General features: G+C 64.3%; 53 protein-coding genes (1 of these 53 running past the window's edge). 25 read left to right on the top strand and 28 right to left on the bottom strand.

The window, feature by feature from the left end; translation table 11 throughout:
* The 3 genes in view from mreC to CCR82_RS15805 are tightly spaced (at most 52 nt apart) and all read right to left on the bottom strand, a layout consistent with a single transcriptional unit that may run on beyond the window.
* Nucleotides 1-853: the 5' portion of a rod shape-determining protein MreC gene (mreC, locus tag CCR82_RS15815; protein ID WP_338073192.1), read on the bottom strand. The gene continues 68 nt to the left of window position 1, outside the view; the window shows 853 of its 921 coding nt (coding positions 1-853); its start codon is at nucleotides 851-853; its stop codon lies off the left edge, out of view.
* A gap of 52 nt (nucleotides 854-905) precedes the next feature.
* The gene (locus CCR82_RS15810; RefSeq protein ID WP_201246774.1) at nucleotides 906-1952 is read right to left on the bottom strand and encodes a rod shape-determining protein; all 1047 of its coding nucleotides are present in this window, start codon (nucleotides 1950-1952) and stop codon (nucleotides 906-908) included.
* 7 nt (nucleotides 1953-1959) lie between these two features.
* The gene (locus CCR82_RS15805) at nucleotides 1960-2181 is read right to left on the bottom strand and encodes a hypothetical protein (protein ID WP_201246773.1); all 222 of its coding nucleotides are present in this window, start codon (nucleotides 2179-2181) and stop codon (nucleotides 1960-1962) included.
* A 225-nt stretch (nucleotides 2182-2406) separates the two neighbouring features.
* On the opposite strand from CCR82_RS15805, the gene gatC reads away from it, so the two are divergent.
* The 5 genes from gatC (at nucleotide 2407) to gatB (ending at nucleotide 7733) form a co-directional block, all read left to right on the top strand.
* Entirely contained in the window at nucleotides 2407-2694 is a 288-nt protein-coding gene (gene gatC, locus CCR82_RS15800; RefSeq protein WP_201246791.1) for an Asp-tRNA(Asn)/Glu-tRNA(Gln) amidotransferase subunit GatC, read from the top strand.
* Between the two features lie 5 nt (nucleotides 2695-2699).
* Entirely contained in the window at nucleotides 2700-4154 is a 1455-nt protein-coding gene (gene gatA, locus CCR82_RS15795; protein ID WP_201246772.1) for an Asp-tRNA(Asn)/Glu-tRNA(Gln) amidotransferase subunit GatA, read from the top strand.
* 106 nt (nucleotides 4155-4260) lie between these two features.
* Complete coding sequence (locus tag CCR82_RS15790) at nucleotides 4261-5208, top strand: sulfurtransferase (protein WP_201246771.1); 948 nt, start codon at nucleotides 4261-4263, stop codon at nucleotides 5206-5208.
* Between the two features lie 66 nt (nucleotides 5209-5274).
* Nucleotides 5275-6084, top strand: coding sequence for a methyltransferase domain-containing protein (locus CCR82_RS15785; protein ID WP_201246770.1), 810 nt, complete (start codon nucleotides 5275-5277; stop codon nucleotides 6082-6084).
* Between the two features lie 206 nt (nucleotides 6085-6290).
* Complete coding sequence (gatB, locus tag CCR82_RS15780; protein ID WP_201246769.1) at nucleotides 6291-7733, top strand: Asp-tRNA(Asn)/Glu-tRNA(Gln) amidotransferase subunit GatB; 1443 nt, start codon at nucleotides 6291-6293, stop codon at nucleotides 7731-7733.
* Between the two features lie 66 nt (nucleotides 7734-7799).
* Here gatB and CCR82_RS15775 read toward each other — a convergent pair whose 3' ends face one another.
* The 4 genes from CCR82_RS15775 to ppsR form a co-directional block, all read right to left on the bottom strand.
* On the bottom strand, nucleotides 7800-9206 hold the full coding sequence (locus tag CCR82_RS15775) for an NAD(P)(+) transhydrogenase (Re/Si-specific) subunit beta (protein WP_201246768.1): 1407 nt from the start codon (nucleotides 9204-9206) through the stop codon (nucleotides 7800-7802).
* A gap of 6 nt (nucleotides 9207-9212) precedes the next feature.
* Nucleotides 9213-9503 carry a proton-translocating transhydrogenase family protein gene (locus CCR82_RS15770; RefSeq protein WP_201246767.1) on the bottom strand — a complete coding sequence of 97 codons (291 nt, stop codon included), beginning with the start codon at nucleotides 9501-9503 and terminating at the stop codon, nucleotides 9213-9215.
* Between the two features lie 117 nt (nucleotides 9504-9620).
* On the bottom strand, nucleotides 9621-10712 hold the full coding sequence (locus CCR82_RS15765) for a Re/Si-specific NAD(P)(+) transhydrogenase subunit alpha (protein ID WP_201246766.1): 1092 nt from the start codon (nucleotides 10710-10712) through the stop codon (nucleotides 9621-9623).
* A gap of 181 nt (nucleotides 10713-10893) precedes the next feature.
* A complete protein-coding gene (ppsR, locus tag CCR82_RS15760) occupies nucleotides 10894-11706 on the bottom strand; it encodes a phosphoenolpyruvate synthetase regulatory kinase/phosphorylase PpsR (RefSeq protein WP_201246765.1) in 813 nt (270 codons plus the stop codon).
* Between the two features lie 176 nt (nucleotides 11707-11882).
* Between ppsR and CCR82_RS15755 the strand changes: the two genes are divergently transcribed.
* Nucleotides 11883-12347: a hypothetical protein gene (locus tag CCR82_RS15755; protein ID WP_201246764.1), complete on the top strand. Its 465-nt coding sequence runs from the start codon at nucleotides 11883-11885 to the stop codon at nucleotides 12345-12347.
* Between the two features lie 62 nt (nucleotides 12348-12409).
* Here CCR82_RS15755 and CCR82_RS15750 read toward each other — a convergent pair whose 3' ends face one another.
* Nucleotides 12410-12676, bottom strand: a complete 267-nt coding sequence (locus CCR82_RS15750; protein ID WP_420827341.1) for a HypC/HybG/HupF family hydrogenase formation chaperone — start codon at nucleotides 12674-12676, stop codon at nucleotides 12410-12412.
* Nucleotides 12677-12819: 143 nt separating this feature from the next.
* Between CCR82_RS15750 and CCR82_RS15745 the strand changes: the two genes are divergently transcribed.
* The 8 genes from CCR82_RS15745 to CCR82_RS15710 all read left to right on the top strand — a co-directional run bounded on the left by CCR82_RS15745 (nucleotide 12820) and on the right by CCR82_RS15710 (nucleotide 20920).
* Nucleotides 12820-13302: a hydrogenase maturation protease gene (locus CCR82_RS15745; protein ID WP_201246763.1), complete on the top strand. Its 483-nt coding sequence runs from the start codon at nucleotides 12820-12822 to the stop codon at nucleotides 13300-13302.
* A 59-nt stretch (nucleotides 13303-13361) separates the two neighbouring features.
* Complete coding sequence (locus CCR82_RS15740; protein WP_201246762.1) at nucleotides 13362-13811, top strand: hydrogenase expression/formation C-terminal domain-containing protein; 450 nt, start codon at nucleotides 13362-13364, stop codon at nucleotides 13809-13811.
* 32 nt (nucleotides 13812-13843) lie between these two features.
* Nucleotides 13844-14941 (top strand): hydrogenase small subunit, encoded by a 1098-nt coding sequence (locus CCR82_RS15735; RefSeq protein ID WP_201246761.1) that lies wholly within the window; start codon nucleotides 13844-13846, stop codon nucleotides 14939-14941.
* The gene (locus tag CCR82_RS15730) at nucleotides 14938-15600 is read left to right on the top strand and encodes a hypothetical protein (protein ID WP_201246760.1); all 663 of its coding nucleotides are present in this window, start codon (nucleotides 14938-14940) and stop codon (nucleotides 15598-15600) included. The genes CCR82_RS15735 and CCR82_RS15730 overlap by 4 nt, the downstream gene beginning before the upstream one ends.
* Nucleotides 15597-16919 carry a (Fe-S)-binding protein gene (locus tag CCR82_RS15725; protein ID WP_201246759.1) on the top strand — a complete coding sequence of 441 codons (1323 nt, stop codon included), beginning with the start codon at nucleotides 15597-15599 and terminating at the stop codon, nucleotides 16917-16919. Before CCR82_RS15730 ends, CCR82_RS15725 begins: the two co-directional genes overlap by 4 nt.
* Nucleotides 16916-18700 carry a nickel-dependent hydrogenase large subunit gene (locus CCR82_RS15720; protein ID WP_201246758.1) on the top strand — a complete coding sequence of 595 codons (1785 nt, stop codon included), beginning with the start codon at nucleotides 16916-16918 and terminating at the stop codon, nucleotides 18698-18700. Before CCR82_RS15725 ends, CCR82_RS15720 begins: the two co-directional genes overlap by 4 nt.
* Nucleotides 18701-18896: 196 nt before the next feature.
* Complete coding sequence (locus CCR82_RS15715) at nucleotides 18897-19697, top strand: MotA/TolQ/ExbB proton channel family protein (protein ID WP_201246757.1); 801 nt, start codon at nucleotides 18897-18899, stop codon at nucleotides 19695-19697.
* 20 nt (nucleotides 19698-19717) lie between these two features.
* On the top strand, nucleotides 19718-20920 hold the full coding sequence (locus CCR82_RS15710; protein WP_201246756.1) for a flagellar motor protein MotB: 1203 nt from the start codon (nucleotides 19718-19720) through the stop codon (nucleotides 20918-20920).
* A 59-nt stretch (nucleotides 20921-20979) separates the two neighbouring features.
* Here CCR82_RS15710 and CCR82_RS15705 read toward each other — a convergent pair whose 3' ends face one another.
* The 3 genes from CCR82_RS15705 to CCR82_RS15695 all read right to left on the bottom strand — a co-directional run bounded on the left by CCR82_RS15705 (nucleotide 20980) and on the right by CCR82_RS15695 (nucleotide 23146).
* A complete protein-coding gene (locus CCR82_RS15705) occupies nucleotides 20980-21750 on the bottom strand; it encodes a tRNA threonylcarbamoyladenosine dehydratase (RefSeq protein WP_201246755.1) in 771 nt (256 codons plus the stop codon).
* Nucleotides 21731-22531, bottom strand: coding sequence for a TatD family hydrolase (locus CCR82_RS15700; protein WP_201246754.1), 801 nt, complete (start codon nucleotides 22529-22531; stop codon nucleotides 21731-21733). The genes CCR82_RS15705 and CCR82_RS15700 overlap by 20 nt, the downstream gene beginning before the upstream one ends.
* Before the next feature lie 87 nt (nucleotides 22532-22618).
* Nucleotides 22619-23146, bottom strand: coding sequence for a DUF2058 domain-containing protein (locus CCR82_RS15695; RefSeq protein WP_201246753.1), 528 nt, complete (start codon nucleotides 23144-23146; stop codon nucleotides 22619-22621).
* A gap of 197 nt (nucleotides 23147-23343) precedes the next feature.
* Between CCR82_RS15695 and CCR82_RS15690 the strand changes: the two genes are divergently transcribed.
* From CCR82_RS15690 to CCR82_RS15680, 3 genes are all read left to right on the top strand, one after another.
* Nucleotides 23344-23862 (top strand): OmpH/Skp family outer membrane protein, encoded by a 519-nt coding sequence (locus CCR82_RS15690; RefSeq protein ID WP_201246752.1) that lies wholly within the window; start codon nucleotides 23344-23346, stop codon nucleotides 23860-23862.
* Between the two features lie 253 nt (nucleotides 23863-24115).
* A complete protein-coding gene (locus CCR82_RS15685) occupies nucleotides 24116-24352 on the top strand; it encodes an HP1242/YdcH family protein (protein ID WP_201246751.1) in 237 nt (78 codons plus the stop codon).
* Nucleotides 24353-24568: 216 nt separating this feature from the next.
* Nucleotides 24569-26356, top strand: coding sequence for an ABC transporter transmembrane domain-containing protein (locus CCR82_RS15680; protein ID WP_201246750.1), 1788 nt, complete (start codon nucleotides 24569-24571; stop codon nucleotides 26354-26356).
* Here the strand turns inward: CCR82_RS15680 and CCR82_RS15675 are convergent.
* The 3 genes from CCR82_RS15675 to ppc all read right to left on the bottom strand — a co-directional run bounded on the left by CCR82_RS15675 (nucleotide 26353) and on the right by ppc (nucleotide 30358).
* Nucleotides 26353-26841 carry a PH domain-containing protein gene (locus CCR82_RS15675; protein WP_201246749.1) on the bottom strand — a complete coding sequence of 163 codons (489 nt, stop codon included), beginning with the start codon at nucleotides 26839-26841 and terminating at the stop codon, nucleotides 26353-26355. The genes CCR82_RS15680 and CCR82_RS15675 overlap by 4 nt on opposite strands.
* A gap of 158 nt (nucleotides 26842-26999) precedes the next feature.
* On the bottom strand, nucleotides 27000-27626 hold the full coding sequence (locus CCR82_RS15670) for a protein N-terminal glutamine amidohydrolase (protein WP_201246748.1): 627 nt from the start codon (nucleotides 27624-27626) through the stop codon (nucleotides 27000-27002).
* Nucleotides 27563-30358, bottom strand: a complete 2796-nt coding sequence (ppc, locus tag CCR82_RS15665; protein WP_201246747.1) for a phosphoenolpyruvate carboxylase — start codon at nucleotides 30356-30358, stop codon at nucleotides 27563-27565. Before ppc ends, CCR82_RS15670 begins: the two co-directional genes overlap by 64 nt.
* Before the next feature lie 363 nt (nucleotides 30359-30721).
* Here ppc and CCR82_RS15660 point away from each other — a divergent pair, with 363 nt between their 5' ends.
* Genes CCR82_RS15660 through CCR82_RS15645 form a run of 4 tightly spaced genes read left to right on the top strand, consistent with a single transcriptional unit; the run spans nucleotide 30722 to nucleotide 34003 of the window.
* Nucleotides 30722-31522 carry a dienelactone hydrolase family protein gene (locus tag CCR82_RS15660; RefSeq protein ID WP_201246746.1) on the top strand — a complete coding sequence of 267 codons (801 nt, stop codon included), beginning with the start codon at nucleotides 30722-30724 and terminating at the stop codon, nucleotides 31520-31522.
* Nucleotides 31523-31525: 3 nt separating this feature from the next.
* A complete protein-coding gene (lspA, locus tag CCR82_RS15655; RefSeq protein WP_201246745.1) occupies nucleotides 31526-32023 on the top strand; it encodes a signal peptidase II in 498 nt (165 codons plus the stop codon).
* Between the two features lie 35 nt (nucleotides 32024-32058).
* Nucleotides 32059-32964, top strand: a complete 906-nt coding sequence (gene rimK, locus CCR82_RS15650; RefSeq protein ID WP_201246744.1) for a 30S ribosomal protein S6--L-glutamate ligase — start codon at nucleotides 32059-32061, stop codon at nucleotides 32962-32964.
* On the top strand, nucleotides 32951-34003 hold the full coding sequence (locus CCR82_RS15645) for a succinylglutamate desuccinylase/aspartoacylase domain-containing protein (RefSeq protein ID WP_201246743.1): 1053 nt from the start codon (nucleotides 32951-32953) through the stop codon (nucleotides 34001-34003). Before rimK ends, CCR82_RS15645 begins: the two co-directional genes overlap by 14 nt.
* 138 nt (nucleotides 34004-34141) lie before the next feature.
* Here the strand turns inward: CCR82_RS15645 and CCR82_RS15640 are convergent, their stop codons facing one another.
* From CCR82_RS15640 to CCR82_RS15625, 4 genes are all read right to left on the bottom strand, one after another.
* Entirely contained in the window at nucleotides 34142-34465 is a 324-nt protein-coding gene (locus CCR82_RS15640; protein ID WP_201246742.1) for a hypothetical protein, read from the bottom strand.
* 120 nt (nucleotides 34466-34585) lie between these two features.
* Complete coding sequence (locus CCR82_RS15635; RefSeq protein ID WP_242513532.1) at nucleotides 34586-36976, bottom strand: DNA phosphorothioation-associated putative methyltransferase; 2391 nt, start codon at nucleotides 36974-36976, stop codon at nucleotides 34586-34588.
* A 388-nt stretch (nucleotides 36977-37364) separates the two neighbouring features.
* The gene (locus CCR82_RS15630) at nucleotides 37365-38660 is read right to left on the bottom strand and encodes an ATP-binding protein (RefSeq protein ID WP_201246741.1); all 1296 of its coding nucleotides are present in this window, start codon (nucleotides 38658-38660) and stop codon (nucleotides 37365-37367) included.
* A gap of 74 nt (nucleotides 38661-38734) precedes the next feature.
* Nucleotides 38735-39148 (bottom strand): ATP-binding protein, encoded by a 414-nt coding sequence (locus CCR82_RS15625; RefSeq protein WP_201246740.1) that lies wholly within the window; start codon nucleotides 39146-39148, stop codon nucleotides 38735-38737.
* A gap of 158 nt (nucleotides 39149-39306) precedes the next feature.
* Between CCR82_RS15625 and CCR82_RS15620 the strand changes: the two genes are divergently transcribed.
* The 3 genes from CCR82_RS15620 to CCR82_RS15610 all read left to right on the top strand — a co-directional run bounded on the left by CCR82_RS15620 (nucleotide 39307) and on the right by CCR82_RS15610 (nucleotide 42462).
* Nucleotides 39307-39501 carry a hypothetical protein gene (locus tag CCR82_RS15620; protein WP_201246739.1) on the top strand — a complete coding sequence of 65 codons (195 nt, stop codon included), beginning with the start codon at nucleotides 39307-39309 and terminating at the stop codon, nucleotides 39499-39501.
* Nucleotides 39502-39580: 79 nt separating this feature from the next.
* Complete coding sequence (locus tag CCR82_RS15615; protein WP_201246738.1) at nucleotides 39581-40198, top strand: class I SAM-dependent methyltransferase; 618 nt, start codon at nucleotides 39581-39583, stop codon at nucleotides 40196-40198.
* 11 nt (nucleotides 40199-40209) lie between these two features.
* Nucleotides 40210-42462, top strand: a complete 2253-nt coding sequence (locus tag CCR82_RS15610) for a DEAD/DEAH box helicase family protein (protein WP_201246737.1) — start codon at nucleotides 40210-40212, stop codon at nucleotides 42460-42462.
* Between the two features lie 33 nt (nucleotides 42463-42495).
* On the opposite strand, the gene CCR82_RS15605 is transcribed toward CCR82_RS15610, so the two are convergent.
* From CCR82_RS15605 to CCR82_RS15580, 7 genes are all read right to left on the bottom strand, one after another.
* Nucleotides 42496-46095, bottom strand: coding sequence for a hypothetical protein (locus tag CCR82_RS15605; protein WP_201246736.1), 3600 nt, complete (start codon nucleotides 46093-46095; stop codon nucleotides 42496-42498).
* A gap of 27 nt (nucleotides 46096-46122) precedes the next feature.
* Nucleotides 46123-46350: a DUF4926 domain-containing protein gene (locus CCR82_RS15600; RefSeq protein ID WP_201246735.1), complete on the bottom strand. Its 228-nt coding sequence runs from the start codon at nucleotides 46348-46350 to the stop codon at nucleotides 46123-46125.
* Entirely contained in the window at nucleotides 46350-46697 is a 348-nt protein-coding gene (locus tag CCR82_RS19160) for a DUF6883 domain-containing protein (RefSeq protein ID WP_338073190.1), read from the bottom strand. The genes CCR82_RS15600 and CCR82_RS19160 overlap by 1 nt, the downstream gene beginning before the upstream one ends.
* A gap of 11 nt (nucleotides 46698-46708) precedes the next feature.
* Nucleotides 46709-47611, bottom strand: a complete 903-nt coding sequence (locus CCR82_RS15595) for a DUF4007 family protein (protein WP_201246734.1) — start codon at nucleotides 47609-47611, stop codon at nucleotides 46709-46711.
* 284 nt (nucleotides 47612-47895) lie between these two features.
* A complete protein-coding gene (locus CCR82_RS15590) occupies nucleotides 47896-49227 on the bottom strand; it encodes a transposase family protein (RefSeq protein WP_201246733.1) in 1332 nt (443 codons plus the stop codon).
* 207 nt (nucleotides 49228-49434) lie between these two features.
* Nucleotides 49435-50355: a Druantia anti-phage system protein DruA gene (locus CCR82_RS15585; protein ID WP_201246732.1), complete on the bottom strand. Its 921-nt coding sequence runs from the start codon at nucleotides 50353-50355 to the stop codon at nucleotides 49435-49437.
* 148 nt (nucleotides 50356-50503) lie between these two features.
* Nucleotides 50504-51649 (bottom strand): cysteine desulfurase family protein, encoded by a 1146-nt coding sequence (locus CCR82_RS15580; RefSeq protein WP_242513537.1) that lies wholly within the window; start codon nucleotides 51647-51649, stop codon nucleotides 50504-50506.
* Between the two features lie 142 nt (nucleotides 51650-51791).
* On the opposite strand from CCR82_RS15580, the gene CCR82_RS15575 reads away from it, so the two are divergent.
* On the top strand, nucleotides 51792-52397 hold the full coding sequence (locus CCR82_RS15575) for a Uma2 family endonuclease (protein ID WP_201246730.1): 606 nt from the start codon (nucleotides 51792-51794) through the stop codon (nucleotides 52395-52397).
* Here CCR82_RS15575 and CCR82_RS15570 read toward each other — a convergent pair.
* Genes CCR82_RS15570 through CCR82_RS15560 form a run of 3 tightly spaced genes read right to left on the bottom strand, consistent with a single transcriptional unit; the run spans nucleotide 52394 to nucleotide 56022 of the window.
* Nucleotides 52394-53302: a COG3904 family protein gene (locus CCR82_RS15570; RefSeq protein WP_338073189.1), complete on the bottom strand. Its 909-nt coding sequence runs from the start codon at nucleotides 53300-53302 to the stop codon at nucleotides 52394-52396. The genes CCR82_RS15575 and CCR82_RS15570 overlap by 4 nt on opposite strands.
* 4 nt (nucleotides 53303-53306) lie before the next feature.
* Entirely contained in the window at nucleotides 53307-54980 is a 1674-nt protein-coding gene (gene hisF / locus CCR82_RS15565; protein ID WP_201246729.1) for an imidazole glycerol phosphate synthase subunit HisF, read from the bottom strand.
* A gap of 58 nt (nucleotides 54981-55038) precedes the next feature.
* Entirely contained in the window at nucleotides 55039-56022 is a 984-nt protein-coding gene (locus CCR82_RS15560) for a MerR family transcriptional regulator (RefSeq protein WP_242513531.1), read from the bottom strand.
* Nucleotides 56023-56381: the final 359 nt, after the last annotated feature.

Genomic DNA, 56381 nt, shown 5'->3' with positions numbered 1-56381 from the left:
CCTGGGCGGAGGTATTGGGCGCGGCCTGGACTGGCTCGACCGTCCACACCAGCAACACTTCATGGCTGCGATCCAGGCGCGCTGTCGGCTCGGCATTCACCGTAGCGAATGAGCTATTCGGATCATCAGCGACCTCGACAATGCGCGCGACTGGATAACCGGCGGGAAATACACCTCCCATGCCGGATGTGACCAGCAGATCCCCCACGCGCACATCGGCATTCTTCGGCAGATGTGGCAATCGCAATTGGTTGACTAGACCGGTACCGGTGGCAATGGTGCGCAACCCATTGCGGTTGACCTGCACTGGCAAGGCATGATCGGCATCCGTGATCAATAGCACGGTGGCGGTGAGCGGATTCGCAATCACGACTTGGCCCATGACGGCATTCGCATCAAGCACCGGCTGCCCAACATAGACCCCCGAGGAGGTGCCCTTGTCCACCAACACTTGCTGTCGATAGGGATCGAGCTCAACCTGCAACAGCTCCGCGACCAAGACCCGATCGCCCACCTTGAACGAGGAGCCGAGCAGATCCCGTAACCGGCTGTTCTCCGCCTGCAAGGCAAGGAAGCGCTGCATGCGCCCCTTCAACTCCAGATTTTCATGCTCAAGCAGCGTGTTTCGCTCGCGCAGATCGGCTTCGGTCGCGAGGCGACTGTCGAGCGCTCGGGCGAACTGGCTCGGCTGCGATGCCAACCAATGGACCGGATAGGCAACCACGGCAAGCGTCGATCGCACCCATGACAGATGTCGATCGCGCGCATCGGCAAACATCAGTCCCAACGACAGCAGCACAGCGAGCATTAGCCGCAGCAGCGGCGGTGGCCTACGATCGAATAACGCGTTGATAACGAAGAACCTCCGCGTCGCCTAAGCGATCAACCCGGCCGCTCCGTCTCGCTTATTCCGACGAGAACAGATCCAGCCCCCGTTGGTCGATCATTTCCAATGCCTTGCCGCCACCGCGCGCCACGCAGGTGAGCGGATCTTCAGCCACCACCACCGGCAGCCCTGTTTCCTCGGCGATCAAGCGGTCGAGATCGCGTAGCAGAGCCCCGCCACCGGTGAGCACGATCCCGCGCTCGGCGACATCGGCGCCCAGCTCGGGCGGGGTCTGTTCCAACGCATTCTTGACCGCGCTCACGATACTATGCAACGGCTCCTGCAAGGCCTCCAGGATCTCATTGCTATTCAGCGTGAAGCTGCGCGGCATCCCTTCAGCGAGGTTACGCCCGCGCACCTCGATCTCGAGCATCTCATTGCCGGGAAAAGCCGCACCGATGCGATGCTTGATGCGCTCGGCGGTGGCCTCGCCGATGAAGGTGCCATAGTTGCGGCGCACATAGTTGATGATGCTGTCATCAAAGGTGTCGCCGCCGATCCGCGCCGAGTTCGAGAACACGATCCCGTTCAGCGAGATCACCGCCACCTCCGAGGTGCCGCCACCGATATCCAGCACCATCGAGCCCTGTGGCTCATCGACCGGCAACCCGGCACCGATGGCGGCGGCCATCGGCTCCTCGATCAGATAGACCTCGCGCGCCCCGGCACCAGCAGCGGACTCCTTGATCGCCCGGCGCTCGACCTGGGTCGAGCCGCTGGGCACGCCCACTAGCACCCGTGGACTGGGGCGGATCAGCCGGCTCTCGTGGACTTTATGGATAAAGTACTGGAGCATCTTCTCGGTCACCGTGAAGTCGGCAATCACGCCGTCTTTCAAGGGCCTAATCGCAGTGATGTTCTGCGGCGTGCGCCCGAGCATCAGCTTGGCTTCCTCGCCGACCGCCGCCACCGACTTACGCCCGCCATCGTGTTCGTGACGAATCGCCACCACCGAAGGCTCGTCGAGCACGATGCCCTGCCCGCGGGTATAGATCAGCGTGTTGGCGGTTCCGAGGTCGATCGACAGATCGTTCGAAAACAGCCCTCGGATGCGTCTCAGGAACATGAATAGCTCACTCCAGCGTGTACATGCGCAGCGCGCCGGTCAGCGGCACGGGAACCTGGTGCGGCGCAAGATTAGGTGGCACCAAGTCTTTGGTAAGGGGTTGATCGAGTGAAGTCCCAGCGGAATCGGCGCCGAGAAGATCGCATCGAGCACAGGCCTTCAGGGAGCGGCGGATGCACAGCCGTGTGTAGGCGAACTCTAGCCGGTCAACGCGATCGAGCGGGAACAAGGCTTGTTCTTGACGGGATTTCCACGAGAATTATCTCGGCTAATTTAGCAACGTGGCCATCTCCGAGCAAGCGGATCATCGGCCAGCGTACCGCCCCTTGCCTGCGCGCCGAGGATTGCTTGTGGTAATTTGACGGGAGAAACAGGGTCGGGCCGGTCGGTTCGATCGCGCTGATCCAACCCCTGTACGACACCTCTTCAACCCAGTTTGCGAAGCACCGATATGATGGCCCTCGACACCCGCGACGTCGCCAAGATCGCGCACCTTGCCCGGCTCGACGTGAAGCGTGACGAACGCGATCACTTCAGCGCCGAACTCAGCAACATCCTCGACCTCGTTGAACAGATGCGCTGCGTCGACACCACCGGGGTCGAACCCATGGCCCACCCGCTGCACATGGCGCAACGGCTACGCCCTGATCGCGTCACCGAGACCAACGAGCGCGAGCACTTTCAGCAGATCGCGCCACAGACCGAGGATGGTCTCTACCTAGTCCCGAGGGTGGTCGAGTGAACGCCATGCACGAGCAATCGATCACCGCCCTTGCCGCCGCGCTGCGCGCTCGCGCGTTCTCGGCGCGCGAACTGACCGCGCACTATCTGGCGCGTATCCAGCAGCTCGACGAGCACCTTAACGCTTATATCACGGTGACCGACGAACAGGCGCTGGCCGCGGCCGAGCGCGCCGATCAGCAGCTCGCCGCTGGCACGGCGGGGCCGCTCACCGGCATCCCGATCGCGCACAAGGACATCTTCTGCACCAACGGCATCAAGACCAGCTGCGGTTCACGCATGCTCGACACCTTCGTCGCGCCCTATGACGCCACCGTGGTCGAGCGCCTGCAAGCCGCCGGCGTGGCGATGCTGGGCAAGACCAATATGGATGAGTTCGCGATGGGCTCATCGAACGAGACCAGCTATTACGGCCCGGTCCACAACCCGTGGCGGCTCGAGCGCGTTCCGGGCGGCTCTTCGGGCGGCTCGGCGGCGGCGGTCGCGGCCGGACTCTGCGCGGCGGCCACCGGCACCGACACCGGCGGCTCGATCCGCCAGCCGGCGGCTTTCTGCGGCATCACCGGCATCAAGCCGACCTATGGCCGCTGCTCGCGTTGGGGCATGATCGCCTTCGCCTCCAGCCTGGATCAGGCCGGTGTGCTGGCGCGCAGCGCCGCCGATGCGGCGTTGGTGCTGCAGGCCATGGCCGGCTTCGACGAGCGCGACTCGACCAGCGCCGATGAACCGGTGCCAGACTATCGCGCTCAGCTCGAGGACGACATCGCCGGACTCAAGATCGGCTTGCCGAAGGAATACTTCGGCGAGGGACTCGACCCGAACGTTGCCGCCTCGATCGAAGCGGCGATCAAGGAGTACGAAGCCCTTGGCGCCAGCGTGCACGAGATCAGCCTGCCCAACGCGCCGCTGTCGGTGCCGGTCTACTACGTCGTCGCCCCGGCCGAGTGCTCCTCGAACCTCGCCCGCTTCGACGGGGTGCGCTACGGTCATCGCTGCGAGGCGCCGACAGATCTCGAAGACCTCTACACGCGCAGCCGCGCCGAGGGCTTCGGCGCCGAGGTCAAACGCCGCATCATGATCGGCACCTATGTGCTCTCGGCCGGCTATTACGACGCCTACTACCTCAAGGCGCAGCAGCTTCGCCATCTGATCAGCGACGACTTCAAGCGCGCCTTCGAGCAGGTCGATGTGATCATGGGGCCGACCACGCCGAGCACCGCCTTCGCGCTCGGCGCCAAACGCGACGACCCGGTGGCGATGTACCTGAACGACATCTACACCATTGCCACCAACCTAGCTGGCCTGCCCGGCGTGTCGATCCCGGTCGCACCGGCCGATGGCCTGCCCGTCGGGCTGCAGTTGATCGGCAATGTGTTCCAGGAAGGCCGCCTGCTCAACATCGCCCATCGGCTGCAGCAGGCCACCGATTGGCATCGGATGACGCCTCGCCTCGCCGCCTGAGTGCGCAGACCCCGCAGCCCGGATTGAAGGTCAGCACCAGGGGCCGCACCTGCGTGTCAGTGATCGTCCGTTCACACCACACTGACTATGGCTCGTGCGAGACCCCATGAACCGACCACTCGAGTATCTGCTCCTCGCCATCCTGGCATTCCTGACCGCGCCAGCGCTCGCCAGCGCACCGCCCCTCGTCGACGCCCAATGGCTCAAGGATGACCAGGGCCAATCCGATCTAGTCGTGCTGGACATCCAATCGCCAAAAGACTATCAGCGCTTCCACATCCCAGGCGCCGTGAACGCCCCTTACGATCGTTGGCGCACTCAGCCGCCGAAACAGGACAGTAAAACGGCACGCACCGACGCGAGTGAGCTGACCTCGATGCTGCCCCCGATCGAGCAGCTCGAGACGATGGTCGGAGATCTCGGCGTCGGTAACGACGACCATGTCGTGATCGTCGCCACCGGCCGTGGCTCCGGTGATCTCGCCGCCTCTGCGCGCGTCTTCTGGACCCTGAAGGTGATTGGCCATGAGCAGGTGAGCGTCCTCGACGGGGGCCTGGTCGCCTATGCCGACGCTGGCGCACCGCTCGCGCGGGGCATCGAAACCCGTCCCACAACCGACTACCAGGCCAATTTCCAGTCCGCACTCGTCCCCGACGCGCAAGCCGTCCGAGCCGCACTCGCTGCGAAGACTTCCCTAGTCGATGCCCGCGGCGAAGGTGAATTCGTTGGCGTCTACACCAGCGGCGACGCCGAACGACCTGGCACCATCCCCGGCTCGCGCCACCTGCCGCATGACTGGGTCAGCGACAGCGGCTCGGGCACGTTACGCAGCCCGGGCGCACTCAAGGCGCTGTTCGAGGCCCGAGGAATCGCCACCGACGGTGAGCAGGTCCACTTCTGCCACAGCGGTCACCGCGCCGCCCTGACCTGGTTCGCGGCCTATGCGGTACTCGGCAACGAGGAGGCCGTCCTTTACGACGGTTCCATGATGGAGTGGGCGCGCGATGACAGCCTACCGATCAGCGCCAAGATCGAGCTTTGCGACGCCTGCTAAAGGCTGTCTGGCAACTGCGCCGATCACTGGAGCCGGCGTTCATCACTGGCGAGGCGGAGCTGAGCAGTGGCGGAACACTACATCCACGGCTTCAGTGATGAGGAACGCCGGCGTCTGATCGCGCAAGCGCAGATGCTCTCAACGCCGGTCTTCGACGGGCTCGACTTCAGTGGCGCTCAAAGCCTACTCGAGGTCGGCTGTGCCGTGGGCGCAGAGCTGCATTTGATCGAGCAGCATGCACCGCAGTTGGCACTGACCGGTCTTGACCTCAGCGCCCGGCACCTGCGGGCCGCACATGCCTGGCTCGCGCAGCACGAGCGCATCAGCCTGGTGCAAGGGGAAGCCCGCACCCTGCCCTTTCCCGACGATCGCTTCGATATTGGCATCACCATCTGGCTGCTCGAGCATCTCGACGATGCCGCAGCCGGGATCCGCGAGTTGCTGCGTGTGGTCAAACCGACCGGCTCGGTGATCCTGACCGAGGTCGACAACCACAGCTTCGGTTTCGACCCACCGCAACCGGCGATCCTGGCCTGGTGGGACGCCTTCAACCGCTTCCAGGCCGAACTCGGCGGCGGCGACCCCTACATTGGTGGCCGACTCAGGCAGATTGCCGAGAGCCTGGGTGCCGAGGTGCAGGTGGAAACCCCTCGAGCCGTCATCAGCAGCAGCGACACGACGCGCAATCGGGCCGATCAGCTTCGATACCTGCGCGATCTGCTCGAATCCGGCGCCGAGCGCATGCGTGCGCACGGCTATGCAACGGCCGAGATGCAGCGGGCGATGGCAACCGCGTTCGATCGGGCGCGATTGCAGCCAGACATCGCGTTTCATTACGGTGCGGTCAGGTTGATCTGCCGCAAGGGGTATCGATAGGGTTGCACCCAACCGCGCCCCGCATGAGGGTTTGCTCCACCGCCAGGCCAGTTGGGTACGCAGTCCCTTGGACGGATGGCTGTCAGGCAGCAACCTGGATCGGCACGCTGCGAGTTGGGCTAGAATGCAGCATCATCCGCGAACCGACGCCCGCCGGCCAGTCAGCGGCGAGCGCGCGGCGATCCACTAACGAGAACCGAATCCGCATGCAATGGGAACCCGTGATCGGGCTGGAGATCCATACCCAGCTCGCGACCAACTCGAAGATCTTCTCCGGCGCCTCGACGGCCTTTGGCGCTGAGCCGAACTCGCAGGCCTGCGCGGTGGACCTCGGCCTGCCCGGCGTGTTGCCGGTGCTGAACCAGGGGGCCGTGCAGCGAGCCGTGCAGTTCGGGTGTGCCATTGCCGCCGAGATCGCCCCGCGCTCGGTGTTCGCGCGCAAGAATTATTTCTACCCCGATCTGCCCAAGGGCTACCAGATCAGCCAGTACGAGTTGCCCATCGTCGGTCGTGGCCAGGTCGAGATCCTGCTCGACGACGGCGCGCTGAAGACCATCGGCGTGACTCGCGCGCATCTCGAGGAAGATGCCGGCAAATCCTTGCACGGGAGCTTCTCCGGTGCGGGTGGCGACCTGACCGGCATCGATCTCAACCGCGCCGGCACCCCGCTGCTCGAGATCGTCTCCGAGCCCGATCTGCGCTCGGCCGAGGAGGCCGTGGCCTACGCGCGCAAGATCCATCAGCTAGTGCGTTGGATCGGCATCAGCGACGGCAATATGCAGGAGGGCTCGTTCCGGGTCGATGCCAATGTCTCGGTGCGTCGCCCCGGTGAGCCCTTCGGCACCCGTGCCGAGATCAAGAACATCAACTCGTTTCGCTTCCTGCACAAGGCGATCGAATTCGAGATCGAGCGCCAGATCGACCTGCTCGAGGACGGCGGCAACGTGGTCCAAGAGACCCGGCTCTATGACGCCGACAAGGACGAGACGCGCTCGATGCGCACCAAGGAGGAGGCCAACGACTACCGCTACTTCCCCGATCCGGACCTATTGCCGGTCGAGCTCGACGAGGCCTTCATCGAGGCCGCCACCGCCGAGCTGCCCGAGCTGCCGGATGCGATGCGACAACGCTTCCGAGACGCTTACGGCATCAGCGACTATGACGCCGCGCTGCTCACCACGAGCCGCGCCACGGCCGGCTACTATGAGTCGGTGGTCGATCTCACCGGCGATGCCAAGCTGGCCGCCAACTGGATGAACGGCGCACTCGCGGCGGCACTGAACAAGGCCGGTCTCGAGATCAGCGAGAGTCCGGTGAGCAGCGAGCAGCTCGCCGGGTTGATCAAGCGCATCCAGGACGACACCCTCTCCGGCAAGATCGCCAAGCAGGTGTTCGAGGCGATCTGGGCCGGCGAAGGCGACGCCGATCAGATCATCGAGGCCAAGGGGCTGAAGCAGATCACCGACAGCGGCGCCATCGAGCAGATGATCGATGCCATCATCGCCGCCAACCCGCAGCAGGTCGAACAGTACCGGGCCGGCAAGGAGAAGGTGTTCGGCTTCTTCGTCGGCCAGGTGATGAAGCAGAGCCAGGGCAAGGCCAACCCGCAGCAGGTCAACGCCTTGCTCAAGGACAAGCTCAAGGGTTGAACCAGACCCCCGGAAGGCGGCACCCATGCAGGGGCCGCCTTCCGAAGGAACCCGCCAAGGGTCGGATCAGTGCCCGCCGCCCTTGAGCGAGGTGACGATCCCCTCAATGGTGTCCTTGGCATCGCCAAAGATCAGCGAGGTGTTGTCTTTATAGAACAGCAGGTTATCGACGCCTGAATAACCCGGCCGCATGGAGCGCTTGAGGAAGTAGACCTGGTGCGCCTTGCCGGCATCGAGGATCGGCATGCCGTAGATCGGGCTCGTGGGATCTTCCTTCGCGGCTGGGTTGACGACATCATTGGCGCCGACCACCAGCACCACATCGGTGCTCGGGAAGGCCGGGTTGATCTCGTCCATCTCCTGGACCTGATCGTAGGGGATATCGGCCTCGGCCAGCAGCACGTTCATGTGGCCGGGCATGCGGCCCGCGACCGGGTGGATCGCGAACGTCACGTCCACATCGCGCGCCTGCAGCAGTTCCATCATCTCCTTCAGCGCATGCTGCGCCTGCGCCACGGCCATGCCGTAACCGGGCACGACGATGACGCGGTTGGCATCCTCCATCCAATACACCGCGTCCTCGACCGAGGCCGATTTGACGCCCTTCTCGGCCGCCACCGCGCCGGCACTGCCGCTACTGCTGCTGTCGGTACCGAAACCGCCGAACACCACATTGATGATGCTGCGGTTCATCGCCCGACACATGATGTACGAGAGGATGGCGCCGGAGAAGCCGACCAGCGCACCGACGATGATCAGCAGATGATTGTGCAGGGTGAAGCCGGTCGCCGCCGCCGCCCAGCCCGAGTAGCTGTTCAGCATCGAGATGATCACCGGCATGTCGGCGCCGCCGATCGGGATGATCAGGGTGCCACCGAGGGCGAAGGCCAAGAGCGTCATCAGCACCAGCGAGACCCAGCTGCCGGTACTCGCGAAGTGCACCGCCAGCACGATGGTGGTGATGGCGATCAGCGCATTCAGCGCATGCTGGCCCAGGAACTTGATCGGCGCCCCGGACATGAGCCCCTGCAGCTTGGCGAAGGCGATCACTGAGCCGGTGAAGGTGATGGCGCCGATGACGATGCCAGCCGAGAGTTCGCCCATGAGCACCGCGTTCAGCGTGCCGGCCTGAGCGCGATTGATGAAGGTGCCGATCGCCACCAGCACCGCCGCCATGCCAACGAAGCTATGCAGCGCGGCGACCAGCTGCGGCATCGCCGTCATCTGGATGCGCAGCGCGACGACGATGCCGATCACCGCGCCGATGATGCCCGCGAAACCGATCAGCCAATAGCCCTGCACGGCGGCTCCGGCGAGGGTCGCACCGATCGCGATCGCCATGCCGAGCATGCCGAACAGGTTGCCGCGCCGCGCCGTGGCCGGATGGGTCAGCCCCTTGAGGGCGAAGATGAACAGGATCGCCGAGACCAGATAGGCCAGCGCCTGAGTGGTTGGGGAGAGTGGTAGTTCCATCGCGGATCAGCCCTTTTTCTTCTTCTTGAACATCGACAGCATGCGATGCGTTACCAGAAAACCGCCGAAGACATTGATGCTCGCGAGCAGTACCGCGAGAAAGCCGAAGAAGGAGGCCGCGATGCCGGCCTCCTCGAGCCCGGTGACTAGCAAGGCGCCGACCAGCACGATGCCGGAGATGGCATTGGTCAGGGCCACCAATGGCGTATGCAGCGAGGGTGTGACGCCCCAGACCACGTAGTAGCCGATGAAACAGGCGAGCACGAAGACATAGAGCGCGAGGATGGATTCGGGCATCCGGGGGACTCCGTATGATGAGTGAGTGGCAGCAGTTGGGTGGTGAGTGAGCGCCGCGCAGTGCGCCGAGTCGCGCTTCGCGCTCAGGCGCCGATGTCTGCGTCGGGAGGCAATCGCTCAGCGTTCGACCAGCATGGCCGCGGTGATCTCGTCCTCGGTCAGATCCTTGAGCACCGGACCCGCATCGGACGGATCGACCATGATCTCGAGCAGATTGGACAGATTCTTGGCGTAAAAGGCGCTCGCATCGGCCGGCACCAGCGACGGATAGTTGGTGTGCCCGACGATGATCACCCCCTGGTGCTCGACCACCTCATCGGGTTTGGAGAGCTTGCAGTTACCGCCATTGGCCGCCGCCAGATCGACGATCACCGAGCCGGTGCGCATGCGCTCCACCACCTCGGTGGTGATCAGCTCCGGCGCGGGCCGACAGGGGATGAGCGCGGTGGTGATGATGAGATGCGCCTTGGCCAACTCATCGGCGAGCAGTTGTTGCTGCCGCGCCTTGGCCTCGGCCGAGAGTTCCTTCGCATAGCCGCCCTCGCCGGCGCCGCTCTCGCCCAGATCCAGCTCGATCGGCTTGGCGCCGAGCGAGGCGATCTGCTCCTTGGTCTCCGGGCGCACATCGTAGGCGAGCACATCGGCGCCGAGCCGGCGCGCGGTGGCGATCGCCTGCAGCCCCGCGACGCCGGCGCCGAGCACGACCAGCCGCGCTGGCTTGGCCGAGCCCGCCGAGGTCATCATCATCGGCAAGAAGCGGCCGTAGTGAGCGGCGGCCTCGATCACCGCGCGATAGCCGGCGATGTTGCTCTGCGACGAGAGCGCATCCATCGACTGCGCGCGCGAGATGCGCGGCATGCGCTCCATCGCCAGCACCCGCACTCCGTTCTCGACCATGCGCGCCAGCAGTGGATCCTCGCCACAGCCCTCGACCAGGCTGATGTAGACACTGCCGGAGCGCACCGCGCGCGCCTCCTCCTCGCTCGGGCGGCGCACCTTCAGCACGATGTCGGCGGCGAAACAGTCCGCGCGCTCGACCAGTTGCGCGCCGACCCCGGCGTAGGCGGCATCGGGGTAGTGCGCGGCGACCCCGGCGCCAGACTCGAGCAGCACCTCGAAGCCTTTCGCGATGAGCTTCTTGGCAATCTCGGGGGTGGTCGCGACACGCCGTTCGCCGGCGAGCGTCTCTGTTGGTATACCAAGCTTCATGACAGTCGCTTCCGGTCTCTCTCGATTCATGGGTTCAATGCGAAGACGCGCATCCGCGGGCTCGACCTCAGCGCGTTGCCTCGACGCGCGCCATCAGCACCCGGCCTGACCTGCGGAGCGCGACTCCGCTGAAAGCGCGGCATTATCGACGCTTGGCAGCCTGATCACAATGACCCGATCATCAGCCCCCGGAATTGCGCAGACCACGCAGCACCTGCGCCGAGATCTCCTCGATCGACTGACTGGTGGTATCGAGTACCGGCACGCCGAGCCGCGCCAGCATCTCGTGCGCGAGGCGGATATCGTTGCGGCAGCGGGCCAGCGAGGCGTACTCGCTCCCCGGCCGGCGCTCCTCGCGGATCAGATGCAGCCGGCGCGCCTCGATGGTCAGACCGAACACCTTGTCCTTGACCGCGCAGACCTCGGGCGGCAGGGCCTCGCGCTCGAAGTCGTCCTCGGTGAGCGGATGATTGGCCGCGCGCAGCCCATAGTGGATGGCCAGATAGAGGCTGGTTGGGGTCTTGCCCGAGCGCGAGACACCGACCAAGACCACATCGGCATGGCGGAAGTTATCCGGGCGCATGCCATCGTCATTGGCCATGGCGAAATTGATCGCCTCGATGCGCTTGGTGTACATGCTCGGCTTGGTGATCGCGTGACTGCGACCCGATTGGCGGCTGGGCGAGACGCCGAGTTCTTCACTCAGCGGCTCGACGAACTGCTCGAAAAGCTCCAGATGGAAGCAGTCGCCCTGCTTGAGAATGTCCGCGATCCCGCTATCGAGCATGGTCGAGAACACTAGCGGGCGGGCGCCATCGCGTTCGGCGGCCTCACGCATCCGTTGCTTGAGCGCCTGCGCTCGTGCTTCGGTATTGATATAAGGCATGTAGACCTGTTCGAAATCGACGTTATCGAATTGCGAGAGCAGGCTCTGACCGAGGGTTTCGGCGGTGATGCCGGTACTCTCGGAGACAAAGAAAACGGTTCGCTTCATTGGGCTGTGATGCAAATCAATGCGGCTTGAGCGGTGGAAACCAGATAGTAGGCGATGGTGACCCGCGCCGTCGCGGGCCCGTTGCGGGATCAGGCTGTACGTGCTCGGTCCAGGCGCAAGCCACGACTGACCGCGATCTTCTCGACGGTACTCGATCATTTGGAGACCTCCCAATCATGGCGACCATCAGTAACGACCAAGACCTCCGTGACCTGCTGGAGAAGCTCCCCGTCGACCAGCAGCGGGTTATCGGACTACGCTTCGCAAAAAGCCTCGCTCATCTCAGCCGCGATGAGCGCGTCAAGCGCGCGATCGAAACCGGATTGCATCAGGACGCCTCGGCACCGGAGCTTGAAGATGCCTACCGCGCGGCCAAAGCCTGGTCGACCAAAACCTATACTGACTGCGGCAAGGATACCGACTGGCTCGCACAAGCCGACCACTTTGTCGCCGCTGCGGTTGCTGCCGCGCTGACCCCGGACAGTCTGCTCGACAACAAAACCAATCGCGCTTGGAAGGCCGCCATGCACGCGCGCATGGCCAACAACTTCGAGCTCGTCGAAGGTGATAGCGACGCCCATCTCGATGAGGTCAAGCGTCAGTACGAGATCGCCGACGACTTCGTGGACAGCGTCGGCTGATCACCAGCGGCCGAGGCACAAAAGCGCGGCAGTGAACGGGGGCCGAGCGTTCGCGTCCGTGCTCAGCCCGGCGCGCCAGGCGGATGCGCCTCAGCGGCCAGGATCTCGTCATAGACCGACCACGCATCAGCCGCACGCTCGGCGGAAATCCGCTCGATCGCGTGGCCTAGGTGGACAACGACGAAATCCCCGACCGCCAACTCGGCCAGGTCGAGCATCAACAAGCTCACGTTGCGCTCGACCCCCTTGGCCTCGCAGCGTGCGCCGAAGCCGTTGATCTCGCGTATCTGCATTGGGATGCCCATGCACATGGTGCGCGTCTCCGTCATGATATGGCACATGCTCAAGGCTAAGCTGCGGGCTTGCCCCATCGCAAGCGGCTGACATCAATCCGTATGCCGATGAGCCCGTTCATGCCCCCCGCTGCCCTTTGCCATCGGGGATTGTTGACTCACTCACCAGAGGCACTGCCATGTCCGGCACAGGCACCCTGATCCTTGGTCTCGGCAACGTTTTGCTCACCGACGAGGCGGTTGGTGCCGCCGTGTTGCGTACCCTCGAGCAAACCGCCGAGATCGACCCCGACCTCAAACTCTACGATGGCGGCACCCTGAGCTTCACCCTCGCCGGGCCGATCGGCGATGCCGCGCGCCTGATCGTCGTCGACGCCGCCGCGATGGGCGATCCACCCGGCACCGTCCGACTCTTCGAGGGCGAGGCCATGGATCAGCAGCTGAGCAAGCACGCCAAAAGTGTCCATGAAGTCAGCCTCGCGGACCTGTTCGATATCGCCCGTCTGACCGACACTCTCCCGGCCCAACGCGCCTTGATCGGCATCGAGCCCCAGCAGGTCGACTGGGGCGAGCAGCTCACGCCCCCGGTTGCGGCGGCGGTACCCGAGGTGATTGACCAGATCCAGGCCTTACTGCAACGCTGGCGGCAAACCGTGCTTTAGGTCAAACACGACCGGATAAGCAATGTCTAACATAAGTGACAATCGATGGAGGTTAGCTGATGGCGGAGCTCGCCGACATACCCATTCACATCGCGCAGCCCGAAGCCGAGCCCCAGCATTTTGGCAATGCGCTGCCGATTCTGAACGAGATCCGCCATGCGCTCGAGCGCTTTGCCGAGCAAGGCGAGCCGACCCGCATCGACCTCGCTGCAATGCCATTTGGCCCCGGCGACGAGGATCGTCTGATGGCATTGCTTGGGCAGGGCGAGGTTGAGGCCAGCGTTGATGCGCTAGGACCAACTCGCGTCTGGGAAACCCGCTTCCCCGGTGTTTGGGTCCTCGATTACGCCAATGTGGAAGGCGAGCGCATCGCGTTGCAGATTGAGGTCGACGAGGTTCCTCAGATGCTGCGCACTCAGCGTGCCGACATCACCGATTCATTGGCCGCGTTGGATGCAGCGCTTGCGGCGGCAACCACGGCCGATCCGGCGGGTGAGCCCCGCCCCTGATAGCCAATCTTCCAGCAATGGCAGGAGAAACGATGGCCTCATCGAAGACCTTGGGCGAGAGCCTGCGCCAGCACGGGGTGTCACGCCGTGGATTCCTCAAATTCTGCGCCGCGACGGCGTCGATGATGGCCTTACCCCCAAGCATGGCTCCCGCGATTGCTCAGGCACTCGAGCAGGCGCGCCGGCCCTCGGTGATCTGGCTCTCGTTTCAGGAATGCACCGGCTGCACCGAATCCCTCACCCGCAGTTCCTCGCCGACCCTCGAGAACCTGATTTTCGATGTCATCTCCCTCGATTATCACCATACGCTACAGGCCGCGGCTGGCGACGCCGCCGAGCATGCGCGCGAGCAGGCGATGGAGCTGAACGCCGGCGAGTATCTGGTCGTCGTCGATGGCTCGCTGCCTGGCCCCAATGCCAACCCCGGCTATTCGACTATCGCCGGCATCAGCAACTACGAGATGCTGATGGACACCATCGAAGGTGCCGCTGCGGTGGTCGCGGTCGGCACCTGCGCCACCTTCGGTGGCCTACCCAAGGCCGACCCGAACCCAACCGGCGCGGTTTCGGTGCAAGACCTAGTCAAGGACAAGCCGGTGATCAACGTCTCTGGCTGCCCACCAGTCCCCATGGTGCTCACCGGTGTGCTCGCCCAGTTCCTCACCTTCGGCACCCTCCCCGAACTCGACGAATATGGGCGCCCGCGTGCCTTCTTCGGCCAATCGATCCATGACCGCTGCTATCGCCGCCCGTTCTACGACAAGGGTAAATTCGCCGAGGCCTTCGACGATGAGGGCGCCAAGGCCGGTTGGTGCCTGTATCGGCTCGGCTGCAAGGGGCCGATGACCTACAACGCCTGCGCGACCATGAAATGGAACGGCGGCACGAGCTGGCCAATCGAAGCCGGTTATCCCTGCCTTGGTTGTTCCGAGCCCGAGTTCTGGGATGCCGGCGGCTTCTACAAGCCGTTGTCCGTGCCCACCGGGAGCCCGGGCGATGTGCTTGTCACCGCCGGCGCCGTGGGCGCCGCGGTCGGCGTTGGCGCGGGCTTGATGAGTCGCCAGCAGAATAAGCACGCCGTTAAGCACCATGACAAGGTCACCGCCGATCAATTAGAGGAGACGCTGTGATGACCTCGATGGACTTCCTACTCTTTATCAAGGGCCCGATGTTCAGCATTGCTGTCGCTATCTTCGCGCTCGGCATCCTGGTCCGACTGTTCGAGATCCTCGCGCTCGGACGCGCCCATAATTACGCCGCCGCCCGCGGCAATGAGATCATCCCCGGGCTCAAGACCATCTACCGCCGCTTCAACCCCGACCCGGGCACCTTCAAGCGCTCCACCTTCGATGTTCTCGTCGGCACCCTCTGGCATGTCGGCTTCGTCGTCGTGCTGCTGCTGTTCATCCCGCATATCGAGCTGATCCAAAGTACCATTGGCATCGGCTGGCCAGGGCTGCCGAACCCCGTCGTCGACGCGGTCACCGCGATCACCTTGCTCGGCCTGGTGGCAGTGCTGATCCACCGCTTCAGGCAGCCCGTGAAGCGCTTCCTGAGCACGCGTGAGGATTATCTGATCTGGCTGGTGACCTTTCTGCCGGTCCTAACCGGTTACTTGGCCTATCACCGATTGATCAACCCGTATCCGCTGGCGCTAGGGCTGCATATCCTGAGTGCTGAGGTCTTCCTCATCGTACTGCCCTTCACCAAGCTCTCGCATATCTTCACCGCCTTCGTCGCGCGCTATTACAACGGCGCCATCTTCGGCCGCAAGGGGATTCAGTCATGACCCAGGGTGCCAACCACTTTTCCCTCGAGCGCGGGCTCAATGCTTGGCGCGAGGAGATTGATGCGCCGGTCGCGTCCTTCTTCTCGAGCTGTGTGCATTGCGGCCTCTGCGCCCAGGCTTGCCCGTTCTTCGTCGAGACCGGTGATCCGAAGTACACCCCGATCCATAAGCTCGAGCCGATGCGGCTGCTCTGGGAACAGGAGTACACCGTCTGGGGCAAGCTGAAGAAGCTCATCAAGGATCGTATTGACGCCAAGCTCGGGCGCGAGTCCAAGCCCCTGATCACCGACGAGATGCTCGAGGAGTGGGAGCCCCTACTCTACGACTCCTGCACCATGTGCGGACGCTGTTCGATGGTGTGCCCGGTAGGCAACGATATCCACTATATGATCCGCAAGGCACGTGAAGGCATGGTCGCTTCCGGTCATTCACCCGAGGGACTCCTCGCCGCCTCGGTGCGCGCGGTGAATACCGGCAGTCCGATGGGCCTGCAATGGAAGACGCTCGAGGTGCAGATCAAACACGTCGAGACCGCTACCGGACTCGAGGTTCCGATCGACAAACAGGGCGCGGACTTTCTGGTGCTGCTCTCATCGATGGAGATCATCAACTTCCCCGAGTATCTGGAAGCCATCACTAAGATCTTCGACCACGCGGATGTCAGCTGGACCCTGAGTAAGACCTGTTTCGAAGCCACCAACGCCGGTATCCAGATCGGTTCCAAGGATATCGCCGCGACCCTTGTCCAGCGTGTCGTCGATGCCGCCGAAGAGCTCCAGGTCAAGAACGTGATCAGCCCCGAGTGCGGCCATGCCTACACGGCCATCCGTTGGGAAGGGCCGAATGCGATCAAGCGCGCCTATCCATTCAAGGTCTACCACATCATCGAGGTCTTGGATCAGCTGCGCACCGATGGGCGTATCAAGACCGAAGGCAAGGAGATGGACCGTCTGTCGATGCACGATCCCTGCAACCTGGCACGCAAGAGCGGCGTGGTCCAGCAGCAGCGCAGCCTGATGGATCTGGTCGCCGGCGATTTTGTCGATCTGCAGGAGCACGGAGAACTCCAGTGGTGCTGCGGCGCCGGCGGCGGTGTCAGCTCCAACGAGCGTGCCGAGCCGCTGAAGCTGGCCGCGTTCAAGCGCAAGAAGGCACAGATCGAAGAGGTCGAGCCCGAACGCATGGTGACCATGTGCGCGACCTGCCGCACCCAGCTCGAGGAAGGGCTCGAGGAGTTCAACATGGACATCCCCGTGGTCGGACTGACCGAGATGATCGCCGACCACCTGGTCGAGAAAGAGAAGGCTGAACAATCATGAGCGAGCGCGTCGTCGTCGACCCCATCACCCGCATCGAGGGTCATCTGCGCATCGAGGCGGAGATGAACGGCCAGGACATTGCCAAGGCCTACTCGTCCGGCACCATGGTGCGCGGGCTCGAGATCATCCTGCGCGGGCGTGATCCGCGCGACGCCTGGGCCTATGCGCAGCGCATCTGCGGCGTCTGCACCCTGGTGCACGGCATCGCCTCGGTGCGCTCGGTCGAGGACGCACTGAACTACTCGATCCCGCCCAACGCGCAGTTGATCCGCAATCTGATGATCGGTGCCCAGTTCATCCATGACCATGTGATGCACTTCTATCATCTGCACGCGCTGGACTGGGTGGACGTGGTCTCGGCACTCAGCGCCGACCCGGCCGCGACCTCGCAGCTCGCGCAGCAGATCAGCGCCAAGACCGCCGCCGATCTGGGCACCAGCAGTTGGGGCAAGTCCTCGCCGGGTTATTTCAGCGACATCCAGAAGCGGGTCAAGACCTTCGTCGATGGCGGCCAGCTCGGCATCTTCGCCAACGGCTACTGGGGCCACCCGGCCTACAAACTGCCGCCCGAGGCCAATCTGATGGCGGTCGCGCACTATCTGGAGGCGCTGGCCTGGCAGCGCGATGTGGCCCGCCTGCACGCCATCTTCGGCGGCAAAAACCCGCATCCGAACTTCATCGTCGGCGGCGTCGGCTCGCCGATCGATCTGAACTCGGACTCGGCGATCAACTCGAAGAAGCTGTCTCAGGTACAGGACATCATCAAGTCCATGCAGGCCTTCGTCGAGCAGGTCTACATCCCGGATACCCTGGCCATTGCCGGGTTCTACAAGGATTGGGCGCAGAAGGGCGAGGGGCTGGGCAACTTCCTATGCTATGGCGATCTGCCCTACAGCGGTGCAAACGCCGACCGTAGCGACATGACGGACCTGCTGTTCCCGCGCGGCGCCATTCTCAACCGCGATCTCAGCACCATCCATCCGGTCGACCTGCATGCCCAGAGCGAGATCCAAGAATTCATCGCCCACGCCTGGTACGACTACAAGGATGGCAAGCAGGCAGGCCTGCATCCCTACCAAGGCGAGACCAAGTTCGACTACGACGACCGCGGTGGCCCAAAGCCCCCGTACCAGCAGCTCAACGTCGACGACGGCTATTCCTGGCTGAAATCACCGCGCTGGAACAGTCACTCGGTCGAGGTCGGACCGCTTGCGCGCATGCTGCTGCTCTATGCCGACAGCAGCGCACCGGCCCACGCCCAGGCCAAGGAACTGGTGGACTATTCACTCAGCACGCTGGATCTACCGGTCGAGGGACTGTTCTCGACACTCGGGCGCACCGCCGCGCGTACCCTGGAGTCGAAGCTCGTCGCCGATGCGATGCAGACCTGGTACGACGCCTTGATCGGCAACATCCGCGCCGGCGACACCCAGACCTTCAATGAGGCATTTTGGGACCCTTCAAGCTGGCCGAAGCAGGCCCAGGGCGCCGGCATTATGGAGGCACCGCGCGGTGCACTCGGCCATTGGATCGTGATCGAAGACGAAAAGATCGCCAACTATCAGGCGGTGGTGCCCTCGACCTGGAACGCCGGTCCGCGCGACCCATCCGGCGTACCGGGCGCCTATGAGGCAGCGCTGGCCGACAACACCCAGCTCCACGACCCAAAGCAGCCGATCGAGATCCTGCGCACCATCCATTCCTTCGACCCCTGTATCGCCTGCGCTGTGCATCTCTCGGATCCCGAGACCGGCGAGCAGATCGAGATCAAGGTCAGCTAAGAGGGCGTCGGCGATCGGCAGCCGACGCATTCTCGGTGCGGGGTCTCACGCAACCGATGTTTGGCATGTGCAAATGGCGTATCATGCGGCCTCGTTGTAACCGTCGGCAAGCCAGTGCATGGGCATGACGCTACTCCACACTGGCTTAGAATCCTTAGCCGACATCAGTGCGAACACTAACCCTTGAGGCTTCGCAATGGATCTGGCGACCATAATCGGCATGCTTGGCGCGATCATCCTGGTTGCGATCGCCATCTCGCTCGGCGCGTCACCGATCATCTTTGTCAACCCGATCGGCCTCATCATCGTCGTCGGCGGCAGCTCAATGATCGTGCTCTCGCAGATGAGCTTCGCCGAGGTCCGCTTGGCGGCGAAAGCTGTGGTGCGGGCCTTCAAGTCGACCCTGCCGGACATGATGAGCACCATCGACGAGATGCTCGAGGTCTCGAAGATGGCGCGCAAGAGCGGGCTCCTGGCCCTGGAGAACCACGAGGCTAGCTCCACCTTCCTCGCGCGTGGTTTGCAGATGCTGGCCGATGGCTATTCGCCGGACATGCTCAAGGAGGTGCTCGACAAGGAGCGCCTGATGACGCTGGATCGCAACCGCGCCGGTGCTCGCGCCTTCAGCCTGCTCACCGATGTCTCGCCGGCGATGGGTATGGTCGGCACCCTGATCGGTCTCGTCGACATGCTCGCCAATATGGACGACCCCTCCAAGATCGGCCCCGCCATGGCGGTTGCTCTTCTGACGACCCTGTACGGGGTGTTGATCGCGCAAATCATCGCCAACCCCATCGCCGAAAAGCTGGAGCTGAGAACTCAGCAGCAAGAGCGCTTACAGGCGCTCTGGACCGATGCCCTGATGGCGATTCAACAGGGGCGTAACCCCAGGGTTGTCGAGCAGGTGCTGCTCACCTACCTGCCCCAAGAGCAGCGCGAGAAACGTCAGGAGGATCTGGCAGCGCAGGAAGCAGGTCAGGCACCTGGAACCGCGTAAGCACAAGGACGCCTACATCCATGTCAACCGACGGCCATAAGGGAAGCAAGGTACCACGCTGGATGGTGACCTTTGCCGACCTGATGACGCTTCTGCTGACCTTCTTCGTCTTGCTGCTCTCGTTCGCCGAGATCGATGCCATCCGCTTCAAGCGCCTCGCCGGTGAACTCCAAAAAGCCTTCGGCGTACAGCGAGAGATCCCGGCGGATGCCATCCCCATGGGCACCAGTCCCGTGTTGCAGGATTTCTCGCCAGGGCGTCCGCAGCCGATCCCGGTCGACGAGATCCGCCAGCGCACGACACCCGAGCGCCCGACGCTCGCTGCCGGCGATATCGACTCCCGCGTCGAAACCCGCCTCGATGCCATCGAGCAACAGATCGTGCAGACCGTTCAAGATGCCGACCCCGACGGCAATGTCGCCGTCGAACGCGAGGGGCTCGATATCATCCTCCGCATCGACGAGCAGGGCAGTTTTCCGTCCGGTTCGGCACAGATCAGCACCTCATTCAGGCAGCTCCTTGGGATACTGTCCACTGAACTCACCGACATCCCTGGATACATCGCCGTTGACGGCCACACCGACAATGTCCCGATTAGAAGCCAACGGTTCCAGAGTAACTGGGATCTTTCAGCCATGCGTGCTGCGACCGTAACCAACGTCCTCCTCGAAAACCCCGAACTCGACTCGGGTCGCTTCATCGTACTCGGCCATGCCGACACCCGACCGCTGGTGCCCAATGACACGCCCGAGCAACGCGCGAAAAACCGCCGCGTCGAACTCTCGATCCGCGCCGGTGAAGCGATCGAACGAGAATTGGGCTTGCGCGCCCCGATCCAGGATCCCACCGAGCAAATCGTCCAAGACAATATCGACTCCGATAAGGAGCCGATCGACTTCGAAGTGCGCTTCGAGCAGGGGCTGGAGGCGATCGAGCCGATCGACTTCGAGGCATTTGTCGTCTCGCAACAAGCGCAGCAACCGGACAGGATCGAGCCCGACGACGAGTCGATCGATGTTGAGGTGCTTTACGAGCAGGGGCTGGACGCGATCCAGCCCATCGACCTCGAGGCCTTTTTCGCCGTCGAACCGGTTGATCTCGAGGTCCGCTTCGAGCAAGGACTGGAGACGATCGAGCCCATCGACCTCGAGGCCTTTTTCGAGGCAGCACCAGTGTCAGAGCAGGAACAGGACGCAGACGCGGACACGAACGAACCTGAATAGGCACCCGGCGACCGTTCACAGGTTCGGCTGTCCGCGTTACCGCTGCTCCACCTCTGCGTTCAACGCGTCAGCGAGACCGCGAGACCTGTCTCCTGTGGCTCGGCGAGCCGCTGGATGACGATGCCGGCGAGACTGAGGCCGAACAGGCCGGGCAGATAGCTGATGGTGCCGTTCACGGCGCGCGCGCGACCACGCGCGCAAGGCTCGGGCGGCAGTGGCGGACGCGGTGGCTCGTCCGACCAAACGGCTGTGATGCCCCGCGCGTAGCCCCGTCGGCGCAGGTGTTGCCGCACCTTGCGCGCCAGCGGGCAGCCCCCGCTGTCCATCAGATCACCTACTCGCAGACGGGTGGGATCGAGCCGACCGCCGGCGCCCATGCTGCTCACGATCGGGATCGCCGCATCCAAGGCCGCGCCGAGCAAGGCCAGCTTGCTGCCGAGACTGTCGATCGCATCGATGATCTGATCGAAGCCGCCCTCGCGGACGCATGTCGGCAGTTCCTCGGCCGTCAGGAACGTCGGGATCGCGGTCACTCGGCAGGCTGGATTGATCTCCAGGAGGCGCTCGCGCATCACCGCGACCTTGGGCTGGCCGAGGGTACTGTGCAGGGCACAGAGCTGGCGATTGAGGTTCGATGCCGCCACACGATCGCCATCGGCCAGGATCAGCTCACCAACCCCGGCGCGCGCCAGGGCCTCGGCGGCGAACGCGCCGACGCCGCCGAGGCCGGCGACGAAAACGCGCGCCGCGCGCAGGCGCTCGACGCCCTGATCGCCGATCAGGATGCGGGTCCGCGCCGAGAGCGGATCATCACCCGCCGCCGAGGTCATCCGCGCGACCCTCCTCGGTCTCGAGGCGTAGCAGTCGACGCGCGTTCGCCGTGGTCTGGGCGGCCAGCGCGGCGGGCGCCGCCTGGCGCACCTCGGCGAGCGCGCTCAAGACTTCGGGCAGATAAGCGGGGCTGTTGCGCTGATACTGATGCGAGGCAACGGTCAGGTCCGGCGCATCGGTCTCCAGCACGATGGCCTCGAATGGCAGCTCGGCGGCCAGGCGGCGCAGCCGGGTCGAGCGCTCGAAGGTCAACATGCCGCCGAAGCCGAGGCAAAAGCCGTGCTCGATGTAGCGGCGCGCCTGCTGCAGGCTGCCGTTGAAGGCATGGGCGCTGCCGCCGATCACCGGCGTCTCGGTGAGCAGGCGCAACATCTCCTCATGCGCCTTGCGCACATGCAAGAGCACGGGCAGGCGGGCATCACGGGCCAGAGCAAGCTGGGCGCGGCAGAGGTCGAGCTGACGCTCGCGATCGGCATCCTTGGCATGGAAATCGAGCCCGATCTCGCCGACCGCGACCGGTGTGTCGGTCTCGAGTCTGCGCTCGAGCGCGGCCAGATCGCCGTCGCGATGGCGCTCCAGATAGACCGGATGGAGGCCGAGCGCTGGATAGAGCCCCTCGTCGCCCGCGCAGAGTCCGAGTAACCTGTCCCAGCCGCCGGCATCGATGCCAGGCACGACGATCGCCTCGACCCCAGCGGCGCGCGCGGCCGTCAGCACCTCGGCGCGATCGGCATCGAAGTCGGCGACATCGAGATGGCAATGGGTGTCGATGAGACGCATCGTTCAATAGGGCCAGGCGCTTCCCGGCGATTTCCGCCATCGGGTCTCAGCGCCAAGGGTGGCACAAGGATGACGGACGTGATGGGGTCACCACATCAAATCATCCGGCACCTTGTAGTCGGCGTATTCATCATCGCCATCCTCGGCCTCGGCACGGTTGTGCACCAATACCAGCGTCGGCTCGGCTGCCTCCAGCCGCTCGGCGATGTCAACCGGCACCAGCTCGTAGAAGTCATCATGGCGCACGATCGCCAAGCGCCCGTCGACCAGGTCTCGATGCTGCGCGGCGCTGACGTAGAGCCGCTTGAGCGCCGAACCGTCGGTAAAATTGTAGGCCCGGTCACCATCCGCGCGCGGGATACGGTTGTCGCGCACCAATTGCCACAGGGCAATCTGCTCGGCCTTGCGTTTGGCCTCCTCGTCGCGCTGGCGATTCAGCGCCTGATCACGCGCCCGCTTCTCGGCCGCGGCCTGCTGCGCCTGTTTGCGCTGGGCCTCGTCCGGGGCTGCGGTGCCCGATCGTTTTTGCTTGCGTTTCTTGGACTTGGTGTGCTTGAGCTGCTGTTCGCTCGCCAGCCCGGCCTTCACCAATTGATCCTGTAAGGAGCCTGTCATGCGTTCCACCCTCTCACGCTGTGGTGGCGGATTGTAACCCCTGCGCCCGGCTGACGCGCCATCGCGTCGATGTTTCGCGTTTCCGGGCGACCAGGGGCCTGTTTGCACTGAACAGCACGCTGTCGACGGTATACAATCGCGCGCTGCGCCCAAGACCTCCGGATCACAGGAGGCCACCCGTTGCTTAGGAGCACGCCATGAACCGCCTTTTCTCCATCCGAGCCCTATTGATCTTGACCGCCTTGGCGGCCGCCACGCCCACGCTGGCCAGTGAGATCGGTTATGTCGACATGCAGCGCGTCTTGGAAGACAGCGATCTCGGCAAGGCCGCGCAGGCCAACCTGCAGGAACGCTTCGGCGACGAGCAGCGGGCCTTCGCGCAAGAGGAGGCCGAGATTCGCCAGCTGCAACAAACCCTCGAGCGCGATCGCCCGCTCATGAGCACGGCTCAGGTCGAGAAGACCGAGCAGGAGATCCAGACCCGGATCGAACAATTCGAGGAAGAGTTCGCCAAGATCCAGCAACAGCTCGCGCGCGCGCAGCAACAGGAAGGTCAGAAGATCCTGCAGCCGGCGCGTGACGCCGTGATCAGTGTCGCCAAGCAGCGCAAGCTCGATGCGGTCTTCGAGGCCAATCAATCCGGCGTCGTCTATCTCGATGACGGGGGCGACATCACCGACGCTGTCATCAACGCGATGAATGCCGACACGAACTAGGTTGCGGCGGGCCGAAGCCAGCCAGGCCATCCGATCGCCATCCGATCGAACCTTGGTCAAGATTTGGGCATTTTGCTAACTCAGATCAGTTTTTTCCGCCCCGACCCAGGGCAGTCAATGACCGCTGGTTTACAATGCTCACGAGGGCCATTCAGCGCATCGCTCGTCGCTGCGCCACGGTCCGACGAGTCACTGTTCACTACGACATCGGCGCCGCCATCGAGGCGCCGCCGTTCCGGAGGATCGCAAGCCGATGCTTGGAGAAATGCACGATGTACTCCATGAGTTCCCCGAACTCGAAGGCAAGATCGACGAGATGCGTGCGAGCAACGCCGCCTTTGCCGAACTCATGGACGCCTATGATGAGCTGGACGCGAAGGTCCGCCAACTCGAGGAACTCGGCACCCCGGTTGCGGATGAAACCATCGAGGAGTTCAAGAAGCAGCGTTTGCTGCTCAAGGACAAACTCTACGAGCTCCTCCGTACCTAATACCGCCACGCAAGCCATTGGCGTGAAACCCGCGCGTCATTCGCACGCCGCTGGCCTGCTGATCTCACCTACGGCAGCTCTTTAGGGAGACCTCTTTCAGGGTAGCTCGATTAAGAGAGCTGCCCTTAGGAGGAAGCTGGCCCCGCGCAAGAGGGCGATGCGAGACAACGCCATGCGGGCAGCGGACCCAATTAGCACGCGACGCGCGAGCCATTCATGCGATCCTCCAAACCCTCAGCTGATCCGCTGGATCGGCCACGCAGCCGCCGTTTAGGACCACTGCTGCGCCTGCTGGGCTTTACCAGACCCTATCTCGGACGGCTCCTGCTCGCCCTAACGGCGCTGCTGTTCGCCGCCGGCACACTCCTGGCCTTTGGCCAGGTCATTCGCAACGTGGTCGATACCGGCATCGCCAGTGGCTCATCGGCCGCGCTGGATCAGGCGCTGCTGTTCTTTTTACTGGTGGTGGTGCTCTTGAGTATCGCCGTCGGGCTGCGCAGCTGGCTGCTGAACTGGCTTGGCGAGCGTGTGGTGGCCGATGTACGCCGCGCTGTTTTCAACCGCGCCCTGGCCCTGAACGTTGGCTTCTTCGAGACCACCCGCACCGGCGAGGTCATCTCCCGGCTGACCAGCGACACGGCACTGTTGCAGATCGTGGTCGGTTCCACCTTCGCCATGGGACTGCGCAGCCTGCTGCTGGCGATCGGCAGCCTGGTGATGCTGGCCATCACCAGTCCAGAGCTGACGCTGCTGGTCATCCTCGGGGTGCCCTTTGTGCTGGTGCCGGCCTGGTTCCTCGGCCATCGGGTGCGCCGCTTTTCCAGGCTCAGCCAGGACCGGATCGGCGATGTCGGCGCCTATGTCGACGAGACCCTGCATGGCATCCGCACGGTCCAGGCCTTCTGCCATGAGCCGGTGGACCGGGCGCGCTATGGCGAACGTGTCGAGGAGGCCTTCGGCACGGCGATGCGCCGCTCGGTGAACAGCGCGCTGCTGAGCACGGTGGTGACCTTGCTGACCTTCGGCGCCATCGGGCTGGTGCTCTGGTTCGGCGGGCGCGAGGTGCTGGCCGGGCGTCTCAGCGGGGGCCAGCTTTCAGCGTTCCTGTTCTATGCGATCCTGGTCGCGGGCAATGTCGGCTCGTTGTCAGACATCGCCGGTCAGCTCCTGCGTGGCGCCGGCGCCGCCGAGCGCTTGATGGAGCTGCTCGAGACCGAGCCCTCGATCACCGCGCCCGCCGCGCCACGCCGCCTGCCCACCCCGGTGCAAGGCCGCGTCGAGGCCCAAGCGGTGACCTTTACCTACCCATCCCGCCCCGAGCATCCGGCCATTGCCGGCCTCGATCTCGAAATCGCGCCGGGCGAGCAAATCGCCCTCGTCGGCCCCTCTGGCGCGGGCAAGTCGACCCTGTTCCACCTGCTGCTGCGGTTCTACGACCCAGAGCAAGGCGCGCTGCGCCTCGATGGCATCGATCTGCGCGAACTCGAACCCACGGCTTTCCGGCGCCAGATCGTCATCGTGCCGCAGGACCCGGTGATCTTTGGTGCCGACGCGCTCGAGAACATCCGTTATGGGCTGGAAGTCGATGACGCGGCGGTCGAGGCGGCGGCCCGCGCGGCGCACGCGCATGAGTTCATCCAGCGGCTGCCGGATGGCTATCGGACCTTCCTCGGCGAGCGCGGGGTGCGCCTCTCCGGTGGCGAGCGTCAGCGCATCGCGATCGCGCGCGCCATCCTGCGCGACCCAGCAGTCCTGCTCCTGGATGAGGCGACCAGCGCGCTGGATGCCGAAAGCGAGCGTCTCGTGCAAGACGCCTTGGACCACCTGATGACGGGGCGCACCAGCATCGTCATCGCCCATCGCTTGGCCACGGTGCGCAACGCCGACCGGATCCTGGTCCTCGACCAGGGGCGCATCGTCGCCAGTGGCCACCATGAGGCGCTGCTCGCCGAGGACGGCCTCTATGCGCGCCTCGCCGCCCTGCAGTTCCAGGATGGGAATTAGTCGTCCGAGGCCTGACCCTTGATGTGCTGGCGGATCTCCTGGGGGCGCGGCAGTCCGCGAATCCGCAGCTCCGGATCATCGCCAGCGGTATAGACCTTGAGATCACCGGCGCCCAGCAGGCGTTGGAGCAGCGACTGCTCGACCCGCACCGTGCGCACCGAACTCATGTTGATCTCGATGTACTGCTTGCTGAGCAGCCCATGCGTCCAGACCAGCTCGTATTCGTTGATCTCGAGCTGATCCATCAGGGCCGCCAGCCACCACCGCAGGAGCTGGAATAGACCGATGGCGATCAAGCCGTAGCCCAACCAGCGCGGCTCGAGCCCGTCGGGCAGTGGAAGCGCCTGCGTGGGCTCCAGCAAGAAGGGGAGCGTGCCGGTCAGCGCGATCAGCGCGCCACCGGCGATCATCAGCCACGCGATCAGCGCACCGAGCGGGTGCGAGCGCCAGACGGAAGGGTTGGCCTTGTACAGGACTTCAGGCATCGCATGACTCCTTGGGCGGGGTGACTCGGAACAGACATAACAGCGACAGCGGACGGCAAAGGCACGCTACCAGCGCGGCGTCGTGAGCAATCGTACCAGTCTTGGCCGACGCCGAGAATGCGTCCGAGAGGGCATGGAACTGGACGCGGAGCCGGGATTTAGCCGACGAGTGCGCTGAACGCATCGAGATCGAGCAGTTGGCCCGGCCCCTCGGGTTGGCCCGGACCCGCAGGGCTGCTCAGCTCGCGATAGTCGGCAAGCGTGCTGCCGGTGCCGATGCAGGGCCAAGGCGGCGGCGCCTGCAGCCAACCGCCATCGGCGGCGCGCATGTGTCGGCGATCACTGGCAAAGTCCGCGAGATAGTGCGCGGCGGTGACGACCCGAAAGCGCGGCTGCAGCAGCGCTGGCAACGCCGCCGCATGTGGGAAACTGCGCTCGAGCCAGGTGCTCGCCGCGACCGGCAGCGGCAAGCGCGAGTCCAGATCCCAGATGCGCCGCTGCTCGTCGAGCGCGATGCAATGATAGTCCCACCAGACGAGTCCCTCGGCACCGCCCGCGCGTTGCTCGGCGATCGGGCAAGCCCCGGCTTGGCTGGCGACGAAGATCACCTGCGCGATGGTCACGCCCGCCGGCGGCTCGGCGCAGAGCCACCAGATGTTCTCCTCGCAGTAGTACGGCTGATAGCGCAATCGATGGTGCATCTCGTCGCCAGGCCGCACCGTCAACCGGTGTTGCGCATCCCCGCCGCAATGGCGTTGATCGAGCGCAGCAGCGGGTCCAGCCATTCCTTGCGCGCCTCCTCGTTCGGCTCGTTGCGATAGCGCTCGAGCAGGGTGATCTGGATGTGGTTCAACGGGTCCAGATAGCTGTTGCGCCGCGCCAGCGAGAGCTGCAGCTCGGGCGTCTCCTCCATCACCGCATGCAGCCCGGCGACATTGAGCACCTGGGTCAGGGTGCGCTGATACTCATCGGCGATTGCCCGATAGAGCGGCTCGGCGCGCGCCTGGTCGGTGACCAACTGCGAATACTCATGGGCGATGCCCATCTCGGCCTTGAACAGCGACATCTGGGTGTTGCTCAGGATGGCGCGAAAGAACGGCCACTCCTGATACATGCGCTGCAATTTGGCGAGGCGTTCCAGGTCGGTCCCGCGCCACTGTTCGATCGCGCTGCCGATACCCAGCCAGGCCGGCAGCGTATGGCGCGCCTGCGCCCAGCCGAAGACCCAGGGGATGGCGCGAATCGAACCCAGCGAGCGGTCCGCCTTCTTGCGATGCGAGGGCCGCGAGCCGATGTTGAGCAGCGCGATCGCATCGACCGGCGTGGCCTCGTAGAAATAGTCCAACAAGCCCGGCGTGTCGCACACCAGCGCACGGTAATGCTGTTCGCCGAGCCGCGCCAGTTCCTCCATGATGCCGAGGAAATCCTTGCGCGGCTTGGTCGGCGGGTCGATCACGCAGCGGCTCGCCTTCATCAGGCCGCTGATGCCCATGGTCAGCTCGTAGAGCGCAGTCTCGGGGTTGGCGTAGCGGTAGGAGAGCACCTCACCCTGCTCGGTGAACTTGATCTGCCCATGCACGGTGTCCTCCGGCTGCGAGAGGATCGCCTCGTGGGTCGGTCCACCGCCGCGGCCGATGGTGCCGCCCCGGCCATGGAACAGGCGGCACTTGACGCCGCGCGATTGGGCGAGGGTGATGATCCTCTCCTGCGCCTCGTACAGATTCCAGGCCGAGGCCAGGATGCCGCCGTCCTTGCAGGAGTCCGAATAGCCCAACATCACCTCTTGCAGATTCCCCGAGGCCGCGAGCAGCGCCGCATAGGTCGGGTTGTCGAACAGCGCCGACATCACCGCCTCGATCTGGGCCAGGTCTTCGATGGTCTCGAACAGCGGCGAGATGCGCAGATGGCAGAACCAACCCTCCGGGGTGCGCCCGGCCAGGCCCGCCAGGCGCGCGAGCAGCATCACCTCCATCACATGGCTGGCGCAGTGGGTCATCGAGATCACATAGGCGCCGAACACCTGCTCGCTGATCTCGGCGCGCATCCGCGCCATCGACTCGAAGACCTCGAGGGTCTCGCGCGTCTCCGGGGTCAGGGTGCCCTTGTCGATATGGAAGGGATGCGGATGACCAATGGCCTCGGCGAGCGCGACCAGCTTCTGCTCCTCGCTGAAGGCCTCGTAGAGGGGCGCGCCGGCTTGGCGCGCGAATAGTTCGATCACCGCCTCGGTGTGGCGCGTCGACTCTTGGCGCACATCCAGATGCACCAGATGGAAGCCGAAACTCTCGACCAGTCGGATCAGATCCTTGAGTTCGCCATCGGCGGCGTTGGCATCGCCGTGGCTGATCAGCGAGTCGCGGATCAGATAGAGATCCTCGAGCAGCTCGCACTCGTGGGCATAGCCTTCCGGCAGGATCTCGGGGCTCTGATCGTCATCGATGCGCGCGCGCACTCGCTTCAGCGTGGTCTCGAGCCGGTGACGGACGATGAACAGCTTGCGTCGATAGGGTTCGTGGAAATAGCGCCGATGGGTCTGGCGCATGGTGTGCAGCCAATAATCCTCGTCATCATCCAGCGCATCGAGGAACGGCGTCGACGGCCGCACCAGCAGACTCGAATGACTGAGGATGCGCGATAGACGCTGGACCCGCGCGCTGTATTCCTCGAGCACCAGCTCGCAGTGCATGCGCACCGCCAGCTCGGTGGTCTCTGGCTTGACGAACGGATTACCGTCGCGATCGCCGCCGATCCAGGAGCCGAAGCCGACGAAGCTTGGCACCGTCACGCCGCTCTCGATGCCATACAGGCGCCGCACCGCGCGCTCGAGGTTGCGATAGACCTGCGGCAAGGTCTCGAACAACGACTCGCGGAAGAAGTACAGCCCCTGGCGCACCTCATCGGTCACCTGCGGCTTGTGTACCCGCACCTCATCGGTCTTCCAGAGCACCTGGATCTCGCTCAGGATCTGTCCCAGGCGATCCTGCTGCTCCTCCTCGTTGAGCTTGTGGCGGTGTAGATCCAGGGTCAGCAGGAAGATGCGCCGATGCGTCTCGAGCGTGGTGCGGCGCTTGGCCTCGGTGGGATGCGCGGTGAACACCGGCAGATAGGCGAGTTCATTTAACAGCTGCTGCAACCCCGCCGCATCGATGCCATCGGCATGGAACTGGCGCAGGGTGTGGTCGAACGAGCCGCGCCAGAGCCGCCCGCCAGCACTGACCAGCGAGCGCCGATGCAGGAAGGCATGCACATCCTCGACCAGATGCGCCAGGCTGAAGTAGATGGTATAGGCGCGGATCACCTCCGAGAGCGTCTGCGGGTCGAGACCGTTGATGCGCTTCATTAGCTTCGCACGCAGCTCTGGATCATCGTCATCGCGTAGCGTCAGGAAGCCTTCGCGCAGGCGTTCCACTACCACCAACACGCGCTTGCGGCTGTGCTCGCGCAGCACCTCACCGAGCAGGGTGGCGAAGAGCGCAATATCACGCTCGGAGCCGGACAGGGTCTGGGTATCGTTCATCGCGGTACAGCATTCGGGCCGAGGGGAAGGGGAACTGATCGGAGCCTCGGTCAGGCCGATAAGGCAGGGTGCGCGGCCTGCACCGCACGGCAGCGAGGCACTCGAGGCCATGACGCGTTTGCGTGGAGTCTACCCCGGCACCAAGGCAATGAAAACCAACCAAACCATCCGGCAGCGGATGGCGAGCAGAGATCAGCGCCGCGTCAGCCGCGGCGTTCGGTGCTTGTCGAGCGGCCTCGGTTGCGTCTATGGTCGCATCGTGCCCTCGGCCATCCGCCGATGCGCGCGTTCGGGGCCCGAAACAGGTCCTATCTAGCGTTCATCATCGTTGCCCCGCCCATCATCTATCACTGGAGACTCTCAATGCGCCCTACCAACCCGCTCACCACCGCCCTCGCCGCTGGCCTGAGTGCCGCCCTCATGCTGGGCAGCGCCCACGCCGAGGTGCAATCCAAGGCCGTCGGCTACGAGGACGAAGGCGTCCCGCTGACCGGCTATCTGTATTGGGACGACGCCCTCGAGGGCGATCGGCCCGGCATCCTGGTGATCCACGAATGGTGGGGCCTCAACGACTACGCGAAGAAACGCGCGCGGATGCTGGCCGAGCTTGGCTACGTCGCCTTCGCCGCGGACATGTACGGCAACGACCAGGTCACCGATCAGCCCGCGCAAGCGCGGGAATGGATGCAGGAGGTCACGGTCGATCCCGAACTCTGGCGCCAGCGTGCTGCGGCGGGCCTCGCCCAACTCACAGCCGTCGATGAGGTGGACACCGAGCAACTCGCCGCCATCGGCTACTGCTTCGGTGGTGGCACCGTGCTCCAGATGGCCTACGGCGGCGCTGAACTCGATGGCATCGTCAGCTTCCATGGCTCGATGCCCGCGGCCCCAGAGGAGAGCGCCGGCAAGATCGCGCCCAAGATCCTCATCCTGCACGGCCAGGCCGACAGCTTCGTCGCGCCCGAGGTGGTCACCAACTTCCAGGACAAGCTCGAGGAGGCCGGCGCCAACTGGGAGATGGACATCTACGGCGGCGTGCGCCACGGCTTCACCAACCCCGATGTCGGCGACTACGGCATCGAGAATCTGCAATACGATGCGCAGGCCGACGCCCGCTCCTGGCAACGCATGCAAGACTTCTTCCGCGAACTCTTTGCCGACTGAGCGATGAAACACTGGCTCTGGCTTCCCGTCGTCGTGATCCTCCTGGATCAGGTCAGCAAGTGGCTCGTGTTGAGCGCCCTCACCCCCTATCAGGTCCTCGAAATCCTGCCCAACATCAACCTCACCCTGATGTTCAACAGCGGCGCTGCGTTCAGCTTCCTGGCCGATGCCGGTGGCTGGCAGCGCTGGCTGTTCGCGGGCTTCGCGGTGCTGGTCACGCTCGCGCTCGTGGTCTGGCTGTTGCGCCTGCAAGCCAACGAGCGTTTGCTCGCCGTCGGTCTTGGGCTGATCATCGGCGGCGCGGTCGGCAACCTGATCGATCGCGTCGTCTTCGGTCATGTGGTCGACTTCATCCAGATCTACATGCCGGTGATCCCGCTGCGGCTCTTCAACCCTTGGCCGGCGTTTAACATCGCCGATAGCGCCATCAGTCTCGGCGTGATGCTACTGTTGATCGACACCGCTCGCGGCGAGCGCCCTCGACAGCCGGCGGATGGCTGACGCGCACCCGCTAAACCTTCAATCACGGAGTTGAGATGAAAATCGCCATCCTGTCGCGCAACCCAAAGCTGTACTCGACGCGCCGGCTCGCCGAGGCGGCGCGTGAGCGCGGCCATGAGGCGCGCGTCATCGACGTGCTGCGCTGCTACATGAACATCACCTCGCATGCGCCCTCGATCCACTACAGGGGCGAAACACTCACCGGCTTCGACGCGGTGATCCCGCGCATTGGCGCCTCGGTGACCTTCTACGGCACCGCCGTGCTGCGCCAGTTCGAGATGATGAACGTCTACCCATTGAACGAGTCGGTCGCGATCAGCCGCGCGCGCGATAAGCTGCGTTCGCTACAGCTGCTCTCGCGGCGCGGCATCGGCCTGCCGATCACCGGCTTCGCCCACACCCCGGACGATATCGAGGATCTGATCAAGATGGTCGGCGGCGCCCCGCTGGTGATCAAGCTCCTCGAGGGCACGCAGGGCATCGGCGTGGTGCTGGCCGAGACGCGCCAAGCCGCCGAGAGCGTGATCGAGGCCTTTCTCGGCCTCAAGGCCAACATCCTGGTGCAGGAGTACATCCACGAGGCCAAGGGCGCCGATATCCGCTGCTTCATCATCGGCGAGAAGGTCGTCGCCTCCATGCGTCGCCAGGCCAAGCCTGGGGAGTTTCGTTCCAACCTGCATCGCGGCGGCAGCGCCGACCTCATTCGCATCACCCCCGAGGAGCGTTCCACGGCGGTGCGCGCGGCCAAGATCATGGGGCTGAACGTCGCCGGCGTCGACATCCTGCGCTCCAACCACGGCCCGGTGGTGATGGAGGTCAACTCCTCGCCTGGGCTCGAAGGCATCGAGACGGCCACCAACAAGGACATCGCCGGTCAGATGATCGATTTCATCGAGAAAGACGCCGTCGCCGGCAAGACCCGCACCCGTGGCAAAGGTTAGCTCCACGGCCTCCGGGCTGCGGATCGGCGGGCAACTGGTGCGCGCCGGCGAGCGCCGGCGTCTGGACCTGCCGCTGCCGAGCCTGTTCACCCAAAACCCGGTGGTGTTGCCGGTGCATGTGCTGCACGGGCGCCGTCCCGGCCCGCGTCTGTTCGTCACCGCCGCCGTCCACGGCGACGAGATCAACGGCATCGCCATCATTCGCCGCCTGCTCAGCAGCACGGTCTTGCGCTCGCTGCGCGGCACGCTACTGGCGGTGCCGGTGGTCAATGTCTACGGCTTCGTGCGCCACTCGCGCTATCTGCCCGATCGGCGCGACCTGAATCGCAGCTTTCCCGGCTCCGAGAGCGGCTCGCTGGCCGGCCGGCTCGCGGCGACCTTGATGAGCGAAATCGTCGCCGACAGCGATCTCGGTATCGATCTGCATACCGGCGCCGCCCACCGCGAGAACCTGCCGCAGATCCGCGCCCGGGTCGAAACCATCGGCATCCCGGATCTGGCGCGCTCGTTCGACGCGCCAGTGATCCTCGATGCCGACCTGCGCGACGGTTCCCTGCGCGCGGCGGCCGCCGCGATCGATGTGCCGGTGCTGCTCTACGAGGCCGGCGAGGCGCTGCGCTTCGATGAACTCTCGATCCGCGCCGGCGTGCGCGGCATCCTCGCGGTGATGCGCCACCTCGGCATGATCCGCGATCAGACCCGCCGCCAGCGCTCGCCGCACCCGCCGGTGATCGCCCGCTCCAGCGTCTGGGCCCGCGCGCACACCAGCGGCATGCTGCGCTTCGCGCGTCCGCTCGGCGCCTGGGTCGAGAAGGGCGAGCGCCTGGCAACCGTGGCCGACCCCTTCGGCAATGGCGAGGAGGCCATCGCCGCCCCGACCGCCGGCATCGTCATCGGCCGCATGAACCTGCCCCTGATCACCGAGGGTGAAGCGCTGTTCCACATCGCCCGTTTCAAGACCGACGCCGTGGCCGACACCGTCGAGCACTTCCAACATCTGCTCGAGCCCGATGATCCGCTCTCGGAGCCCATCGACTGAGTGCCTGCTCAGCCAGAACGCCTCGAATGCTGCATGATCACGCCGGACAGCGGCCGGCATAGGTCAGACTGGAAGGTCAGGCTGGAGCGCCCGCCCCTTGGCGAGCGAGGCACTCCAGTGGTGCTTATCCAGCAGTGCTTATTTGGACGATTCGCTTGCAGCCGGTGCGGTGGGTGCCGGATACCCATAGCCCGGATAGGTATAGCCATAGTGGGGCACGGACCCGTAGGCATAGGGATAGCCGCCATAGTAGCCCGGATAGCCACCCCAATAGCCGGGATAGCCATACCCATAGCCCGGACCATACCAGGGGCCGCCCCAACCATTGCCCCAGCCGGGACCCCAGCCATCACCCCAATTCCAGGGGTTGAACGGTCCCCAGAAGGCATTCGCGGAGCCAGCGCCGAAGACAGTGACGCCGGCCAGACCAACAGCAAGCAACAGACGCTTCTTGATGAGCATGTTCTGACCTCCGCTCATTGAAGATGGTCGATCGAGAGGACCGGCGCAACCGCGCCGGGCCGCGTTCGAGCTTACCCGGGCGGCGACCTGCGCCGTTTGATGAAGGTCAATAGTTGCCGATCATCCTTCCACGAAGGAGCGCAGAAAGGCCTCCGCAGAGAGCGTCCGTGGCACCCGCCGTCCGCTCGGACCGGGCCGCATGGTGATAACTTGGCGTGAATGCTCCGGGCCATAACTGACGTGGATCGGCTGGTCCGCGCCGTAGAAGTAGAGCCGGTCGAACGGCGTGTGCTCGACGACCCAGTGCGCGACCTCACGCATCTCTTCATCGGCGATGATGAAGTCCACCGCCGCGCCAAGGCGCGGACAGACGAGATGGCCGAGCCGATTGCGCTCATGCGCTGCATGTTGATCGCGCTTGGGATCGATACGCCCCGGAATCCGCCGCGCCAATGCCGGCGAGCAGAAGCCATAGGTGAGCTGGATCATGCCGAACCAGTCGATGACCGGGTCCAACACCTGCTCGGCCAGCTCGAGCAGCGCGGTGTAGCTCTCCGGCTGTTGCGGGCGATTGTCGATGCCAGCGTCGCCTTGGCCTTTGCTTTGGCACTCGGCCGCCAGCCGCTGGTAAGTCTCGCCACACTCGATCAGATCGCGAAAGCACAGGTACTGACCGCAGGGATCGTCGAGTGCTGGCGGAGTCCGCACACGCCTCAGCCGGAGCCCATCGATCTCCCAGCGATGCCGCGCCAGGATCGCATCCAGCTCCGTCGCTGTCGGTCCGTAGCCGGAGAGATCGATCAGCCCGCGCGCCTCGAGCTGATCGAGCGCCTCATCAAACGTGACCTGTTCTGGATAGCCCGGATGCTCCTCGTTGATGAAGCGTGACTTGCGGTAAAGATAGGGCGGCTCAAAGACCGCGCCATAACCAAAGACATCGACACCCTGCTCGCGCAGCTTGATCTTCACCCGCTCAAGCATGCGCGGCAGCGCGCGCGCGTCGAAATCATCGAAGCGCATCAGCGTGAGTTTGCCGGAGCCGATGTGGATCTTGATCAAATCGGCATTGTGGACATCGCCATAGAGCGCGGCGGCGGCGCCAATGTAGACCCGCAGCAGCGCCGGCAACTGCTCGACCAGGTTGGTGTGCAGCGTGAGCGAGCCGCCTGGGGGGCTGCGTGAGTCGGCGGCGCGCCCGGCTGCCGCGATCTCGGCGCTAGCCGCTTCAAGCTCTAGCCAGCCAAGCCCATGCTCCGCCGCCTCGCGACAAGCCGCCGCGATTGATTCGACATCGGCAATCTGCAGCAGACGCGCAAAGCCGGCCGTGCGCGCCGCCGAGTAATCGCCGAAGAAGGCCTTGATGTCGCGCTGCAACCCGGTCTCCAACTGCTTGTACGGGCGTCGGCGCTCGAATTGTTGCAGCGCTAGGTAGACCTCCAAGTCGGCCACTCGCTCAGCCTCGGCGCGGGCGAGCAACGCGGCGGTCTCTTCTTCGCCCAGGATCTCGCGCTGATAGCGTTCCAAAAACCGCAACGCCTTGTTGAGACTGCCGAAGCCTTCGCCCAGCGCCAGCAGGTCCGGTGCCTCCAGATCCGCCTTCTCGGGTCGTCGCCCCAGGCTCAGCCAGTGCTCCCAGAGCCGCTCGAGCACAGCCTGATAGGCGGCATACTGCTCGGCGCGCTGATTCTGACGCTGACTGATGCGCGGCGCCCGAGGCGCCCGCGCCGAGGGATCGCGCAACCGAGGACGGCGTCGACGATAACGCTCGAGCAAGAACCGCTGCTCGGCATCCTTGTCGCGAAACAGATAGAGCACCCCAGGCGCAACCGGGATCGGCTCCTCATCGAGCGCATCGGTCAGAAAATCCTTGATCTCCTGCTGGGTGTAGTACTTCTGGAAGGTCTGGCGCTGGGTCATCACGCCATCGCGGAAGCGCGCGCCGCGCGGGTCGTTCTGATTGGCCAGCATCACCGAGACCACCAGCAGTCGCTCGGCGAGCGACCAGGCGCGCTGCAGCGCCTCGAGCCGCTCGTCGAAGTCCTCGATGACGTTGATCACGAAGCCGAGATTGACCAGATCGGCGGCTTCGATCGGACCCTTGGGCGCGAAGTAAGGATCCCAGCCCGCTGCCGTCAGGCCATTCTCGAGCAGCCCGCGCACATCATCGCCACGCCCGCAGCCGTAATCGAACAGCCGATACTGACCATCGAGAAAGCCATGCCGGGCCAGGCTCTGGATCGGCGCCGAGAAGCCGTAGCGGACCATCGCCGTGCGGTGGCGGGCGACCTCCCAGTCAGCGTGCAAGGGGGCTTTCTCATTCCCGTCAACGGGGTGGTCCTCGCCCTCGGCACCCTCGCGCTCGACATTGCCCAGCGGCAACAGCGCATGATCCTCGATGCGATAGCCCGCCGCATGCACACGCTCCAGCCATTGGCGCCGGTAGCCAATCCGGGTGCTGTCCTCGAACAGGCCGATCGACTCCGCCGCCGCAGTCAGCGCCGCGTACTGCATCTCGGCGCGGATGATCCGCCGGCAGCAACAGCTCCTTGCGATGCAGGATCGGCGGATTCAGTGAGTCCTCATAAGTGCGATAGCCAACCCGGCCGGTTGCGGGCTCAAAGCGCCAGCTCTCGCGCAGCGCCGGGAAGGGATCATCGAAGAACTCGGCATAATGCAGCAGCGCGATCTCGCCGCTCTCCGCATCGAGCCGCACCACATTGAAGCGAACACCGCGCTCGACCCCTGCCGCCTGCGCCGCCGCTGCGACCCGCGCCTCCCAATCCAAGCTGCTACTCTGCGCCGCCTTCGCCTGCGTGCGCGCATTCAGGCTCGGCAGCGCCTCAACATGCAGGTAGGTCCGACGACCGATGGTTTTGCCCGTCAAAGGCGGTTTAGACACCTAAACCTCTCGGATCTCTGCCGCTTCCGCGACGATACCAGTGGCAGCGAAGATCGTGAGCAACAACTCGTCATCATCGATCAACCGAAACACGGGGCGTTGGCCGGACAGTTTCTCGCTATTCTCCAGGATGATGCGGACACCTTCACCCCGCTTATCCATCAAGGTTTGTCGGTCGGTCTGAAGCCAGTCCATTTCATTTGCCACCGGACACTTTGCGAGCAAGCTGGTTAGCGTCTCATTGCGAGCTGACTGCCGATAGAGCAGGCTGTCAACCGTCATTGTGTTCGGAATCGAACCAGGCGAGTAAAGCTCCAGCCGATCCGAATACAAACGCAAGCGAATCTTTGCTCCATAAATCGCGTAATCACGATGCGCCACGGCATTAACCAGCGCCTCGAAGACCGCAGCCAAATCGTATTGGGGGATATCCCTGCGGCCAAGCGTCTTGATCGCTGCAACTTTCATATTCCGCGCAACAAATCGGCAACCTTCTCGCACCTGCTCGTCAAGCGGCCCGGAAAGATCGCGCGCATCCAGTTGGTAAGGAAGATTCCCGTCCATTTCCGCAGGCGAGGTTCCATGATAAGCCACAGCTTGAATGAAGGCATTTGGCATCCAGTCGCGCGGCTCTCGACAGGCCATCAGGATACCGCTGACGGATGGGTGCCATTCGCCTTGGTCATCGATCGCAATCAGACCCAATTTGCGCAGGAAATCCGCAGGCTCATCGCGCGTGCGCAAGGTCTGGAAACGCTCATACAGGGCTGGATCGAGCGCGGAGACTAGTGCCTGTACAACGGGCTGCTCATCGAAACGTATCAATCGTGTCTGACTGCGCTGCTGGCCGAGCCGAATGATGTAGTCGGTCGACATGCGACGCTTGCTACTACCGATGCGGTGGAAGTGCCCATTCGGACTCTCGTGCACATATAAGCTACGGGGAATGTCGACCTTCAAAATAGGACTGAGCCGACCTGTCGCATCTGGCAATCCCCATTTTTCGATGCGACACAAAAGCGGCGGCTTAATGCGATCCGCAATCACGCCTTGCAGCCAATGCTCTAATCGGGCCAGATCATCGACGCTGAGATCTTGAGGCTGTTTCGTCGCCTCATCGAAGCCCAATATAAGAACGCCACCGCTACTGTTCGCAAATGCAGCAAGCTCATCCGCGAGTCCATCGGCATGCGGACCGGTCACACGGTTGTCGCGTAACTGAACGGCCTTTAGCTCAAGATGATTATCCTCGCCGAGCTGGATCTGCTGCAATAGAGCGTCTTCAGTATCGAACATATTCAGGCTCGTCTTAGCTCACCAGTCTTGGTATTGGCTCTGAGACGCTGCTGCGCATGGATTAGCGCAGTTACTCACCCCAACACCCGCTCCTCCAACGCCGTCACCGAGACTAACACCGGTTTCAACTGCAACGCACCGCTGGAGGTCTCAACCGGCCCCAGCGACCAGCATTGTCCCTTCTCGAGCCGCGCGAGACGTTGCGACCAATCCGCCTTGGAATCGTGCGTGATCTGGCTCAGCAGCGAGGCGAAGCGTTCGATCTCGGTATCGGCCGGCTTGAAGAACAGCTTGTGCCCAGCCTGGAACAGCCGATCGCGCTGCTCTTGGTTGAAGTTGTTCGTGGTCTGAGTCGCCAGGATCAGCGACAGGCCGAATTTGCGCCCCTCGCGCAGCATCTTGTCGATCGGCACCTTCTCTGGCCAGCGCAGCCTGCGCACCGTCTCGAAGCACTTGGCATCGTCGATGAGCGTTTGGATGTTCAGCATCAGGACATCCCGGCAACGGTTCAAAAGGGTCGGAGCGTATCGCTTGACCGCCTGCTGTCGCAACATCAACTCGCAGCTTCAGCGCCTCAGCTCGCGGCCGGACACCTGACCGGAACGCATAAAGAGCGTACCTTATAGAAAGCAAAGGTACATACCCCATGACAAAAAAAGTTCCTGACTTCCAACGCCATCCTCCGGTGTGTTTCCGCCTTTCTTCAGAGGAAAAGGAGCGCTTCAAGGCAGCAGCAGCCACAGACGGCAAGGCGCTTGGCACCTGGCTCAAGCATCTCGCCCGTCAGCGTATCGCCGAGCAGGACATGCACGGCACAGCGGATTCAAGGCAGGCGGAATGACCTTAACCGCAGTCGCAGACCGATCAACGAGCTTCCGCCGATGGTCTGATCGTCGATCCTTCAGGCCGTGAGTATAGACATGCGAACATCCGACACAACGGCAAGCGTCGCCCACTACGAGCGCCACGCCCGCGCGTTCTTCAACGAAACCGTCGGTGTCGACATGATCCCGCTGTATCAACGCTTCTTGCCGCTGCTGCCAGCCGGTGGCGCAATCCTTGACGCCGGCTGCGGCTCCGGGCGCGATCTGCGTGCCTTTCGGGCGCTGGGCTATCAGGTCACGGGGTTCGATGCGTCCCCGTCGCTGGTCGCCTTGGCAAGCGAGCATGCCGGTGTGCCCGTCTACTGCTTGGCGTTTAACGATATCCCGTGGCGCGCCCAATTTGATGGTATCTGGGCCTGCGCGAGCCTGCTGCACGTTCCGCGCGCCGAATTGGCTAGCGTGCTGAAACGGCTTGCCACCGCTCTGGTTTCCGGCGGTATCGTTTACGCCTCGTTCAAATATGGAACTGCGGAACATGCGCGAGACGACCGAATCTTTACGGACATGGATGAAGACCTGTTGGCAGACCTGCTGGACGAAAGCCGTTTGCTGGCACCCGTCGATGTTTGGACAACGGCGGATCGCCGACCAGGTCGTGAACACGAGCACTGGCTGAATCTGCTGCTGAGAACGATTAGAGACCCCGTGATCTAACGGATTAGCCGATGACCCAGGAAACACCAGCGCCCTCGCCGCTTCCCTCGTCCCAACCCGAGGACGACTTCGTTAGCCTCTTCGCCGAGCTGTTCGGACTGGAAAAAACGCAGCTGCTGGTGCCCGAGTTTCCGGTGCTCGACATCGACGGCGGCGCTCGATTCATCGACTTCGCCCTGCGTGCCGGTAGCAAGAAAATCGCCTTCGAGGTCGATGGTCCCACGCACTATCAGCCACCAGCCTTCGATCGCACCAAGTACGAAGACGACCTGCTGCGCCAAAACAGCCTGATCCATCAGGGCTGGCAGGTGTATCGCTGGACCGATTACGAATTGGACCAACGCCGTGAACGGGTCAAGGAACAGCTCGCGCTGTTCTTGGAGCGGGTACCCGGCCTGCTCGACATGGACGATTTTTTGCCTAAACAACGTGCCTGCAAAGCCGACTTCAACCTCCGCACTCACCAGAGCGAAGCGCTCGATTGGCTTGCGCTCATCCGTGCCGAGGGCACCACCATTGCCCTGCTCGGCCACGCCACCGGCTCCGGCAAGACCTTTACCGCCATCGAAGACGCCCGACGCATCGGCGCGCCGGTGCTCTATGTCGCACACACCAAGAACCTGATCCGCCAAACCGAGCGTGCCGTCAACGAGCAATGGCCCGAGGCCACCACGGGTATCATCCAAGGCGGACGCTTCGAGGCCGACGCGCAATGCGTTCTCGCCACGGTGCAATCGCTCAGCAACCGCCTGAACGAGATCGACCCAAACCATTTCCGCTATCTGATCATCGATGAAGCCCACCACGCTACCGCTGACAGCTACCAGCAGGTACTGGCCTACTTCCGCCCGGTCTTCACCTTGGGCTTGACCGCCACTCCCGAGCGTGCGGACGGCAAATCGATTCTCGACATCTTTCGCGATACCGCCCATCGCCTGAGCCTCAAAGAAGCCATCGAGTGCGGCGAACTGGTGCCCATCCGCTGCGTGCGAGTCAAGACCAACGTCGACCTCAGCCGCGTGCGCTTCAACGAGGTGCAGTACCACCGCCAGGATCTTGAACAGGCCATCACCATCCCGGCGCGCGATGAGCTGATCGTGCAGACTTATCTGGAGCATGTGCGCGGACGCAAAGCCGTCACCTTCGCCGTCAATGTCCGTCACGGCGAAGCACTGGCCGAGCGCTACCGCGCCCAAGGCGTCCCCGCACGCGCCGTTTCCGGCCAGATGCCCAACAAGGAGCGCGATGCGGTTCTCGATGCTTTCGCCCAAGGCGAATTGCATATGCTGTGCGCCTGCGATCTCCTCAACGAAGGCTGGGACTGTCCAGACATCGAGGTCTTGATGATGGCGCGGCCAACCCTGTCAAAGATCATCTACATGCAACAGCTTGGACGTGGCACACGCAAGGCACCCGGCAAGGATAGCCTCTTGGTCTTCGACTTCGTCGATAACGCCGGTCGTTACAACCAGAGCTGGAATATCCATCGCGTCACCGGCAATCAGCGATACCGGCCAGGTGGCTTTGCCGCCGCTCCCAAAGACCGCATCGAGGAAGAAGACCGCACCGGCCCGCAGGATCCGCTCATCCTTCACCTCGGCCTCTGGACCGAGCACTTCGAGGAAATCGATGTCTTCGACTGGCAAAACACCGTCAAGGATATGGTTCCCGTTGCGGAACTAGAACGCCAGCTCGCAGCATCGGAAGGCTACCTGCGCAACAAAGTCCTGCAAGGCGAGCTAACGCCCGATCATGACCTCAGCCTGGGCCGTCGCCGCTACTTCTACTTCGCCAAGGATCGCAAGCAGACCATCGCTGATCAGTTCGGCTTGAAGCCCATCACCTCGGCCAACATCCGCGAGCGGTTCTTTGAGTTCTGCGAAGACATGGACATGAGCGCCAGCTACAAGCCCGTGCTTCTGCGTGCGCTGCTCGACACCGTTGATGAGGAAGGCAAGGTCTCCCTGCACCTGCTGACGTTGGCGTTTCGGGATTTCTACCTTGATCGGCTCAACTGCGGTCTGCCGGCCGAGAAAGGCAATCTGCGGATGGCGCGGGTCAAGGAGTTGACCGAAAGCTCGATTCAGCAAGTGATGCTGGGGATGCCGTTCAAGAAGTATGCACAGCGCAGGTTTGTCGATTACTCGCGGGATTTGTCGCAGGTCCGAATCGCGCCCTCGTTGTGGAAACGGTTAGAGCGTCAGGATTGCGAACGCTTGCGGGATTTGGCCAACGAGCGAATTAGGGAATATTTTGGGAGATAAAAACACAACGATGCTTGTGCCCGACTTTCATGCCTATTCATCTTCTTGGTGGTCGTCGGGAGCGTTGTCAGGTTCGAGTTGTTCGAGAAAGGCGGCAATAACGGCAAGCTGCTCGTTCGGTCCGATGTCGCCAAGGTGCGCAGCGAGCTGGCGGGCTTGCTCCATGGCGCGCTGCCGTTGCTCAGCGCTCAGGTGCAGCAGATGGCTGATCTCGCCCTGTTGCGCATCGACACGCTTGAGCAAGAGCGCGCCCTCGGTGGCGCTGGCGGCGCCCTGCTCGCCGAGGCGCAGGCGCTGCAGGTCGCGCGCTTGCTCGGCGCGCTCGCGCAGGCGCAACAGGGCTTGGCGACGGGTCTCCTCGCGCCATTTGCTCGGCGGCACCTTGGCGATCAGGGTGGCGACCGATTCGAGCCAGGTGGAGTCGCTGCTGTGGGCGGGATCGGCCAGGCGACGGATGAAAGCACCGAGCCCCTGCCGATCCGGGGTGAAGTCGTCGAGTCCGCGATAGCGCTCGGCGAGGGCTTGGCGCAGGTCCGCAAGTTCGCTTGGGGGGTCGTGGAGCAGCGCGCGCCCGAGTTGTTCCTGCCAGTCGGCCATGAGGGCCGGATAGGCCTGCTTGAGTTCGCGCAGCGCGCCAACCAGACGGTCGACGAACGGCTCGATGGCGCCGCGCTCATCGCTGTTCAGCACCTCGGGCGCGGTGCCGCAGGCGGTAGGCAGCGCCTCGAACAGCAAGACACCGGGGCTGGCGGCTTGGCTGATGGCGCGGCGCACGGCACCCGCCGTGGCGGAGAGGCCAGCGCAGTGCTGGCTGTACTCGGGCAGCGCGTTGATGAAACCGACCAGCGGACGCACGATGTCGAGCAGGGTGGCCTCCGCCGGCACGCGCCCGACAACGCTGTGGATGTAGCGATCGAACAGCTCGCCGCGCAAGCCGCCGAGGTCGAAGCGCTCGAGCGCGAACAGCTCGGGACGGCGGCACAGCAGTTCGGCGTGCTCGAGGCTGAGCTGGTCGCAAAAGACGCCTTCCTGATAGAGCGCCACATCGCGCTGATGGGCGATCAGGTAGGCGATGATCAGCACCGGCAGCACGCCGAGCTTGATGCCAAAGGGCGGGCCGCGCAGGCGCTCGTAGAGTTCGGGCAACGGCACTTGCCGCTCGCCGCCCTCGCCGAGCATCGCGGTGATGGCGTCCCAGAACGGGCACATCCGGCAGGGATCGTGCTCGGGGTCGGGCGCATAGAGGCCGAGTCGGCCGTGTTCTTCGCGATGCAGCCGGGTGGCGGCGAGCAGATTGAGATAGAGGCTCTTTTCGGCCGGGGTCTTGGCGATGCCGAGTCCGGGCTGGTCGGCGGCGCTGAGCATGGCGGCGATCAGCCGTTTGCGCCCGAGGTTGGCGCTCGGCGAGGGCGCGTCGCGGTTGAGCAGTTCGTTGTTGAGGCGCGGCGCCTTGGGGTAGTGTCGGGCGGCCCAGTCGGAGAGCAGCCCTTGCAGCTCGCGGCGCTGCTGGATGGGCTGCTCGATGCCGTCGCAGAACCAGCGCAGTTGCTCGGGCGCGGCGATGAGGCCGCGAATGGCCTGGTGCGCCTCTTGCTCGGCATGGCTGAGCCAGGCGCGGTGCTCGCGCGCGGCGACCGGGTCTTGATGCAGGGCGGCTTGCTGCTTGGGCAGCTCGCACAGGGCCATCCATTCGTCGATGGCTTCGCGCAGCCGTTCGGTGAAGAAGCACAGGGCGAGCACGCCGCGCGCGGTGGTGGGGGTGGTTTCGTGCTCGCTGGCGAGATAGAACCAGAGCGGCAGCTCTTGCGAACCAACCGCGGCCGGCGGCCAGCGCTCGGCGGCGGTAAAACACGGGCTGAAGGCGCGCAGGTTGCCGGTGTGGATGGTGATGCGCCGGGCGACTTGGGCGCGCAGCGGTGCGAGGTCATTGAGGGTGTCGGCGAGCGAGCGCCCGGCTTGCGCGGCGAGGGCTTCCTCGAGCGCGGCGCGCAGGTCGAAGTCCGAGCCGGCCCAAACGCGATAGTCTTGGCTGAATTGGCGAAAGTGGATGCTGGAGCCGGCCTGCAGACGCTCGATGAGCGCCGGCAGTTGGCTGCCGAAGAGCGCGCCGAGCAGCACCGGGCTGGCCTTGAAGCCGCGCTGAGCGCCGATCAGGTTGAACAGGCCGATGGTCTTGAGCAGGGCGATGAGCGCCGGCGCATCGGGGTCGTTGGGATCATTCGGGGCGACGTCGAGCCGTTCCAGCGCGGTGACCACCTCGGCCCACCGGTGATCGGTGGCGGCATCGCCGAGCGCGGTGCTTTGGTTGAGGACGAAGTAGTCGTAGAGGTCCCATGGCCAGACCCAGTCACCGAGCCGCAGTCGACGCAGTCGCTCCTGCAGGCCGAACGGCTCGTGGCTGCCGAGATAGGAAAACAGCGTGCGCTCGTTCTGCGCGATCTTCTGACACAGGGTGGGCAGCAACAGCAGGCTGATGGGATGCAGCGGATAGCAGCGCGCACACAAGGCGGTCGCCTCGTCGGCGTCGAGTCCGTGCGGCAGCGCGCCCTCGTCGGCGAGCAACCGGATGCTACGCTCGAGGCTGGCCTGGGTGTGCGCGGGCAGCGCGATCTCGCGCTTAAAAGCGGTGGCGAGCACGCGCAGCGCCTGCTCGGCGGGCTCGAGGAAGGCGATGGTCTCGAAGCGGCCCTGCACCTTGCGCCATTCGTCGCGCAGTTCGCGGCCGAGGCGCGCGCCATAGTGCTCGAAGGCTTGATGCAGCAGCACCAGGATCTGCACCGGGATCGGCTCGGGGTCGCGGCTGTGCTCGGCGAGCAGTTGCAGCAGATGCAGGTCGCGTTGCTCGGGATGGTAGGCGGCGTATTCGAGGAATTTGCCCAGCTCGTCGATCTCGATCAGCAGGCCGCGCCCGCCGGCATGCGCCCAGGCGCGTTGGACTCGCAGCAGCAGTTGCAAGGCGGCGTCCATCGGTACCGGATGGTCGACGGCGTTGCGCAGGTCGCGGATCAGGCCGGCGGCCAGCCCAGCCTGCTCGACGGCGAGCGCGAGCGCAAGCAGGAGCTGGCGCTGCAGGCTATCGGGCAGTCCATTGATGCCGACGCGCAGGTAGCCGCGGCTGGTGCTGGCTGGGTCGCTGCTGGTGTTGCGGCTAGCGGCGCTGGCGGTGTTGCGGCTGCTGGTGGCATGGCTGGCGGCGCTGCTGGTGGCATGGCTGGCGATGCCGCTGGTGGCATGGCTGGCGGTGCCGCTGGTGGTATGGCTGGCGGTGCCGCTGAGGGCTTGGCTGATCTGCTCGGTCAGCTCGGGATCGACGGCCTGTAAGACGCGCGCGGCGGTCCGATGGGCCTCGCTGCCGGGATCGGACAGCAAGGCGCCGGCAAACAGCGCCATCGCTGACTTGCCCACGCCGTAAGGTCCGATAGCCGCGAGCGCACGCGGCCTCGGCTCGGCGCTCAGCCCGGCGGCCATCTGGCGCAGACATTGGCGCGCGCGCGAGGTCGGCCGGTAGGCGGCGACCAGCTCCAGCGTGTCGCCATCGCGCGCGAGATTGATGGCGCGCGTGTAGACGGATTCGATGTGAATGCTGTCAGCAAGCGGCGCGGCGGCGGTGCCGGAATCAGCCAAGTCGTTCATCGTCGCGGATCAGCCTTGAGTGATCGATCAGGCGGCCACCGCCCGCGCATGGGCGATTTCGTTATGGTCCACCGTACGCACATCCGCCGCGCCAAGACTGGCCACGGTGAGCGTGGCACCTTCAAGGGTCATAAATTCGACTTCAAAGCCTTGACCATTGCCATGCACCAGAACGACTGTGCCCACATCACCAGTGGTTAGGCCATGATCGGCGAGATCGGTTGTCAGGACGACGGTATCGAGTTCTTTGATCATCAGTTCCTCCGAGCTTTCAGTGGATAAGCCGTCACAAATTGCGGCGCGTTTTGCCCAGACTCGAGAAACCAGATGGCACGAATGCTCGGTGCCCGGCCATCTGGGCTCGGCAAGGGGCCATCGATAGCATAAGAGACGCCGAAGGGCGTTGATTGCTCCTCGTAGACCGGATGCTCAACGGCATGCTGTAACAAAGCTGCCTCAAGTTGCTTCCAGGCTGCCTTAGAGAAACCGCATGCTCTGAAGAATCTGGCTTTATGTCGCCCAGCCGGATGGTCGTCCGACAACAAATAGTGCGTGATCTTTTCTGGTCGGATGGCGGCACGGTTAGCATTAGGAAGTCTCATAGCTGGCCTTGCTACGACTCGCCGGTGTAGTAGTGCCGCAAGACCGCCAGCGGCTCAGGGCGCTGGTCGCGCTCGAGCCAGAAGAGTTGATGCAGGCCGGCGGTGTCGCGCAGCTCATAGCGGCCGGGATAGGCGGCGAGCAGTGCATCGAGGTGGCGCATGAGGCCGTCTTCGCTGAGCCGGAACACGGCGCCGAGCGCGGCCCAGTCGCCCTCGGCATAGAGCAGGCCGCGCACCGAGAGCGCGGGCTGATCGGGCTCGGCGGCGAAGCGCTGGGCGAGTGCGAATTCGAGCGCGACCAACGGCAGAAAGGGCCGTGGCGCGCGCGGGCTGCGATAACCACCTTCGGGATCGGCCTCGATCAGACCCAGCGGTGCGAGCAGCGCGTCGAGATGCTCATCGGTGCGCCCGGGCACGGCGGCATACAGCCGCAGCAGCGTCGAGATGTCGGATTTGAGCGTGGTCGCGGCGCGGTTCAGGCGCAGCTCGGCGGTGGCGAAATCGGTCAGCGCGCCGAGGATCTCAGACTCGGTGAAGCGCGGCGCGGCAAAACGGTTGAAGAACCAGAAGAATCCAGTCGCCCGCTCGGCATTGGTGGCGATCAGCCAGTGGATGATCCAGAGCGTGGCGTCGTCTTCGAGATAGGGATCGGCATCCGGCCCGAGCAGGGCCTCGCCGAGCGGGGTGATGCGCGCCGTCGCGTCCTCGAAATGGACCAAGCCGCAGACTCGCAGCCAGTAGTGGATGGCGTTGACCATGTTGCGCCCGACGCCAAGGCGACGCATGGCGGACTCGGGATCGTCGAACAGGGCGGCATCGTCGCGCAGCGCAAGCAGGCTCTTGGGCAACCAGGCGAACCGCAGTGGGAAGGTCTCGTGGCGACCAAAGCTGGTCTGTTGACGGTTGAGCTGCATTGCGACCTCCCCCCTCCTTGAGATCAAAACCATCAAGTAGGCTACTCCACGCTTGCATCTTGCGCAAACATTGCGGTTAGCGCACAGCCCTGACGCACGACTTCCGAGGCGGCAGAAGATCGGCTGAAAATGTGGCGATGTTCCCATCCAACCCCAGCGCGAAGCGAGCATGAGCGCCATCCTGGCGGCAAAAAACCGACCCCGATCGAGGCTGAAGCCCCCTGAGGCAACAGGCCCCCGCCGCCTGCGGTGAGCAAGCGGACACCCTCACGGCGGCGTTGGCCTCAGCGTAAGCGCAATCGAAACGGACGGTTCAGGCGCTGCTCCATCTCCACGGGATCGATCCAAGGACCGGTGAGGGTCGTGCGGATCAAGCCGATCGCCGCCTGCACCCCAAGCTGAGCGAACAGCCCAGCGAGCTCCTTGGAGAAGCGCGCCAAGGTATTGATGAGGTGCGCCAAGCGCATCAGGAAGTGGTACCCCTTCATCGCATTCCACTGCTTAGCAAAGGCATGCTCATAGGCATAGCCCTGGTGCTTTTCGACCAGAAACGCCCCCTCGATGCCCCAGCGATAGCGCGCACTCAGATTACAGCGGGTATGCACATTGAGCCGACTTAAAGGGCGCGAGGACAGCCACACATGTCGGCTCTCCTGGGTGACAATCTCCGCGGTTTGGGGATCAACCACCTGCCAGTGCTCGCGGCACGTCACCACATGGACCTCGAGCGACTTCTTGGCATTGGGTCCATACGCATAGCGAATCGCATTCACCCACTGGAAGTGCTGCTCGCGCTCGCCCCAGCGCAGCTGTAGGCGGTTGTCCGGCTGTTCGTGGCCCAGGCTGCGGACCTCCTCCCACACACTGGGTAGCGAGCCATCCTTGAGCACGATCATGAAATCCCAGTGGTAGTCACGGCAGCGCTCCATGATCGGCCCATTGGCATAGAGGCCATCGAGCAGCAGCATCACTGGCAGGCGTGGGAAGGCCGTCTTGATGCGCGCGGCAAGGCGGTGAAAGGCCTTGGTCTCGCAGTCCTGCTTACGCTGTTCGCCATCACCGGGCGCGTACTCGAGAAACTCGCTCATCAAGGGGATGACCATGCCGTTGCGAAAGCACAAGCTCGCTTCTAGGACGTAGACGTAGTACTGATACGACGGCTCATCCTCGCTGTCGGCATCGACCTTGGGGCCGATACGCCGCTGCAGCAGATGCTCATCCCACAGCGTCGAGAAGGCGATCTTCTGGGTGCCATCGATGCCAACGGGATAGCAGTTATTGATCAGATAGCGGGCAAACGTCTTGTTGCGAATCAGCTGTTTGACCAGGTCAAGATGCGCCTGCTCGATCGCGCTGACATCGATGCGCGCGAGCAATCGAAACAGGGTATCGGCATGCGGGAGGCGCTCGAGCTGCGGAAACAACAGCCGCAGGTTCTGCTCGAACATCGGCCGGGTGAGCTCGGCATTGGCGGCGCGTCTTGAGCCATACTGAAACACAAACGCCAACAGCCCGTAGAGCATCAGGACGGTGAGTTGGTGCTTGAGTTTCTTGGGATTTCTCGGGTCGGGGATCTTGCGCAAGCGCTTGAGCAGCACGGGCAGCATCCGGCGCATGATCAGGATCAGAGAAGAGACCGCCTCGGTGCGCGCGCTGCGCTCTTCGTCGATGCTCTGATAAGGGGAGGTGCTGTTCGATGCCGTGGGCGTCGGCGCTGGGATCAGTCCGGCCTCACGCTGGTGTTGGCGTAACTGGGCACGCTGGCGTTTTTTTTCTCGCCTGTGCTTTGATGTCCTCGCGTCCCGGACGCCGGCTTGGCTGGCTCATGACTGGGTTTGACCTCGGAGTGAAGGGGAGCACAAGCGTGCCCGAAAGTCCGCCTGCAGCGGCTTGGCGAACAGCAGTTTGGGGTGGGTGTGATAGTGCTTTCCCGGGCGCACCAGGCCTGCACCGCTGGTGCGCCCCAGCAGTTCCCAGCCGGCGCCACGGTAACAACTGCCGCGATACTGGCGTGGGTCGACGAAGGTCTCCAGCAGCAGCGGGCGATAGCCCCAGCGCGCCTGCCAGTCATCGCCGACCTGCCGGGCCAGCTGTCCCAGTACGTGGCTGGCCAGATTCGGCACCATGACACCGGGGAACAGGAGGAAGCGGCTGTTATTGAGCACCCAGGGCAGGTTCGCGAGGCGTTGCCGGTCACTCCAGCCAATCCAGCGCTCGCGTGCGCTCAAGGCTTTGGCCGCACCGCTGAGCAGAACACAGCCGAGCCAGTGCTCGGCGGATTCGATGAGGTAGCGCGCCCAGTAGCCGAAGGGCTGTTTATAGCCCAGGGGATGGTGGCGCGCGAGGGCGTCATTGCAGCGCTGTTCATCGCGCGCCTCGCGGGCCAGGCGCAGGCGCACGCCGCCGAGCGCGCCGAGCGCGCAGGCGAGCGTCGGCAGCGGATCGGGCAGTGGGCTGGTCGCGAGCGCGGCGCGCACGCGTGGGCCGGGATGGCTTTTCTCTTGCCGCAGCGCCGGGCGGCGCAGTTGCCCGGCCGCTTCTAGGCGGGCCAGCAGCTTGGTGCAGGCGTCAATCTTTGGCCGGCCTGCTGGCGTGAGCCAGTCGAGGTGCTCGCAGAGCGTGGCGGTGAGCTCCGAGCGCGCTAATCCGGGAAAGCGTTCGATGAAGGCACGGATGTAGGCGAGATCCTCGGGCGTGATCTCCCGATCCCCTTGCCACCAGGTCGTGCGGTCTTGATCGCGCATGCAAGGCCCATCCGGTCTGCATAATGAGTCAGACTCGATCGTCTCACGACGCCGGCGTCGTGTCTACCCGCTTTTGCGAACACTTTTTTTACGCCTTCCCGGCAGGCCTTACTGGGGTTAGGCTCTGGAGATCGTGCGTCAGGGCTGGTTAGCGCATCAGGTCTTGAATGCGCCGTACAGCCTCGATGATGAGGTGCGCGGCCTCCTCGGCCTGTTCGACGCGATGGGTGCGGTCGAAGCTGACCCGGAAGGCGCTATAGAGGGCCCGATCGTTGACACCCATGGCGCGCAGGACGTGTGAGGGCTCGACGGTGCCTGAGCTGCAGGCGGAGCCGGAGGAAAGGGCAAGACTGCCGGCAAGCTGGTTGATCAGGGCATCGCTGGGAATGCCGGGGATCGAGAGGCCAAGGATGTAGGGCGAGCGGGGCGCCTCGGCGCCGTGCACGATGACGGGGATACCAGCGGCGGTCAAGGTGTGCAAGAAGCGATCACGCACGGCAGTGACCTGGGCGCGATCGGCGTCGCGCCGTCGTGAGGTCTTGGCGAGTGCGCTGGCGAAGCCGATGATCTGATGCACCGGCAAGGTGCCAGGGCGCAAGCCGTGCTCCTGCTCGCCGCCAAACATCAGCGGTGTGAGGCGCAGCTGGCGCCGGTTGCGGATGATCAGGCAACCGATGCCCTTGGGGCCATGCAGTTTGTGCGCCGAGGCGGTGAGCAGGTCGATCGGGGTGGCGTCGAGATCGATCGCGTATTTGCCCGCAGCTTGCGCAGCATCGACATGGAACAGCACACCGGCCTCGGCGGCGACCTCGGCGATGGCCTCGATGGGCTGCAGGACGCCGATCTCGTTGTTGGTGTGCATCACCGAGACCAACAGGGTGTCCGGGCGCAACGCAGCGGCGATGGCCTCGGGCTGGATGACGCCGTTGACATCGGGCCGCACCCGAGTGATCTCGAAACCTTCGCGCTCGAGCTGCTCGGCACAGGCGAGCACCGCGCGATGCTCGATGGCGGATATGACCAGATGCCGGCCGCGCTCGGCATAGGCGCGAGCGATGCCGATCAGGGCGAGGTTGTCGGACTCGGTCGCGCCGCTGGTGAAAATGACCTCGTCGGGCTCGCAACTGAAGGCATCGGCGATCAGCTCACGGCAGCTTGCAACTCGGCGCGCTGCCGCCTGCCCGTAGCCATGAGCGGTGGCGGAGGGGTTGCCGAGTAGCGACCGCAGCGCGTCGGTCATCTCGGCGACCACCTCGGGGTCGATCGGGGTGGTCGAGGCGCTATCGAAGTACATACCGTTCAACGTCTTCTCCGCGTTTAGAAGAGCGCCAAGATACCTTGGGCGATTTCCGCGAATGCTTGTTTTCTCCGCTTCAATTATTCTGGGCATACAGCGCGACACTGACCACCACGCCATCAGCGCCGGAGACCAACCGATGACTCAGCTCGCTCAAGACCTCGCCATCAGCGTGGACGACTATCTCGACGGTGAACTGCGCAGCGAGATTCGCCATGAATATATCGCTGGCGCCGTGTTCGCGATGGCGGGGGCAGGTGAGGCCCATAACCGTATCAGTTTGAACCTGGCCTTCCACCTCAGGGCAGCAGCACGCGGCACGCCCTGTGGGGTCTTCATGAGCGACATGAAGGTCCATGTGCGCTCACACGAGGCCTTCTACTACCCCGACGTCTTGCTGACCTGCGACCCGAACGACCGCGAATCGCTCTATAAGACCGAGCCCTGTCTGATCGCCGAGGTCCTCTCACCCGGTACCGAGCTGACCGATCGGCGCGAGAAGCTGATCGCTTATCGTAGCCTGCCCGCGCTCAAGGAGTATCTCTTGATCGCCCAGGATCGTCGCCGCGTGGAGCGCTACCGGCTCACGGCGGAAAGGGCGTGGCACTACGAGATCATCGAGGACGGGACGATCAGCATTGGCTGCGGCGATCTGCGGGTGCAGGTCTCGATCGCCGATCTGTATGAGGATGTGGTGCTCGAAGCGGCCGATCGGCATCCAGACCCGGCCACCGATCCCTGTTAAAAACGGGAGACGACCTTGGTCACGAGGCCCGTCTCCAGGGCTTCGCCGTGCGAGATCCAGTACATCGCGTTATTGGGCACCGCGGCGGCGGCCAAGGCGATGCTGGAGTCGATGCCCATCTCGCGCAGATAGAGCGCGGCGCTGACCACCGAGAATTGTCCGCCCTCGTGGCTGCTCAGGTGCGCCGGCACCCGGCTCTGATGGATGCCCAGGCGCGCGTTGGCGGTCACATAGCGCTCGATGCCGCCCGCCAGCACGTCGACGCAGGCCGAGGTGCAGAGTTCATTGACGCCGACCGGCAGCCCATTCTCGCGCAACCAGCGGCCCAGGCGCCGCGCCTCGTAGAGGGAACCACCAGGGCTGTTGATCACCAGGCCCACGGCTTTTTCCCCGCGCAGGCGGGCGATCACCTTGTCGGCGAAGCCCGGGTTGATCTCGCCGTCGACCACCAGCCAGGTCTTATCGACGCCCCCGTCCTCGGCAAAGCGCACCAGCCCGGAGGTCGCGCCGGTCCAGGCCGTCAGATGCTCACAGGCACTGCGCGCCATCTCATACATCTGCTCATGCTGAGCGGGCCGGCTCGCGGCGATCCGCGCCAGCGCATTGGCGCGCTCGATCATCTGCTCGACCGCGAATCCATACTGATCCAGCGCCGCGATCACCACCGCATCGGTCACCGTCCGATCCCCGTTCTGCACCACGCGCAGCAGGTGGCAGGCGGCGATCTCGCTCAGCAATTCATCGACATCCAGCCCCTCGGGCAGAGGCGGGCTCCCTGGCGGCAGTCCGGCGCACGCGCCGAGCAGCGCGCTCGCGAGGATCAGGATCGACGCCGCGAACAGCCGTCGCCGCCGGCCATGCCCGCTCCGTCGCGCGCGCGCGCCCTGGCCTGGTCGGCGGCTCACCGGGTCAGTCTCGGACCGCAATCCGATCCACGCGCATCCGCGCCTTGACCGCCGCGATCGGCACTTCACGGCGATGGAAGATGCCGGCCGCGAGCGCCGCCTCGGCTCCCGTGCGCGCGAACACCTCGGAGAAATGCGCGGGCTCGCCGGCGCCGCTCGAGGCGATGACCGGAATGCCGACGGCCGCGCGCACCGCGCTGATCAGCTCCAGGTCGAAACCGCTGCCGCTGCCGTCGCGGTCGATCGAGTTGAGCAGGATCTCGCCGGCGCCAAGCTGCTCGCAGACGCGCGCCAGTTCGACTGCATCGACATCGCGCCCTTCGCGCCCGCCCTTGACCGTGCACTGGAACCAGCAGAAGCGCTCACCGTTCGGCCCCGGGATTGCGGTCTCGATCACCGGTCGCTCAGTCGCCTCCGGCGAGCGGACATAGACCCGGCGCGGATCGACCGAGATCACCACGGCCTGATTCCCGTACACCCGGGCGATCTGCTCGATGGCGCTGTGCCCGTCGCCGCCGCCGCGCGCGCGCACCGCCTCGACGATGGCGACCGCTTCGGAACCGATCGAGATCTTGTCGGCACCGGAGCGAAAATACTCACCGGCCACATCGAGCGCGCTGTAGGCATGCCCCTCGGCATCGGTGAAGGCGCGGATGCCGCCGCCAATGGTCAGCGGCACGAAGACGTTCTCCGAGGTGCGGCGCAAGACCTCGAGCATCGGTTGATCCGAGAGCGGAAAATCCCGGAACGCGGTGATGTTGAGGAAGGTGATCTCATCGGCGCCCTCCTCGTAGTAGCGCCGCGCGAGTTCGACCGGCTTGCCGAGGTTGCGCACCTCGCCGCCGGACTCGCGCACGTCGTACTGATCGCCCTTGGTCACGACCAGATCGCCGGCATCGTTGCTGCGCACGTCCAGGCAGGCGATCACGCGCTTGGCGAGTTGCGTCGGCTCGGCATGGTGCGGCCCAGCGTGGTGCAGCTCAGCATGGCCCGGCTCGACACTTGCGGAGGCGTGGCGAAGAGACGCCGCATTCGCGTCGGTGGAACTGGCCGCTGCCGACACCTGCACGGCCTCGCCGCTGAGGAAGCGGCGCAGCACCTCGAGCCCGGCCGCGCCACTTTTTTCCGGATGGAACTGGACCGCGGCGACGCGTCCACGCTGGACCGCGCTGATGAAGGCATCGCCGTAGTCGGTCTCGGCCAGCGTCCAGGCCGCGTTCTCGGCGGTGGCCTCGGCATGATAGGAATGCACGAAGTAGAAGCGCTGCTGCTCCAGTCCCGCCAGCAGGGCGCCCTCGCGTTGTGGCCGCAGGCCGTTCCAGCCCATGTGTGGGACCGCGAGCCGCGGGTCGCTGAAGCGGCGCACCTGACCTGGGATCAGCCCCAGCCCGGGCACGCCGGGCGACTCCTCGCTGCCCTCGAAGAGGCATTGCAATCCGATGCAGATGCCGAGGAAGGGGCGATCCGCCGCCAGATAGGCCTTCAGCGGTTCGCTGTAGCCGAGCGCCTCGAGGCGCTGCATGGCCGCGCCGAACGCGCCGACGCCCGGGAAGATCAGATAGTCGGCGGCGAGGATATCGGCCGGGCGGCGGATATCGGTCAGCGCGAAGCCGAGATTGGCGATGGCGTTGCGGACGCTGCGCACGTTACCAGCGCCGTAGTCGAGAAGCGAGATCATCAGTATGAGAGAGCTAGGGCAATCGTTCGAAGCCGAAGTGTAGCAGTCGACGGGCGCATCAGATATCGATGCCCTCGGCCTCGACTACCCGGGCTAGCGCCGCTTCCATGGTGGCACGGGCGCGGGCGGTGGCCGCGTGCAAGAAGGCATGCAGGGCGGCGTCGTCGGTATTGCGGTTTTCGCACTCGCGGCTGTACTGCTCGAAGGCGACCAGGCTCGAGACCAACTGCACTAGATGATGCGGACACTCGCAACGAACCGTCGGCGAGCCAGTCGCAATCCGCGCAAGGGTGGCGCTGTCGTACAAGCGTCGGGGGATGGGTGACCCCAGATCCACGCCGTCGAGGATCGCCTCCGGCGTCGGCGTCTTCTCGCTGCCGTGCAGGGCCGCGCACCAGCGTGCGAGTTCGGCCACATCCACCGGCGCGCGCTTGGTGACAATGCGTTGTGACTCAAGTCGCTCGACCGCCGCGCGCGCCGCGAAACCATAGACCACCAGGCCTCGCGTGGCGCCGGAGGCGGTGAATAGATCGGTGATCTGCGCGATCCGGTCGAGCTGCAGCGTCGGCCGCTCGAGCACCAGCAGATCGACCCTGAGGTCGGCGATCGCCGCATGGAAACGATGTTCATCTTCAAAGGCGCCGGCCAGCTCGACGCCCTCGCCGAGCGTTGCGACATACGCCTCATCGCGTGTCAACAAGGTGGGCAGGGTCGGCCCAAGCACGGCGACACGGCAGGGAGGGCGATCGGCGTCAGCGGCTGGAATGAGATCGAGGCCGCGCGAGCGTTCCTGTAACTGCGCCAGATTCAGGGCAGCGATATGACTGATGGCATCACCGTTATCCACCAATCGCTTGATCAGCGTCAGACGGCCGACGTCTTGCGCCGAGTAAAGCCGCGTACCAGCCTCCGAGCGGATCGGCTCCACCACCGCATAGCGCCGCTCCCAGACGCGCAAGGTATCGGGCGGAATCCCGGTGAGACGGGCAACCGCGCCAATCCGATAGGTCTGGCCGTTGAACGGCTGTTCGGCATCTATCAAGACCACATCCTCTTTGTACATATTCTGTCTATATTTTGATTGCGCCAGGCAAAGCCTGGAAGAGGAGGAAGAACGCCAAATGAGTTGAGCAATCGGAAACCTCTTGTCGTGACCCGCCGGGTGAGAGTCCCGAACCGGCAAGGACTGGCCATCCACCGGAACCGAGTGTTGCGTGGTGCGGGGGCGACCCCGCCTGCGAAGCGTACACAGGGGGCGGCTAGGCCGTGTGATGGAGCCTCGAAAGAAGCGGTGTGGAGCCGACGTTGTTCAAAAGGCGGAAGGCAACAGTAGTCGCGCTGACGATGGCTAGGCGCGAACACTCCACCGGGGTCTGAGAGCAGGGCATGGTCGCAAGGGTC

Source organism: Halochromatium salexigens (assembly GCF_016653295.1).
Taxonomy (GTDB): Bacteria; Pseudomonadota; Gammaproteobacteria; order Chromatiales; family Chromatiaceae; genus Lamprobacter; species Lamprobacter salexigens.
The sequence above is the reverse complement of the archived record's forward strand: the minus strand, read 5'-3'. Positions and strand labels throughout refer to the sequence as shown.

Excerpts from the sequence above, each read along its gene's own strand:
- CCR82_RS15810 (WP_201246774.1), bottom strand. The coding sequence starts at position 1,952 with ATGTTCCTGAGACGCATCCGAGGGCTGTTTTCGAACGATCTGTCGATC.
- gatC (WP_201246791.1), top strand. The coding sequence starts at position 2,407 with ATGGCCCTCGACACCCGCGACGTCGCCAAGATCGCGCACCTTGCCCGG.
- gatA (WP_201246772.1), top strand. The coding sequence starts at position 2,700 with ATGCACGAGCAATCGATCACCGCCCTTGCCGCCGCGCTGCGCGCTCGC.
- CCR82_RS15790 (WP_201246771.1), top strand. The coding sequence starts at position 4,261 with ATGAACCGACCACTCGAGTATCTGCTCCTCGCCATCCTGGCATTCCTG.
- gatB (WP_201246769.1), top strand. The coding sequence starts at position 6,291 with ATGCAATGGGAACCCGTGATCGGGCTGGAGATCCATACCCAGCTCGCG.
- CCR82_RS15775 (WP_201246768.1), bottom strand. The coding sequence starts at position 9,206 with ATGGAACTACCACTCTCCCCAACCACTCAGGCGCTGGCCTATCTGGTC.
- CCR82_RS15770 (WP_201246767.1), bottom strand. The coding sequence starts at position 9,503 with ATGCCCGAATCCATCCTCGCGCTCTATGTCTTCGTGCTCGCCTGTTTC.
- CCR82_RS15765 (WP_201246766.1), bottom strand. The coding sequence starts at position 10,712 with ATGAAGCTTGGTATACCAACAGAGACGCTCGCCGGCGAACGGCGTGTC.
- ppsR (WP_201246765.1), bottom strand. The coding sequence starts at position 11,706 with ATGAAGCGAACCGTTTTCTTTGTCTCCGAGAGTACCGGCATCACCGCC.
- CCR82_RS15755 (WP_201246764.1), top strand. The coding sequence starts at position 11,883 with ATGGCGACCATCAGTAACGACCAAGACCTCCGTGACCTGCTGGAGAAG.
- CCR82_RS15750 (WP_420827341.1), bottom strand. The coding sequence starts at position 12,676 with ATGACGGAGACGCGCACCATGTGCATGGGCATCCCAATGCAGATACGC.
- CCR82_RS15745 (WP_201246763.1), top strand. The coding sequence starts at position 12,820 with ATGTCCGGCACAGGCACCCTGATCCTTGGTCTCGGCAACGTTTTGCTC.
- CCR82_RS15740 (WP_201246762.1), top strand. The coding sequence starts at position 13,362 with ATGGCGGAGCTCGCCGACATACCCATTCACATCGCGCAGCCCGAAGCC.
- CCR82_RS15735 (WP_201246761.1), top strand. The coding sequence starts at position 13,844 with ATGGCCTCATCGAAGACCTTGGGCGAGAGCCTGCGCCAGCACGGGGTG.
- CCR82_RS15725 (WP_201246759.1), top strand. The coding sequence starts at position 15,597 with ATGACCCAGGGTGCCAACCACTTTTCCCTCGAGCGCGGGCTCAATGCT.
- CCR82_RS15720 (WP_201246758.1), top strand. The coding sequence starts at position 16,916 with ATGAGCGAGCGCGTCGTCGTCGACCCCATCACCCGCATCGAGGGTCAT.
- CCR82_RS15715 (WP_201246757.1), top strand. The coding sequence starts at position 18,897 with ATGGATCTGGCGACCATAATCGGCATGCTTGGCGCGATCATCCTGGTT.
- CCR82_RS15710 (WP_201246756.1), top strand. The coding sequence starts at position 19,718 with ATGTCAACCGACGGCCATAAGGGAAGCAAGGTACCACGCTGGATGGTG.
- CCR82_RS15705 (WP_201246755.1), bottom strand. The coding sequence starts at position 21,750 with ATGACCTCGGCGGCGGGTGATGATCCGCTCTCGGCGCGGACCCGCATC.
- CCR82_RS15700 (WP_201246754.1), bottom strand. The coding sequence starts at position 22,531 with ATGCGTCTCATCGACACCCATTGCCATCTCGATGTCGCCGACTTCGAT.
- CCR82_RS15695 (WP_201246753.1), bottom strand. The coding sequence starts at position 23,146 with ATGACAGGCTCCTTACAGGATCAATTGGTGAAGGCCGGGCTGGCGAGC.
- CCR82_RS15690 (WP_201246752.1), top strand. The coding sequence starts at position 23,344 with ATGAACCGCCTTTTCTCCATCCGAGCCCTATTGATCTTGACCGCCTTG.
- CCR82_RS15685 (WP_201246751.1), top strand. The coding sequence starts at position 24,116 with ATGCTTGGAGAAATGCACGATGTACTCCATGAGTTCCCCGAACTCGAA.
- CCR82_RS15680 (WP_201246750.1), top strand. The coding sequence starts at position 24,569 with ATGCGATCCTCCAAACCCTCAGCTGATCCGCTGGATCGGCCACGCAGC.
- CCR82_RS15675 (WP_201246749.1), bottom strand. The coding sequence starts at position 26,841 with ATGCCTGAAGTCCTGTACAAGGCCAACCCTTCCGTCTGGCGCTCGCAC.
- CCR82_RS15670 (WP_201246748.1), bottom strand. The coding sequence starts at position 27,626 with ATGGCTGGACCCGCTGCTGCGCTCGATCAACGCCATTGCGGCGGGGAT.
- ppc (WP_201246747.1), bottom strand. The coding sequence starts at position 30,358 with ATGAACGATACCCAGACCCTGTCCGGCTCCGAGCGTGATATTGCGCTC.
- CCR82_RS15660 (WP_201246746.1), top strand. The coding sequence starts at position 30,722 with ATGCGCCCTACCAACCCGCTCACCACCGCCCTCGCCGCTGGCCTGAGT.
- lspA (WP_201246745.1), top strand. The coding sequence starts at position 31,526 with ATGAAACACTGGCTCTGGCTTCCCGTCGTCGTGATCCTCCTGGATCAG.
- rimK (WP_201246744.1), top strand. The coding sequence starts at position 32,059 with ATGAAAATCGCCATCCTGTCGCGCAACCCAAAGCTGTACTCGACGCGC.
- CCR82_RS15640 (WP_201246742.1), bottom strand. The coding sequence starts at position 34,465 with ATGCTCATCAAGAAGCGTCTGTTGCTTGCTGTTGGTCTGGCCGGCGTC.
- CCR82_RS15635 (WP_242513532.1), bottom strand. The coding sequence starts at position 36,976 with ATGCAGTACGCGGCGCTGACTGCGGCGGCGGAGTCGATCGGCCTGTTC.
- CCR82_RS15630 (WP_201246741.1), bottom strand. The coding sequence starts at position 38,660 with ATGTTCGATACTGAAGACGCTCTATTGCAGCAGATCCAGCTCGGCGAG.
- CCR82_RS15625 (WP_201246740.1), bottom strand. The coding sequence starts at position 39,148 with ATGCTGAACATCCAAACGCTCATCGACGATGCCAAGTGCTTCGAGACG.
- CCR82_RS15620 (WP_201246739.1), top strand. The coding sequence starts at position 39,307 with ATGACAAAAAAAGTTCCTGACTTCCAACGCCATCCTCCGGTGTGTTTC.
- CCR82_RS15615 (WP_201246738.1), top strand. The coding sequence starts at position 39,581 with ATGCGAACATCCGACACAACGGCAAGCGTCGCCCACTACGAGCGCCAC.
- CCR82_RS15610 (WP_201246737.1), top strand. The coding sequence starts at position 40,210 with ATGACCCAGGAAACACCAGCGCCCTCGCCGCTTCCCTCGTCCCAACCC.
- CCR82_RS15605 (WP_201246736.1), bottom strand. The coding sequence starts at position 46,095 with ATGAACGACTTGGCTGATTCCGGCACCGCCGCCGCGCCGCTTGCTGAC.
- CCR82_RS15600 (WP_201246735.1), bottom strand. The coding sequence starts at position 46,350 with ATGATCAAAGAACTCGATACCGTCGTCCTGACAACCGATCTCGCCGAT.
- CCR82_RS19160 (WP_338073190.1), bottom strand. The coding sequence starts at position 46,697 with ATGAGACTTCCTAATGCTAACCGTGCCGCCATCCGACCAGAAAAGATC.
- CCR82_RS15595 (WP_201246734.1), bottom strand. The coding sequence starts at position 47,611 with ATGCAGCTCAACCGTCAACAGACCAGCTTTGGTCGCCACGAGACCTTC.
- CCR82_RS15590 (WP_201246733.1), bottom strand. The coding sequence starts at position 49,227 with ATGCGCCGGATGCTGCCCGTGCTGCTCAAGCGCTTGCGCAAGATCCCC.
- CCR82_RS15585 (WP_201246732.1), bottom strand. The coding sequence starts at position 50,355 with ATGCGCGATCAAGACCGCACGACCTGGTGGCAAGGGGATCGGGAGATC.
- CCR82_RS15580 (WP_242513537.1), bottom strand. The coding sequence starts at position 51,649 with ATGTACTTCGATAGCGCCTCGACCACCCCGATCGACCCCGAGGTGGTC.
- CCR82_RS15575 (WP_201246730.1), top strand. The coding sequence starts at position 51,792 with ATGACTCAGCTCGCTCAAGACCTCGCCATCAGCGTGGACGACTATCTC.
- hisF (WP_201246729.1), bottom strand. The coding sequence starts at position 54,980 with ATGATCTCGCTTCTCGACTACGGCGCTGGTAACGTGCGCAGCGTCCGC.